Annotated in this window: 54 protein-coding genes and 2 pseudogenes (2 of these 56 cut by a window edge); 16 read left to right on the forward strand and 40 right to left on the reverse strand. The window is 61.7% G+C overall.

The window, feature by feature from the left end; translation table 11 throughout:
* The 3 genes from ASG79_RS00825 to ASG79_RS00830 form a co-directional block, all read right to left on the reverse strand.
* Positions 1-1180: the 5' portion of an MFS transporter gene (locus tag ASG79_RS00825; protein WP_056387751.1), read on the reverse strand. It extends 254 nt beyond the left edge of the window; only the first 1180 of its 1434 coding nucleotides appear in the window; it begins with the start codon at positions 1178-1180; its stop codon lies beyond the left edge, outside the window.
* 262 nt (positions 1181-1442) lie between these two features.
* A complete protein-coding gene (locus ASG79_RS24420) occupies positions 1443-1838 on the reverse strand; it encodes a heavy-metal-associated domain-containing protein (protein WP_110504011.1) in 396 nt (131 codons plus the stop codon).
* A 374-nt stretch (positions 1839-2212) separates the two neighbouring features.
* Positions 2213-3499, reverse strand: coding sequence for an MFS transporter (locus tag ASG79_RS00830; protein WP_056387753.1), 1287 nt, complete (start codon positions 3497-3499; stop codon positions 2213-2215).
* Positions 3500-3740: 241 nt separating this feature from the next.
* On the opposite strand from ASG79_RS00830, the gene ASG79_RS00835 reads away from it, so the two are divergent.
* The 6 genes from ASG79_RS00835 (at position 3741) to ASG79_RS00860 (ending at position 8640) form a co-directional block, all read left to right on the forward strand.
* Positions 3741-6197: a glycoside hydrolase family 3 C-terminal domain-containing protein gene (locus ASG79_RS00835; RefSeq protein ID WP_056387762.1), complete on the forward strand. Its 2457-nt coding sequence runs from the start codon at positions 3741-3743 to the stop codon at positions 6195-6197.
* 3 nt (positions 6198-6200) lie between these two features.
* Positions 6201-6842: a TetR/AcrR family transcriptional regulator gene (locus ASG79_RS00840; protein WP_056387765.1), complete on the forward strand. Its 642-nt coding sequence runs from the start codon at positions 6201-6203 to the stop codon at positions 6840-6842.
* Positions 6843-6939: 97 nt separating this feature from the next.
* A complete protein-coding gene (locus ASG79_RS00845) occupies positions 6940-7383 on the forward strand; it encodes a pyridoxamine 5'-phosphate oxidase family protein (RefSeq protein WP_082581628.1) in 444 nt (147 codons plus the stop codon).
* Positions 7376-7741, forward strand: coding sequence for a YidH family protein (locus ASG79_RS00850; RefSeq protein ID WP_056387771.1), 366 nt, complete (start codon positions 7376-7378; stop codon positions 7739-7741). Before ASG79_RS00845 ends, ASG79_RS00850 begins: the two co-directional genes overlap by 8 nt.
* On the forward strand, positions 7738-8076 hold the full coding sequence (locus ASG79_RS00855; RefSeq protein WP_056387774.1) for a DUF202 domain-containing protein: 339 nt from the start codon (positions 7738-7740) through the stop codon (positions 8074-8076). The genes ASG79_RS00850 and ASG79_RS00855 overlap by 4 nt, the downstream gene beginning before the upstream one ends.
* 168 nt (positions 8077-8244) lie before the next feature.
* Positions 8245-8640, forward strand: coding sequence for a hypothetical protein (locus ASG79_RS00860; protein ID WP_056387777.1), 396 nt, complete (start codon positions 8245-8247; stop codon positions 8638-8640).
* A gap of 198 nt (positions 8641-8838) precedes the next feature.
* Here ASG79_RS00860 and ASG79_RS00865 read toward each other — a convergent pair whose 3' ends face one another.
* The 5 genes from ASG79_RS00865 to ASG79_RS00885 form a co-directional block, all read right to left on the reverse strand.
* Complete coding sequence (locus tag ASG79_RS00865) at positions 8839-10995, reverse strand: glycogen debranching N-terminal domain-containing protein (protein WP_056387780.1); 2157 nt, start codon at positions 10993-10995, stop codon at positions 8839-8841.
* A gap of 232 nt (positions 10996-11227) precedes the next feature.
* A complete protein-coding gene (locus ASG79_RS00870; RefSeq protein WP_056387782.1) occupies positions 11228-11953 on the reverse strand; it encodes a winged helix-turn-helix transcriptional regulator in 726 nt (241 codons plus the stop codon).
* Between the two features lie 191 nt (positions 11954-12144).
* Positions 12145-12924, reverse strand: a complete 780-nt coding sequence (locus ASG79_RS00875; RefSeq protein ID WP_056387786.1) for an MBL fold metallo-hydrolase — start codon at positions 12922-12924, stop codon at positions 12145-12147.
* A 36-nt stretch (positions 12925-12960) separates the two neighbouring features.
* Positions 12961-13383: a PAS domain S-box protein gene (locus ASG79_RS00880; RefSeq protein ID WP_056387787.1), complete on the reverse strand. Its 423-nt coding sequence runs from the start codon at positions 13381-13383 to the stop codon at positions 12961-12963.
* Positions 13384-13584: 201 nt separating this feature from the next.
* Positions 13585-14040 (reverse strand): Lrp/AsnC family transcriptional regulator, encoded by a 456-nt coding sequence (locus tag ASG79_RS00885; RefSeq protein ID WP_235509700.1) that lies wholly within the window; start codon positions 14038-14040, stop codon positions 13585-13587.
* Positions 14041-14204: 164 nt separating this feature from the next.
* On the opposite strand from ASG79_RS00885, the pseudogene ald reads away from it, so the two are divergent.
* The 3 genes and pseudogenes from ald (at position 14205) to ASG79_RS00895 (ending at position 16626) form a co-directional block, all read left to right on the forward strand.
* Positions 14205-15271, forward strand: a pseudogene (gene ald / locus ASG79_RS00890) (alanine dehydrogenase).
* Positions 15272-15337: 66 nt separating this feature from the next.
* Positions 15338-15595: a hypothetical protein gene (locus ASG79_RS23390; RefSeq protein WP_110504006.1), complete on the forward strand. Its 258-nt coding sequence runs from the start codon at positions 15338-15340 to the stop codon at positions 15593-15595.
* Between the two features lie 536 nt (positions 15596-16131).
* A complete protein-coding gene (locus ASG79_RS00895) occupies positions 16132-16626 on the forward strand; it encodes an HtaA domain-containing protein (protein WP_056387791.1) in 495 nt (164 codons plus the stop codon).
* Between the two features lie 220 nt (positions 16627-16846).
* Here the strand turns inward: ASG79_RS00895 and ASG79_RS00900 are convergent, their stop codons facing one another.
* The 10 genes from ASG79_RS00900 to ASG79_RS00945 form a co-directional block, all read right to left on the reverse strand.
* Positions 16847-17611 carry a type 1 glutamine amidotransferase gene (locus ASG79_RS00900; RefSeq protein WP_056387794.1) on the reverse strand — a complete coding sequence of 255 codons (765 nt, stop codon included), beginning with the start codon at positions 17609-17611 and terminating at the stop codon, positions 16847-16849.
* A gap of 263 nt (positions 17612-17874) precedes the next feature.
* Positions 17875-19659, reverse strand: coding sequence for a helix-turn-helix domain-containing protein (locus ASG79_RS00905; RefSeq protein WP_082581629.1), 1785 nt, complete (start codon positions 19657-19659; stop codon positions 17875-17877).
* 4 nt (positions 19660-19663) lie between these two features.
* Positions 19664-20824 carry an NAD(P)/FAD-dependent oxidoreductase gene (locus ASG79_RS00910; RefSeq protein ID WP_235009455.1) on the reverse strand — a complete coding sequence of 387 codons (1161 nt, stop codon included), beginning with the start codon at positions 20822-20824 and terminating at the stop codon, positions 19664-19666.
* Positions 20821-21057: a ferredoxin gene (locus ASG79_RS00915; RefSeq protein WP_056332056.1), complete on the reverse strand. Its 237-nt coding sequence runs from the start codon at positions 21055-21057 to the stop codon at positions 20821-20823. The genes ASG79_RS00910 and ASG79_RS00915 overlap by 4 nt, the downstream gene beginning before the upstream one ends.
* Positions 21058-21062: 5 nt before the next feature.
* Positions 21063-22256, reverse strand: coding sequence for a cytochrome P450 (locus tag ASG79_RS00920; RefSeq protein WP_056387803.1), 1194 nt, complete (start codon positions 22254-22256; stop codon positions 21063-21065).
* The gene (locus ASG79_RS00925; protein WP_056387806.1) at positions 22253-22993 is read right to left on the reverse strand and encodes a gamma-glutamyl-gamma-aminobutyrate hydrolase family protein; all 741 of its coding nucleotides are present in this window, start codon (positions 22991-22993) and stop codon (positions 22253-22255) included. Before ASG79_RS00925 ends, ASG79_RS00920 begins: the two co-directional genes overlap by 4 nt.
* Before the next feature lies 1 nt (position 22994).
* Positions 22995-23768, reverse strand: a complete 774-nt coding sequence (locus ASG79_RS00930) for an SDR family NAD(P)-dependent oxidoreductase (protein ID WP_056387811.1) — start codon at positions 23766-23768, stop codon at positions 22995-22997.
* 60 nt (positions 23769-23828) lie between these two features.
* The gene (locus tag ASG79_RS00935) at positions 23829-25274 is read right to left on the reverse strand and encodes a glutamine synthetase family protein (RefSeq protein ID WP_235009454.1); all 1446 of its coding nucleotides are present in this window, start codon (positions 25272-25274) and stop codon (positions 23829-23831) included.
* A gap of 214 nt (positions 25275-25488) precedes the next feature.
* Positions 25489-27195: a sulfite reductase flavoprotein subunit alpha gene (locus ASG79_RS00940; RefSeq protein ID WP_056387815.1), complete on the reverse strand. Its 1707-nt coding sequence runs from the start codon at positions 27193-27195 to the stop codon at positions 25489-25491.
* On the reverse strand, positions 27192-28559 hold the full coding sequence (locus tag ASG79_RS00945) for an aldehyde dehydrogenase family protein (protein ID WP_056387818.1): 1368 nt from the start codon (positions 28557-28559) through the stop codon (positions 27192-27194). Before ASG79_RS00945 ends, ASG79_RS00940 begins: the two co-directional genes overlap by 4 nt.
* Positions 28560-28860: 301 nt before the next feature.
* Between ASG79_RS00945 and ASG79_RS00950 the strand changes: the two genes are divergently transcribed.
* The 6 genes from ASG79_RS00950 (at position 28861) to ASG79_RS23775 (ending at position 37415) form a co-directional block, all read left to right on the forward strand.
* The gene (locus ASG79_RS00950) at positions 28861-30468 is read left to right on the forward strand and encodes an APC family permease (RefSeq protein ID WP_235009453.1); all 1608 of its coding nucleotides are present in this window, start codon (positions 28861-28863) and stop codon (positions 30466-30468) included.
* A 217-nt stretch (positions 30469-30685) separates the two neighbouring features.
* A complete protein-coding gene (locus ASG79_RS00955; protein ID WP_082581630.1) occupies positions 30686-32038 on the forward strand; it encodes an aspartate aminotransferase family protein in 1353 nt (450 codons plus the stop codon).
* Positions 32039-32191: 153 nt separating this feature from the next.
* The gene (locus tag ASG79_RS00960; protein ID WP_235009452.1) at positions 32192-33307 is read left to right on the forward strand and encodes a Zn-dependent alcohol dehydrogenase; all 1116 of its coding nucleotides are present in this window, start codon (positions 32192-32194) and stop codon (positions 33305-33307) included.
* Positions 33308-33512: 205 nt separating this feature from the next.
* Positions 33513-35009, forward strand: a complete 1497-nt coding sequence (locus ASG79_RS00965; RefSeq protein ID WP_056387826.1) for an aldehyde dehydrogenase family protein — start codon at positions 33513-33515, stop codon at positions 35007-35009.
* A 133-nt stretch (positions 35010-35142) separates the two neighbouring features.
* The gene (locus ASG79_RS00970; protein ID WP_235509701.1) at positions 35143-36435 is read left to right on the forward strand and encodes a M20 metallopeptidase family protein; all 1293 of its coding nucleotides are present in this window, start codon (positions 35143-35145) and stop codon (positions 36433-36435) included.
* A 242-nt stretch (positions 36436-36677) separates the two neighbouring features.
* Positions 36678-37415 (forward strand): hypothetical protein, encoded by a 738-nt coding sequence (locus ASG79_RS23775; RefSeq protein ID WP_056387831.1) that lies wholly within the window; start codon positions 36678-36680, stop codon positions 37413-37415.
* Between the two features lie 709 nt (positions 37416-38124).
* Here ASG79_RS23775 and ASG79_RS00980 read toward each other — a convergent pair.
* From ASG79_RS00980 to ASG79_RS01015, 8 genes are all read right to left on the reverse strand, one after another.
* Positions 38125-39765, reverse strand: coding sequence for an AMP-binding protein (locus ASG79_RS00980; RefSeq protein ID WP_056387834.1), 1641 nt, complete (start codon positions 39763-39765; stop codon positions 38125-38127).
* 9 nt (positions 39766-39774) lie between these two features.
* Positions 39775-40956: an acyl-CoA dehydrogenase family protein gene (locus tag ASG79_RS00985; RefSeq protein ID WP_235509702.1), complete on the reverse strand. Its 1182-nt coding sequence runs from the start codon at positions 40954-40956 to the stop codon at positions 39775-39777.
* A 32-nt stretch (positions 40957-40988) separates the two neighbouring features.
* Positions 40989-42299 carry a 3-hydroxyacyl-CoA dehydrogenase family protein gene (locus ASG79_RS00990; RefSeq protein ID WP_056387840.1) on the reverse strand — a complete coding sequence of 437 codons (1311 nt, stop codon included), beginning with the start codon at positions 42297-42299 and terminating at the stop codon, positions 40989-40991.
* Between the two features lie 121 nt (positions 42300-42420).
* On the reverse strand, positions 42421-42705 hold the full coding sequence (locus ASG79_RS00995) for a hypothetical protein (protein ID WP_056387841.1): 285 nt from the start codon (positions 42703-42705) through the stop codon (positions 42421-42423).
* A 151-nt stretch (positions 42706-42856) separates the two neighbouring features.
* Positions 42857-43282, reverse strand: coding sequence for a carboxymuconolactone decarboxylase family protein (locus ASG79_RS01000; RefSeq protein ID WP_200953128.1), 426 nt, complete (start codon positions 43280-43282; stop codon positions 42857-42859).
* A 28-nt stretch (positions 43283-43310) separates the two neighbouring features.
* Positions 43311-44279: a fumarylacetoacetate hydrolase family protein gene (locus tag ASG79_RS01005; protein WP_056387849.1), complete on the reverse strand. Its 969-nt coding sequence runs from the start codon at positions 44277-44279 to the stop codon at positions 43311-43313.
* The gene (locus tag ASG79_RS01010) at positions 44276-45085 is read right to left on the reverse strand and encodes a cyclase family protein (RefSeq protein ID WP_056387851.1); all 810 of its coding nucleotides are present in this window, start codon (positions 45083-45085) and stop codon (positions 44276-44278) included. The genes ASG79_RS01005 and ASG79_RS01010 overlap by 4 nt, the downstream gene beginning before the upstream one ends.
* Positions 45078-46913 (reverse strand): CocE/NonD family hydrolase, encoded by a 1836-nt coding sequence (locus ASG79_RS01015; protein ID WP_200953129.1) that lies wholly within the window; start codon positions 46911-46913, stop codon positions 45078-45080. The genes ASG79_RS01010 and ASG79_RS01015 overlap by 8 nt, the downstream gene beginning before the upstream one ends.
* An 88-nt stretch (positions 46914-47001) precedes the next feature.
* Here ASG79_RS01015 and ASG79_RS01020 point away from each other — a divergent pair, with 88 nt between their 5' ends.
* Positions 47002-47589 carry a TetR/AcrR family transcriptional regulator gene (locus ASG79_RS01020; protein WP_056387855.1) on the forward strand — a complete coding sequence of 196 codons (588 nt, stop codon included), beginning with the start codon at positions 47002-47004 and terminating at the stop codon, positions 47587-47589.
* A gap of 329 nt (positions 47590-47918) precedes the next feature.
* Here ASG79_RS01020 and ASG79_RS01025 read toward each other — a convergent pair.
* The 14 genes and pseudogenes from ASG79_RS01025 to ASG79_RS01090 all read right to left on the reverse strand — a co-directional run.
* Positions 47919-48602, reverse strand: a pseudogene (locus tag ASG79_RS01025) (magnesium chelatase domain-containing protein); the annotation flags it as partial.
* Positions 48602-48958 carry a YraN family protein gene (locus ASG79_RS01030; RefSeq protein ID WP_018768278.1) on the reverse strand — a complete coding sequence of 119 codons (357 nt, stop codon included), beginning with the start codon at positions 48956-48958 and terminating at the stop codon, positions 48602-48604. The pseudogene ASG79_RS01025 and the gene ASG79_RS01030, both read right to left, overlap by 1 nt.
* A 108-nt stretch (positions 48959-49066) precedes the next feature.
* Positions 49067-49393: a DUF2469 domain-containing protein gene (locus tag ASG79_RS01035; protein WP_056335405.1), complete on the reverse strand. Its 327-nt coding sequence runs from the start codon at positions 49391-49393 to the stop codon at positions 49067-49069.
* 48 nt (positions 49394-49441) lie between these two features.
* The gene (locus ASG79_RS01040) at positions 49442-50197 is read right to left on the reverse strand and encodes a ribonuclease HII (RefSeq protein WP_056388162.1); all 756 of its coding nucleotides are present in this window, start codon (positions 50195-50197) and stop codon (positions 49442-49444) included.
* A gap of 50 nt (positions 50198-50247) precedes the next feature.
* A complete protein-coding gene (lepB, locus tag ASG79_RS01045; protein ID WP_056387858.1) occupies positions 50248-51078 on the reverse strand; it encodes a signal peptidase I in 831 nt (276 codons plus the stop codon).
* The gene (gene lepB, locus ASG79_RS01050) at positions 51079-51756 is read right to left on the reverse strand and encodes a signal peptidase I (protein WP_056387861.1); all 678 of its coding nucleotides are present in this window, start codon (positions 51754-51756) and stop codon (positions 51079-51081) included.
* A gap of 88 nt (positions 51757-51844) precedes the next feature.
* Complete coding sequence (gene rplS / locus ASG79_RS01055) at positions 51845-52204, reverse strand: 50S ribosomal protein L19 (RefSeq protein WP_018768283.1); 360 nt, start codon at positions 52202-52204, stop codon at positions 51845-51847.
* A 235-nt stretch (positions 52205-52439) separates the two neighbouring features.
* Positions 52440-53252, reverse strand: a complete 813-nt coding sequence (trmD, locus tag ASG79_RS01060) for a tRNA (guanosine(37)-N1)-methyltransferase TrmD (protein ID WP_018768284.1) — start codon at positions 53250-53252, stop codon at positions 52440-52442.
* The gene (gene rimM / locus ASG79_RS01065; RefSeq protein WP_186447728.1) at positions 53253-53798 is read right to left on the reverse strand and encodes a ribosome maturation factor RimM; all 546 of its coding nucleotides are present in this window, start codon (positions 53796-53798) and stop codon (positions 53253-53255) included.
* Between the two features lie 118 nt (positions 53799-53916).
* A complete protein-coding gene (locus ASG79_RS01070) occupies positions 53917-54159 on the reverse strand; it encodes an RNA-binding protein (protein ID WP_056387863.1) in 243 nt (80 codons plus the stop codon).
* Position 54160: 1 nt separating this feature from the next.
* Complete coding sequence (gene rpsP, locus ASG79_RS01075; RefSeq protein ID WP_018768286.1) at positions 54161-54583, reverse strand: 30S ribosomal protein S16; 423 nt, start codon at positions 54581-54583, stop codon at positions 54161-54163.
* A gap of 233 nt (positions 54584-54816) precedes the next feature.
* Positions 54817-55272 (reverse strand): hypothetical protein, encoded by a 456-nt coding sequence (locus ASG79_RS01080; RefSeq protein WP_056387866.1) that lies wholly within the window; start codon positions 55270-55272, stop codon positions 54817-54819.
* A gap of 168 nt (positions 55273-55440) precedes the next feature.
* Positions 55441-56316: a VOC family protein gene (locus ASG79_RS01085; RefSeq protein WP_018768288.1), complete on the reverse strand. Its 876-nt coding sequence runs from the start codon at positions 56314-56316 to the stop codon at positions 55441-55443.
* A gap of 99 nt (positions 56317-56415) precedes the next feature.
* Positions 56416-57309, reverse strand: partial view of an amidohydrolase family protein gene (locus tag ASG79_RS01090; RefSeq protein ID WP_056387868.1) — the 3' portion only. Its footprint extends 189 nt past the window's final position; only the last 894 of its 1083 coding nucleotides appear in the window; its start codon lies beyond the right edge, outside the window — the gene reads right to left on this strand; it ends in the stop codon at positions 56416-56418.

Below are 57309 nucleotides of genomic sequence, written 5' to 3' on the forward strand. Positions count from 1 at the left end.
AGGCAATTCCGGCCTCCGTTTCCTTCGTGTAATATACGGCGGCCTGGGTCAGGGCGATAATGCCGAGGCCGAACCCAAGGGCGAGGATGAACATGGCCGGTGCCAGGTACAGCCAGTAGTTCGTGTTTACCTGGATGAAGGAGAACCAGAAGGCAGCCCCGGCACTGAGCAGTGCCCCCGCTGCTGCGATGAGGCGCGCGGCCATCTTCAGCAGCAGCTTAGGCGCGGCCCCTGCCCCGAGCACCAGCCCTGCCGCGAACGGCAGCCAGCTGGCACCGGTCCGCAGAGGGCTGTAATGCTGAACCTGCTGGAGATAAAGGGTGATCACGTAGAAGCTGCCCATGGGACCAATGGCGAGCAGCAGCATGGAGGCGTATGCGCCAGCGCGGCCACGGTCCCGGAACAGCCCCAGTGGGACCAGCGGCGTGCTGCTGCGGGATTGCAGGGCGATAAAGGCAGCCAGCAGCAGGGCTGCAGCGGCTACCAGACCAAGGCCCAGAGGATCCGCGAAACCCTCCTCGCCAAAGCGGGTAATTGCGTACACCAGGGCGACCATGCCGCTGGTTCCCAATACGGCGCCCCTGACATCGAGACTCCCGGCGCGCCGTCCTGCGCTCACCAAGGTCCGGCTGCCCAGGAGCACGAGGATGGCGATGGGTACGTTGATGAAAAAGACCCACCGCCAGCCGAGGGTGTCGGTCAGGACGCCACCAAGAAGCAATCCCACCACAATTCCGAGAGCGGACATCGCGCCGTACAGCGACAGGGCTGCATCACGGGTCTTGCGTTCGGAGAAGGTTGTCGCAATGAGGGCCAGGGCGTTGGGCGCAACCAGTGCTGCTCCCAGTCCCTGAATCGCGCGAGCAGCGATGAGCGTATCGCTGTTGGGACTGAGGCCACCGGCCAGGGAAGCCACAACAAAGAGGGTGAGGCCTGCCTGCAGGATGCGGCGCCGGCCGTAGAGGTCGCCAAGCCGGCCGCCCAGGAGCAGCAGAGCGCCAAATGCGAGGATATATGCATTCACAATCCAGGGCAGATGCACGGCGCTCACCCGGAGTTCCTGCTGGATGCTTGGCAACGCGATGTTCACAATGGAGTCATCGAGCACCAACATCAGCTGGGCGGTCGCGATCACCAGCAGCGGTACCAATCCGCGCTGCTGGCCTGGCTTTCCGGTCATAACATCTCCTCTTAGATTGGCGGGCAGCGGCCCGCAGAAGCTTTGGAAACCCCGAGGGGGCATCACTCTGTTGAATTTGGGGCGTCGCCAACAGGACCCCGCGAAAGTCGAATCCTCCCCGTTGCCGGTTCAGTCCGTTTGTGGTGGACCTGCCGGGGGAATCGTTCGCTGCTGGCTGCACGTGCCCTTCCTCGCGTCTCCCTTTTCGGGAGGGGCGCCGGATTTGAGTGCAACCAGCAGGGGCTCGGGAAGTTGCAGGGGCTCAGTCGCCTACAACTGTGTAATCGGCGGACATGACGGCCTGACGCACAGCGGCTCCGGCGGCCTTACCACCTACAAGGAGGTGGGAAGGGCCGCCGGGAACGAGCTCAATAGCCACAGACTCCACGCCCTCAAGGGCTGAGACGGCCTTCTCAACAGTGCGGGCGCAGTGCCCGCAGGTTAGGCCCTCGAGAGTGAGCTCAGCAGCAGCCGGGGTGAAGGCGGGTGGCGAAAAGGGTTCTGATGAGCAGCAACTGCACGCCGCGCCCGATGGGGCCAGGAGCAGTTGAGTGCGGTTTGCAGATTCAAACATGCCAGTTTCCATTCCTTGACGAAGCATCAATGGCGCTGGGGTTGACGGGCTGTGAGGGGCGGTGCAGGGCACACGCCGGGACATACCATGTCACTGACAACAGTTGAAAGCATACCCCCCAGGGGTATAGGAAGCAAAGTGTGGCCCGGCTGGAACGGCCCTCCGTAACGACGCCAACAGAGGCTCGGTCAGCGTCGCCACAGCGCCAATCTTCGCTTTGTGTCATGGTCCACCGTGTGCACGATGGACAACCTTCGGATGGTCCGCCGGTCAGGCCTCGATGAGAGATGGTTTTACGGATCTTTCGGGTGCCGGCACGATTCCTCAACACACCGGTTATGACGAAGCGCCCGGCTGGCTTTCCCAGCCGGGCGCTTGCCCATTCCTTAGTTCATCGAAGAAGGTCCCCCTGCTTCGGCACATCTGACCCGATGCGGGGGCCAGTCATAAGGACAGTGTCACCGTACTTTCTTCACGGGGAGGATCGTCAGTGCCCCCAACAGGGCGATCCCGGCCGCTACGGCGAGCAGGAGGTCGTAACGGCCACCACCCATGGTAACCAGGGCTGCCGAGACCGCCGGGGCGAGTGTCTGCGGACCTGTCATGGCGATGTTGAATACGCCGAGGTCCTTCGCTGTGTCATCAGGATTCGGAAGGACATCGATGACGAGGGCGAGGTCAACAGCGATGTAGATGCCAAAGCCAATGCCGATGACCAGTTCCGCCCAGTAGAACCCACTGGTGGAGTCGGCCGCAGTGAGCATCCAGGTGCCGATGCCGAAGATTATGGCCGAGGTCCAAATGAAGACTTTCCGCCGCCCTAGCCTGTCGGAGATCCATCCGGCAATCTGGCCGGCCGTAACCAAGGCGAGCGTGTAGATGAGAACGCCGGTTGCCAGTGCGCCGGCCGCATCCTGTTTGGACAGGCCCAGATCCTGCTGTAGGTACAGGAGGCGGAAGGTGACGAACATAAACATCGCCAGGACGACGAGGAAGCGGGAGACCCAGGCGAACGCGAAGTCGGGGTTCTTGCGGGGGTTTACCCAGAAGGTCTTCAGGGCGGTCCGCAACCCGCCTTCTGAGGCAGGGCGGCGCTCCATTGGCCGGTCCGGCAGTACGAAGGCGAAGACAAGGACCAGCACCAGGGCGAGGACGCCGGGGACCAGGAAGAGTAGGAGCATGTTCTGCCCGAAAAGGCTTGCCGAATAGGCTGCGCCGAGGGAGGCTGCCTGGGAAGCAATGCCGATCATGCCGCTTACTTTGCCTCGCTGCCACTGGGGTACCTGGTCTGCCAGGGTCGCCGTATGTGCAGCGACCGCCGCGTTGCCGAGAGCCTGCGCGAAGAACCAGCCGATGCCCAGCACTACGGCATTCGGGGCCGTGGCGATGACGGCCAGGCATGCCAGGAGTCCCAAAGCTCCGGCAACCAGCCAGGGACGGCGGCGGCCGAAACGTCCGACGGTGCGGTCGCTAAGGCGGCCAAAAACGGGGTCGAAGAGGAGGGCTGCGAACGCGCCCATGGAGATGACGGTGCCCAGTGTGGCGGCAACGTCCGGTCCCGGAACCAGAGACTGCACCTTGAGTGTCATGCCGGCGACGATGGGCATAAAAAGGGCAATCATCAGTCCCAGCCGCGCGAGCACCATCGTTGTGATGACACTGGCCTGGGCCTTTTCGACGGGGACGGGAGCGTAGGACAACGAGTTGGGCGCTTCGGGTCCTGCAGCAGAATCAGACACAACCATGGGTCTCATTGCTTTCTATTGGGAGAGGGGAGGCGGGCCAGACGTAGCCCGTGTGATAGGAACCACAGTACCGCAGACCGACCGAGTATGCGGTCGGTTTATCAAATCGTTACTTTTTCGTCGCGCAAAGCTTGTGTTACCGACCGTGTAGTCGGTCGGCGTGCTATCGTTGTGATTCGAAGCACAACAGAAGGGGCACCAGTCCCGAAATTCGCCACTTTCCTGACGAAGGAGTCTTCCGATGAGCGTTCCTGCCACTGATCTTCCTGTCGTGTCCGGCGTGCAGTCGGACTTCATAGATGAAGCGGTGCAGTCCCTTGACCTGACAGGAAAGATCCGGCTGCTTTCCGGTGCAAAGATGTTCAGCCTCTGGGGTGATGCTTCCATTGGCTTGGACGAGATTGTCATGTCTGATGGCCCGACCGGTGTGCGTGGTGAAGAAGTTGTCGGTGGTCGCGAGAGCTGCCTGCTGCCGAACGCCACACTGCTGGCGCAGACGTGGAACTCTGGCGTGCTCGACGAGGTCGGCGCACTTCTGGCAGAGGAAGCCATGGACCAGCAGACCCACATCGTCCTGGGCCCCACGATCAACCTCCACCGCACTCCCCTGGGTGGTCGCCTCTTCGAGTGCTTCAGTGAGGACCCGTACCTCACCGGTGTCCTCGCGGCCGCCTATGTCCGCTCCCTCCAGAGCCGGGGCATCGGAGCGTCCCCGAAACATTTCCTCGCCAACGAATCCGAAATACAGCGCACCACTGTTGACTGCGTCGTTGACGAACAGACCCTGCGGGAGCTTTACCTGCTGCCGTTCGAAATCGTGAATCACGACGCGCAGCCGTGGACCGTGATGGCCTCCTACAACGGCGTAAACGGCGTCACCGCCACGGAGCACGATGAGCTCCTCAATGACATTCTGAAAAAAGAGTGGGGCTTTGACGGGCTTGTCATGTCCGACTGGTTCGCCACAAAGACGGCCGCGGAAAGCGCGAACGCCGGCCTGGACCTGGTGATGCCCGGGCCCGAAACGGTCTGGAGCACATCCCTGGAGAAAGCCGTGCGTTCCGGCGACGTCCCCGAAGAAGCCATCGATGACCACGTTCGCCGGTTACTGATTCTTGCCGCCCGGGTCGGCGCCTTCGGCACACGGCGTGACTGGCCCGCTGACATTGCCCGGCCCGACAGCGGAGTCCGCCGCGAACAGCTGCGAAGGATCGCTGCCCAGGGCATGGCAGTGCTCAAGAATGACAACGCCACCCTTCCGCTCGCCAACGAAACGGGGACCGTGGCCGTGATCGGTCGCCACGCTACTGACACCGTCGCCCAGGGCGGCGGCTCCGCCCGGGTCCGCCCGCCGCACATTGTGAGCATCGCAGATGGCCTTACGTCCGCGCTCGGCCCGGGGGCCACGATCGTGGACGGGGTGGAAACCAGGACGCGAATGGTGGCCGCGCCTGCCTCGACTGTGCGCGATCCCGAAAACGGCACTCCCGGGATGCGGGTCCGCGCTCTCGACGAGCAGGGCAACGTCATTGAGTCCCGCCACTTTGACGTAGCCGAACTTGAAGTAGCTGACGATGGTTGGCTCGCAAATGCGGTCAGGATCGAGCTCTCGGCCGACGTCGCCATGTCGTCACCGGCCCGGATGCGCGTCGGCGTGATCGGACCCGGCCAATGGACCGTGACGGCGCCCGGCCACCACGAGACGTTCGCCGTAACCCCGCATGATGGTCCCGGCGGCGGCCTTCACCGGCCCAAGAGCCACGTCGCAGTGGTGCCCTTGGAAGCCGGCGCCAGGATTACCGCCACCACCGGGCCCCACTTCGAAATGAGAATCATCGGGCTCGTCGTCACAGCGGCCGCCCGCCCCGCCGCCGCCGCGATCCGTGAGGCCGTGGTGGCAGCGGCATCGGCTGACACTGCCATTGTCGTCGTCGGCAACACCCAGGAACAGGAAACCGAAGGCCAGGACAAGAAAACGCTGGCATTGCCCGGCGACCAGGACGCCCTCGTGGCCGCCGTCGCCGCCGTCGCACGGCGTACTGTCGTCATCGTGAACGCCGCCACACCGGTCCTCATGCCCTGGCTTGATAATGTCGACGCCGTGCTCTTCGCCGGGCTCCCCGGGCAGGAAGCAGGAGACGCAGTCGCTGCAGCGCTGACCGGTGACATCGAACCGTCGGGGCGACTCGTTACCACCTTCCCCGCCCGTGACGGCGAAGGGCCGGCCTGGGGGACCATGCCCACCGACGGGCGTCTCGAGTACGCGGAAGGGCCGCGAGTAGGCTACCGAGGATGGCACCAATCCGGGACACAGCCCTTGTTCTGGTTCGGCCACGGCCTCGGCTACACTTCCTGGGACTACACCTCAGCGCACATCACCGGGCAGGACGGGACGGGGGTTAAAGCCGTTGCCGTGGCCCTGACCAACACAGGTCAGCGTTCCGGCAGGGAAACCGTGCAGGTCTACCGCGTCCCCGCCGGCGAGGATCAGCCTGCACGTCTTATCGGATGGGCACAGGTTTCCCTCGATCCCGGGCAGAGCGCTACTGTTCAGGTTGAGTGTGATCTCCGAACCCAGCGGATCTGGGACGTGGAAGAACACATATGGCTGCCGCTCTCCGGCGGTTCAATCGTGATTGCGCGTGGCCTCGGCGATCCCCGCATCACGGTTCCGCTCGAAAACGGACAGGAGTCCTAAGGCATGTCTTACCCACCCGGCTACCGCATTGAACGCGAGCGGAACCGCACGGAAAAGGCCGGCGACATCGCCCGGGCCAAGGCCATCCAGGCGGCGATTGAGCTGTTCTCGACCAGCGGGTACAACAAGTCCTCCATCGCCGAGGTAGCACTCCGGACCGGGCTGTCCCAGTCAGGCCTCCTCCACCATTTCCCCAACAAGACCGCCCTGCTCACTGCGGTGCTCGAACAGCGGGAAAAGGAAGACAGCGAATTCCTCTTCGGAGAAGGCGCGGCACCCATGGGATGGGCGGCCTTCGACTCGCTCGTCGCCCTCGTTGCCCGCAACTCCACCCGGCCGGAGTGGATCGGCCTGTTCGTCCGGATCTCGGCAGAAGCCACCGAAGCCAAACACCCGGCAAACCAATGGATGCTCGATCACTACCGCAGCACCCGGGAATGGCTCACCCAAGCCATCGAGGACGGCAAGCGAACGGGCGAGATCCTCCCGGACGCCCCCGTTGAAGCCATCGTCCGCAACACCATCGCCGTGCTTGACGGGCTCCAGCAGCAATGGGTGGCCGAACCGCACAGCATGTCAATGGTCGCGGAGCTCCGGGTGTACCTTGACCAGCTTCGTGCTACCTGGGGAAACTCTCAGCAGTAACCACAGCACCTGCCAGGCCCAGTTGCCCGCCGCGCGTACCAGTCGAGCGTGCGGGGCATTCTGGCGTACCCGTTCCCACCCTGAAAGGCGCCCCCTCATGCCCGCTCTCCCCCAGCACATGTACGACTTCATCTCCCAACCCAATCCTGCAGTCATGTCCACGGTCGCCTCCGACGGGCGCCCTGTCAGCGTCCAGATCGTCTATCTCGCCGAAGATGCCGGGCACATCCTCCTGAGCATCGCTTCCGGAAATTCCCGCGGCGGCCGGCTCCAGCACCTGCGAGAAGACCCCCGCATGTCCCTCACCGTGCTCAAGAACGACGACTGGACAGAGGCCGTCACCGTTCTGGGAACCGCCGTTGAATTCTTCGACGACAAGGACCTCCAGATCATCGATGCCATGACCACCCACTACTTCGGTGCGCCCTACGCGATCCGCAACCCGCGCACGGCAGTGAGGGTCCGCATCGACGAATGGACCGAACACTCCAACGCGATGTTCCGCATCAACAAAGCCGGAGAAGGCGAGACAGTTGGCTGAGCTCAATCGCTTTCCCAAAAGAGTCTTCAGCCAGGGAGATGAACCGGACCCACGGTTCAGCCTCGCTAATGAACGCACCTTCCTGGCGTGGATCCGCACCGCACTGGCTTTACTCGCCGGCGGGGTCGCTCTCGAGGCACTGGGCCTCGGCATCCATCCCGGGTACCGGCTCTCTGCGTCCATCCTGCTGATCCTCAGCGGGATCATGTCGGCCATCCAGGCCTGGGGCGGGTGGACGAGGACGGAACAGGCCCTGCGGAAGAGTTCACCCCTTCCCCCGACGATCCTCTCGCTCCCCCTGACTGTTCTGCTGGTAGCGGTTGCGGTCCTGGTTCTGATTGGAATCGTTCTGAAGTGACCGGGCTCTTCGATCCCGGTCTCCAACCGGAGCGCACGGGTCTGGCCTGGCAACGGACCTGTCTTGCGTTCCTCGCAGGCTCCCTCGTCGCCATGAAGGTCCTTCCGCCCATCCTGGGGCCCTGGTCACTGCTGTTGGGTGTGGCGGGCGTTCTGGAGTCCGTGCTCTTACTGTTTGTGGTCCGTCGGCGATACCTCCAGCACCATCAAATTCTCACAGCCCCGGACGGGCCACCTGCCCGGGCCGCCGACGGCTTCCTTCCGGCCGCTCTTGGCGCCTCGACATTGGTTGCAGGGTTTGTTTCGCTGGCTCTGGTCCTGACAATCCGGCTTTAGGGACGTCGTCGGATATTCCGCCCTGGAGAGGGCAACTGCGTGGAACAGTGTGTTCAGTATCGGGGGCGGTACAGCTTTCGTACTTGTCCGGTCTACAGAGCAGGGCGCTGAATTGAAGCAAGGCGTCACCGCTGACGCCTTAAACCACGAAGGAGTAGACGAAGAACTATGACTACAGACCTCTCGCGCATGCAGAAGGCCAATTTTGTCGACGAGGACAATTACGAACTCATCACTATCGGGCGGATCACGAAGAGGATGGTGACCCTTGACGGGGCCAGCGCCGTTCTCGTCCGCTTTCCGGTGGGGGCATCAGTGACGGAGGATGCGGTCAAGACCGGAATTCTCGACACGGATATGTGTCCTATGCCGCATGTCGCCTACATCCTGGAAGGCAGTTTGGGGGTGCGCCAGCGTACCGGATCCGAGGAGGAATTCTCAGCCGGAGATCTTATGATGCTGCCGCCGGAGCATGAAGCATGGACCGTCGGGGACAGGGACTGCGTCTTTATCGAATTCATGCGTGGGACCAGTGACGTCTACGACTACTGGCCGGAGCACTGAGCGGGCGCGTAGGCGCCATGTGAAGTGCGGGCACGATGAGCGCTGAAGATAGCGCTCATCATGCCACGTCTCCCGTTGGGCAAGTCGCCGCGCCTAACGGGAGGCGTGCCAGAAGTCATCATCTAACTGTTCGCCGGCTTCGTCCCAGAGGGGATGGCGGCGCTGTAACATCGAGGGTGTTGACGACAGCCAGGCTGCCTACTTCCGTCGCCGGCGGTCTGCCTGTTCGACCAGTTCCGTAATCCATGGCCGATGTCCGCGTCGAAATTCCATCCACTCAGGCAGGCCCTGAATAGAGGGGCCGGACCTATCGATGTCGATGGTGATCCGGCCGCCACCAACAGGTGCGTTGGTGATGTGCAGATCACCATAGGCTTCCGGAAGCACAGGATCCATCCACAGTCCCCGACGGGAGACATGAACGTCGTACCGCATCAGGTTCGTCACCAGGAGGATCGGGGCCGTTGCTGCCCAAGCCTGGGGCGAACACGCCGTTGGATAAGGTACGGGTTCGGCGAACTGATCACGGCTGAAGCCGCAGAAGAGCTCGGGCAAGCGCCCGCCCGAGAATTCGGCGGCTTCCAATATCGCAGTGGTAATGCGCTGTGCTTCCGCCACGAAGCCGTATCGCAACAGACCGGCAGCGATGATTGCATTGTCGTGGGGCCATACCGAGCCGTTGTGATAGCTGGCCGGGTTATATGCGCCCATGTTGCTGGCCAAGGTCCGTATACCCCAGCCGCTGAACATCTCCGGAGACATAAGCCGCTCGGCAACCTGCGGAGCCTTGTCCTCGTCTACGAGTCCGTAGACCAGACAGTGGCCCATGTTGGAAGCACACGCGTCCACCTGTCGCTTCCTGCCGTCGAGTGCGATTGCATAGTACCCCCGGTCCGGCATCCAGAACTGCTCGTTAAATCTCCGCTTCAGTTCCGCCGCCCGATCGGCGAGATCATCTCCCCGTGCCGTGTCGCCCGCGTCGTATGCCATCCAGGCACGCGCGGTATACGCAGCATAGACATAGGCCTGGACTTCACAGAGCGCGATCGGGGGCTCCGCAAGTGTTCCATCGGCAAAATTGATGCCGTCCCAGGAGTCTTTCCAGCCTTGGTTTATCAGGCCCTGGTCGTTGAGCCGTTCATATTCGACGAAACCGTCGCCGTCCTTGTCCCCGTAGTGACGTATCCATTCCAGGGCGCGGTCCGCGTGGGGCAGCAAACCGGCGATAATATCCGCACCGAATCCCCACCGGCTGACGGCTCCGAGCACATCCACAAATAACGGAGTCGCGTCGACGCTCCCGTAGTAGGCTGATTTGCCTCCAAGGGCCAAACCGGCATTGAGGCTAAGCCTTACTTCGTGCAGGATCTTGCCGGGCTCCTCCTCCGTCAGTGGGTCCACGACGCTTCCTTGCCGGTCCGCCAGCGTCTGCAGCGTCCCCAAAGCCAGTGAGGGATCCACCGGTAACGCCATTTCCGAGGCCCACAGGGAATCCCGGCCAAAGAGCGTCATGAACCACGGCGCACCTGCCGCCACCACAACGCGTTCGGGATGATCCGGATCCTCGATCCGGAGGGCACCCAAGTCGTCGTAGCTCCGCCGTAACGTCCGCTCAATGGATCGGTTACCCATGCGAACGACGGGAATCCTGGCAACCCATTCCTTGCGGCGCCGGTCACTGGGGGACAACTCCTCCCCCTCAGGGTGGACAAGGGTGGCGCTCCGGCCAGAGCCTTCAACCTCAACCCGGGCACTGACGACAGCGCTCCAGTCCCCTTGCGGTGGGACAGATACCAGAAAGGTGACCCCCTCCGGCTTCACCTCTGCTCCCGGAGCCTGAATAACCACCCGTTTTCGCATGCCTTGCCAGACACCGGAAATGGTCAGCTGGTCCCCATCCACGTACCGGGTTGCGTCCCACGCACGCTGGATCCGGGCTTCCTTCACTTCAAAAAGGTCCGCGAAGTCAGCTTCAACCTCGAGGGAAATCGCGCATTCGACGGGTTTGGTTGAATAATTGCGTACGGTAAGTCGCTCCTGAATACCCGCGCCGACTTCCCGCAGGCGCTCCACGATCAGCGGGCTGTCCGCATATCCGTCGGAACGGGGAACGCGACCTGCAAACAGGGCCCGGAACGGCTCGCGCGTCTCGGCAGCCAGGGACTCAAGCGGATGACTGTTAACTGTCAGGTTCCAGCGGGACAGGAATCGGGTGTCCTGCACGAACAGGCCATGCGGGTGCTCGGGATGAATGTCGCCATTGGGCAAAGAAATGCAGAACGAGGTTTCCTCGACCAGGGTGACGGTCCCTGCCCCTACTGGGCCGGCAGCCGTGTCAGCATTCCATCCAGCCATCCTGGTTCCTCCAAGAAAGCAGCGCCGGCACAACGTGGTCTCTTAGACACGCTTGGGCGACGGCACCTCTGTTTACTTGACCCTACTCTCCCCCGGCTAAGGGGTGTAGACCCTGTTTCATATCCCTGCATGGCATCCAGAAACAGGACCCAGTGCAACGTACCTGTATAGCAGGAAGCCGGGAAAAGGCGGGCCTGTCAACCGCGGGGCACCGTATGGTGGGCGCTGACCGTTAGGAAGCTGCCCGAGGGGCGAACCAGCCGGAGAAGTCCGCAGCCCACTCTTGCGGGCCAACAAACCCGATGGAGCCCAGCTGCCGCGCCTCCTCACAGCGGCGCAGACCCCACCAGAGGTCGTAGAGCACCCGCGGGGCGACATGAACCTGAAGATCCGGGACACGTTCTGCGCGGCCGATGCTCGCGGTTGTCTTGCTGTTCTCTGTGCAGATCCAGCCATGAAGGGGAGCTCCCCTGACGTTGTCGAACTCGAACCCCAGGACAATCGACTTCCTGGGCAGGGAATCTGTCACAAGGCCGCGGCCCATGTGTTCGAGCAGCGTGCCAAGCCCTGTCCGCAGGTCATTCTCAAAGGGCGCATGCCAATGACTCGCCCAGAGGCCCAGCGACTCCAAGGTCTGCCGCAGCGCGTAGCCGACCGGCGTCAGTCTGTAGCGTCGTGAGCCGCGGGGGCCGGTTTCATCGTTGCGAACGACAAGCTCCAGCTGGACCAGGCGCTTGAGCCGCTGGGAAAGCAGTGTCCGCGAAAGGTCAGGCAGGGCCCGGGACATATCGTTGAACCCCATTTCACCGCAGAGGAGTTCGCGCACGATCAATAGGGACCAGCGGTCACCCAGCAGCCGCAGCCCTTGTGATATCGACCAATAATCGGCACTCGGGCGCCCTGCTGTTTTCGCCAGGTCGTCTTGTTCCCGGGTGAACTGCTCCGCAATGGTCGTCATCGTCCCTGAACTCCAAGCGATCCGTGAGTTGTGCTGCCACCATTCTTCCCGACCCTTCGAGGTGCTGTGTGTGCGCCACGCACATAAGTTGATGCCCGCCTGTCCGTCGCAGGCCTTCACCGGTTCTGCCTTTAAGCAAGAATCGAAGGTTGGCCGATAACCGTCCAACCTTCGATTCTGCGGTCCGTTTGCTAGAGCCGGATGTCTGCAGACTCCCCCGGTTTCAAGGCGATGAGGAGTTCGCTGAGCCCGGCATCTGCGAAAAGCTTGCTGATCTGGTCAGCATTCTGGCTGAAATGTTCCCACGAATCCTCGTGCACTGGAACGACCTTCTTGACACCCATGATCTTGGCCGCCTCCAGGGCCCGGTCATTGCTGAGGGTGATGTACGCGCCATCTGCGATCACATCGAATTTTGCGCCGCCGACGAAGAGCACAGCGATATCAATGGCTGGAAAACGATCCGCAATTTCGCGCACGATATCCAGCTCGGAGTTATCACCGTTGATGTAAATCGTCGGCATGCCCTCTGCTTCGAGGACAAAGCCAATAACGGGCCCGAGTGCGTCCCACACGCCCTCCGGGCCATGATGCGCCGGCACTGCCGTGATTTTCATCTGCCTGCCATCGGGAAGCGTAACGGTATGAGTCTCGTAGTCGCTGGTCCCGCTGACGTTGGGGCCGAAGTTCTTCGCAGCCTCCGTCGTGGTGAGGGCAAGCGGCACCATCGTCAGAAAACCCCGGCCGGCCACGTCCAGATTGTCGATGTGCTCGTGGGAGGCGAGTGCCAGGTCAACGTGGCCAAGCTCCTCGGGGGTGGCGCTGGGGGCGAGCTTCTTGATGACGGGTCCGGCGATTGGGTGGTGGTAGACCTGGGGGGAATCGAAGGTGGGGTCAGTGATCATCCGGTAGCCGGCGATCTCGAGGAGCAGGGTCGGTCCTCCAATGAGGGTTACTTTGACGTCGTCCATAATTTCAGTCCTTATCGGGTCGGTGGGGGCCGGGGTTCAGCTCTTGCTCGTCATTTGAGCCGTGATGTCTTCCGCCCCGTGCAGGACATAGACGAGCTTGCCGTCACCATCGAAAGCCGGAGCGTTCAGGGGCTGGAACCACCGGGGCTCGAAAATCCCGTCTGAGTTCTCGATGTCATACCGAACAGGCGGAAGAATATCGATCTTGCCGGTTTCGACAACACGCTCGATGGAGCTGCGCAGAATCTCTGTTCCCTTGGCGTCAGGGTTGTCCGGGTTGTCCGGAAAAGCCTCGAGGATGTCCATGCCGACGATTCCCTCGCGGCTCTTTCCCGTAGATGCAAGGAACGAGTCAGTGGCAGCGACGATCGTTCTGTCGGGGGTGACGATGATGTATTGGTTCGGCAGACTTTCGAAGATTTTCTGAAAGTCGGGGTTACGTGCATCTGAGGATGACACTTCGACTCCTTTCCCTGATGAGCGACTCTTTCGCGTCTCGTATTGCCATTGCAGCAGGTGGGGCCGTCCCCCACTAGTGCAATACATGGACTGGAAGGAGTCAGCGTCCCTGCTGTTTCGCCGACCAGGGCCTGCCGCAGATGCCGGGAAAAACGGGGATGCCCTTTGGCTTGGGCCATCGGCGGCATTTGTCCCAGATCCCTAGAGTCCGAAGGCGGTTCCGTGGCCATGCTCGAACACGAGGTTGGTCTGGGTGCCTGCGACGGCAGGATTCGATGACAGATGGTCCAGTACGAATTGACGGATGTGCTCGGTATTCCTGGCCGTGATGTGGATCAGGAAATCATCTGCACCGCCAAGAACGAAGAATTGCTTGATCTCGGGCAGGTCCCGCAACTCATTTCCGAAGGCATTCATCAGGTGCCGGGCCCCAGGCCTAAGCCGCACGCTGACCAGGGCCTGGAGGGGCAGGCCCATTGCTTCGGGTGCGACTTCGACGGTGAACCGCTTGATTACCCCCGACTCTTTGAGCGCCTTGAGGCGGGCAAGACAGGTTGACGGCGCAAGTCCGAGGGCCTCCGACAACGACTGATTGGTACGCCTTGAATTATTGGACAGCAGGCCTAGAAGCTTGTGGTCCACTTCGTCCAATGGCACCTGTTGCAGTTTCTGCGAGTCCGACACTCTGTAACGCTCCTCACAATGCAGGAATTAATCAGCTGCTTCCATTCTGCCGCAGATCCTGCGAGCAACGCGCAGCTCTCCGCATTTTCTGTCATTCTCTTCCCCACAAGCATCAATCTCGTCAGAAAGCATGAGTCATGATCATCTCCGTCCCCAAGGAAATCAAGAACAACGAGTTCCGCGTCGCCATCACGGCCGCCGGCGTGTATGAATTCAAAGCAAACGGCCACGACGTGCTCGTGGAAACCGGTGCCGGCGCTGGTTCCGGCATCAGCGATCAGGTGTACGCACTCGCCGGAGCCGAGATCGTACAGAGTGCAGAAGAGGCCTGGGCGCGGGCCGACATGGTGATGAAGGTCAAGGAACCCGTGGCATCCGAATACCGCCACTTCCGCGAGGGCCTGCTACTTTTCACCTACCTTCACCTCGCAGCGGAACCCGCACTGACCCAGGCGCTTGTCGACTCCGGCGTCACGGCCATCGCCTACGAGACCGTCCAGGAAGGCCGAACGCTGCCGCTGCTCGCACCCATGTCCGAGGTGGCCGGCAGGCTCTCCGTCCAGGTCGGTGCGACCTCGCTCATGGCGCCGGCAGGGGGCAAGGGTGTGCTGCTCGGTGGCGTTCCGGGCGTCCGTCCCGCCAAGGTTGTCGTCCTCGGTGCAGGTGTCGCAGGCACCAACGCCGCGGCCATGGCGCTCGGCCTCGGCGCCGACGTCACCATCCTGGACATCAACATCAACCGGCTGCGCGAACTCGACGCCCAGTACCAGGGCCGGCTCAAGACCGTGGCGTCGAACTCGTACGAGATCGAAAAGTCAGTTATCGATGCAGATCTCGTCATCGGCTCCGTCCTGATTCCGGGAGCGAAGGCACCCAAGCTCGTCACCAACGACCTCGTGGCCCGGATGAAGCCCGGCTCGGTCCTGGTGGACATCGCGGTGGACCAGGGCGGCTGCTTCGAGGACACGCACCCCACCACGCCAACATGCCCGGCGCTGTCCCGAACACCTCCACCTACGCGCTGACCAACGTCACGCTCCGCTACGCGGTGGCTTTGGCCAACTACGGCGTCAAAGGTGCTTTCGACCGGCTCCCCGCTCTGGCCGGCGGTCTGAACGTGGCGGCGGGAAAGGTCACTCACAAGTCTGTCAGCGATGCCCATGGACATAACCTCGCCGACTGGCAGGACCTCGTAACGGTTTAGGACATCGGCTGTGCCTGCCCGATAGAAGGCAGGCACAGCCCGCTCCATAGGAAGGGCACGGCATCAATGGCATTTCATCTGCAACCCAAATGGCAGCCGCTGGTCGGTCAACTGGTCATCGTGAAACTTCTGGATAAGGAGATCCGCCGCGGAGTTGTCGATGCAGTCACCGATGATGATCAAATCCTATGGCTCGACAGTCACGGCGCCGAGCCCCGCCGTCTCTTTCACCGGGCAGACGGTTTCAAGGTGTGGGTCGACTATAGATGGGAAACCGACAGGTCCAGCCTCTGCCCTGGCTTCCAGCATGCTGCTGCACCATGACGTGCCAACACTCCGCTGCCCCTGGACGCGTACAGCTTCTGGAACAGCTGCATGATGATAATGAGTTAGCAAGAGCCATTACCCGACTGCGCTCTGAAACAGTCCCGGATGAAGCGTCAGGCGTTCTTGTCACCTGGTACGGCCCTTGGTCCTACACCCTTGAACTCAGCCATCAGATTCCTCCTGGTCTCGTCTACGAGTGCGTCGCCCCTGAACAACTGAACTTCTCAGACTGATTCAGGACCGCCGGTCTGACTGGTCGAGCCCATCAGCGCCCCTCCCTCCAACGGCGGCGCGCTGGCGGCGCCCTTCCAGCAGGCTGTCGACCTCACGAGCCGACCGCGGGTCCACCGTCCTCACGGATAGGCACCAGGCACACAGCCGATGCGAACGCTGTGCCCGCAGTACATATCGATCATCTGAGCCGGCACGAAAATGGTCGAATATGAAGAGTCGGTAAGCCACTCCCATTCCTGGTGAGTCGGGAGCGGGAGCCCCACCGGCCGTGTGCAACCTGGCAACGAGAAGGAACCCTGATGTCCGAACTTCCTGTGGAAAGAGCAGATCTCGGCATGGCCTGGGCGGTGAAAGAGAGCTTTGTACAGTACGTGCAGTCTATGCGCGATGGACGCATACTCCTGCGCGAGGGTGCTGCCGTGACAAATACCCGACAGTTCTATTTCCCGTTCAGAAGCCTGGATCAATCCGACGGGAACAACTTTGTGCTCCAGTTCGGTGGAGAGGCCCGCTTCCTCGCCCATCACGGGCTAATGTCGGTCTCAATTTGCAACCCAAGAATTAAAGTCGGGCCCGACGGGGCATGCCTGTCCATCGAACAAGGAAACGAGATCGTGCACCTCGCCCATCTCAACTTGCCGGCGGTGTCGGTGGAAGAAGGCATCAATATGTGGGCAAATGTCCCGGTAGCTCTGACCAGAGCAGGAGCGGCTGTTTTCGCAGATAGCTACTCAGCCGGAGAAACACTGGCTCCACTGACCGTGAGAGCACCATCCATTGTGGAAGTATCCTGACCGCGTTCTGCGGGGGACTGGCGGCACCACTTGGGACACGGTGCTGGGCCAGGCATGAACACGCCGTGCCTTGCCCCGCTCCCGACGACTCGGTGGATCCGGGCACGAGAGACTGGCAAGGACCTGTTCCTGCCCGCAGACTCAATGGGTCCAGAGGCAGGAATCGCTGCATCGACTAGTGTGTCCAACCCGCGGCCGCAGCACCACCACGCACTGTTGGTTACTGAGTAGCCACTGTTGCGGTCGTTCGGACCAGGTGGGCGAAGCGTCGCGCCATCGCCTCGGTATGCTCCCTCACGATCTGGTCTTGATTCTCGAATGCTTTCATTCCGCGGCCGGCCCGCTCTACGGCATCCGTGTCATTCTCCTTGACCAGGGACAACCACTGGCGGTAGACCACCGGCGAGATTTCCGGGTGAAACTGAACTCCCCATGACATCTCGCCTACTCGAAAAGCTTGGTGCGGATACTGGGCCGTCATCCCGAGCCATACCGCTGACGGCGGGAGTTGTTCGATCATGTCCCCATGCATGGCGCCTGCGAAGAATGGACCCGGCAATCCGGCCATCAAGGGATCCTTGGCAGCATCGGGCCGTAATGCCACCTCTACGACCCCCGCCTCGAGGCCCTGGTCTCCCCTAGCCACGGTCCCGCCGAACGTCTGTGCCATCAGCTGAGCTCCAAGGCAGATCCCTAGCGTGGGCTTTCTATGTCTGTCGGCGGCCGCCATAAGGCGCCGGATGTCGGAAAGCCAGTGATAGGCATCGTCGTCCAAGGAGCTCATGTCTCCACCAAGAACCACCAAGGCGTCCTCCTGGATCACGTCCGGGATCACGTCGCCAATGAAAGGCTGGATAATTCTGGTGGTTATTCCCTCGTCATGCAGCCAAACACCGAGACGGTCCAGCGGGCAGTGGAAATCTGGCTGTATGACGAGTGCCTGCAGGGTACCGGTACCTCGGGGCAGGTTTGGCTGATTGGTCATGCTCGAATTCCTTATCGGGCGATCGGGGTTTCAGCGTTCGAAACCCCCGGTTGTGAAGGGACGGTGGCATCCCGTGCGGTTAACCCGGACACCAAGGCCCCATGGCCTTTAATCCCCGACCCCCGCGGACAACTTCAACGTAGCGAACAGCATCGCCGGGACCGCAGTGCCGTTTGCACATTAAGATCCAAATGTGTGTGCCACACCCTGGTGCTCTTGGGATCACGCGAATATTCCTCAGCGAACTCCGGCCGCTGTTGCCGTCATTGAAGAACCGCGCGGTGGCCTTCGCGCATCGCCAGTCGCGCTGCAATGCCCGTGGGAAGCCAGTCGCCGGCTTCTTCGAATGAATGACCGATGAGCTGCTCTACACGCTGGAGCCGTTGCCGGAGTGTGTTGCGGTGGATGTGCAGTTTTGAGACCGTGTCGGCAATGGATCCTTTGTTGGATAGGAGCATGGCGACTGTTTCGGCCAGCTGGGTTCCATTTTCCGCGTCGTAGTGCGTGAGGGACCTGAGTTCCGCGAGCACGTCCCTGATCTCCGCAGACATCCCTTCCCCAACAAGCGGCAGTTCCTGCAGGTGTTCTATGTCGCTGAAAGAGGTTACCCGTCTCCCGGATGTCCTGCCGACCAGTTCTGTCCATGCCAGTGCGGTTTCGGCGTCTGAAAGCGCTGGCTGCAGAGAGGCGACGTCCCGCGCCAGTGGACCTACGCCGGCGAAAGCTGAGACGCCACGGTGTTCGTCGAGGTCAGAAAGAGTTGTCTCCAACTTCGCCTTGATCTCTTCTCCGGAGCCGGAGGCGGTATCGATAAAGAGCAGGCTGAGGGGGCCTTCAGTGAAGACCAGGGATCGGGAGCCAGCCAGCTCCTGAAGATAGGGGGCGATGCGCCTGGACACCGCGTCAGAGTCGAATTTCAGCCGTTTCACTCGCACCAGAACCGGCAGAGTGCGGCCCTTGGACCAACCTGACTCCTCGAGAATCCGGGCGAATGTGCTCGTGCCGACGCTTCGGAGCAAGCGTGAAGCATGGGATGAACCGACGGACTCCAGTTCTACTGCTTCAAACAGAGCGGCCAGCTGAGAGCAAATGGCGCTCAGCCGATCGAGCTCTCTGGCGGAATAGCGGCGTGGACGATAGCACGTGACAATGCCCCGGGTGCTCGTCAGGCCAAAGGAGACAGATATCCGCTCGTGTCCAGCGACGTTGGATTCAATGAACTCGGACGTTGCCGTTCGTGAATGAGTGGTTCGAACCATGATTCCGCTCCGCTCGCCCTTGTCCATTGCAATGGCGGTGGGCGGCGACGTGGCTGGACCACGCCCGAAATATTCAATGACGCAGGCGTCCGAGCTCATGTGCTTAAGAATCGACCGGGCGGCCACCTGGGCGCACTGCAGGACGGAAGTGGCGGAGTTGATCGGGAAATCGACAAGGAAATGCGCTGCTGCGGATTGGCGCCGCAAGTCATCAACAGTCTCAGCCTGCAGCAGGCCGCTGGCAAGCAGCACGCCCACCTCGTCAGCAATCAGCTTCGACTCCCAGGTGAAGGTTTCCTCCTCATATGACCAGAGGCTAAACACGCCTAGCAGGGTCCCGGTCGGTGCCACGATCGGGACAACCAGCATCGAATTGAAATCTTCTTCTTGCAGTTCGCTGATGCTGACGAACCGCGGGTCCTGCTGAATGTTCTTGTTAAGGACAACCGACTGCCTAGTAAGCCCTACCCAGCCAGTTACACCTTCGCCGAGGCGAAGGGTGACTCTTCCCACTTGCTGGCTTTGCACTCCAGCGGTGCCTGCGCGCATGACAAGGACTTGTTCCTGTTCATCCCACAGGTAGACGAAAACCCCTGCTGAGTTTGTTGCCCTGGCTACCAAGTCCACTGCTCTTTGAGCAAGCGCGAGTGGATCCGGTCCTTCCATCATTAGCTGCGTGAGCTCGGACAAGGTATCTGCGCGAAGCTCTGCTATTTGGAGTTTATGGCGATAGTCAGCGGGCAGGGCCTCATTCGGTTGCGAGGCCGCGGGCTCAGCAGGGGGTTTCATGGTTTCAGCTTAGAAGGCTCATGCCCATGGACGCCCGGCTGAACTGCCGTGGCGCGTTGACGCCTATCCAAGCCACGTCCTCCTCCGCAGATCCAATCCGGTACAAGGCGGCGTTGCGTTCCTCTGCAGCGTATACCTGTACGAGTTCGCCTGCCGACGGAAGCATTCCGTGTACCTGTACCTTTCGGCCGAACTGCTCCGTCCACCCGTACGGAGCCTGTTCCAGTTCCGTGGAGTCGAAACCGGCAAAGTATTCAGCCAGGGCTGCGCCATGCCGTTGGGCCTGGGTCCAACTCTCGAACCGCCGAAAGGTTCCGTCCTCCGCCTGCCGGGCCGAAACGTCTCCGATAGCGAAGATCCCGTCGGCGATTTCACCGCTGGCCCGCAGGGCTTTCCCGTCCGCAGTGCAACGGACTCCGTTGGAAACGTCAAGCTCGCTATAGGTCAGCCATTCGGTATTGGGCCGCGCACCGATAGCGCTGATAACCAGGTCGGCGTGCAGGTCCAGGCCGCTGACCCGGACCGTCCAGTGCGCATTCGTTTTCTGAATGGATTCCACAGCAACCCCAAAATGAGTGACAACACCGGCCTGGTGCATCCATGCCTTCGCTTCCTCCCCAAGATGCCCCGAAAAGAAGCGCTGCATTGGTTGCGGAGCCAAATCCACTACCGTGACGGCAAGCCCACGTTGGGCGAGAGTAGACGCCAGTTCCGCACCAATGGTTCCGGCGCCGATGATGATCGCACTGGCAGCTCCTGCATCCACAGCGTTGCGCAGGGCCAGGGCGTCCTGGGCGGTTCTTAGGCTTAGAACGCCCGCTGGCTCGTTCGGCAGCCGGATTGAACCGGCTCCTGTTGAGATGACGACCGCGTCAGCAGCTACCTCTCCGAGCTTGTCCAGCAGGACAGTTCGCTTGTCGGTGAGCAGCCCGATCGCCTTTGCGTTGAGGATCGGTGTAGCCTCCGGCCACCACTCGGCCGGTTCAACGGGACCAGTGCCTAGAAGGAATTGCTTGGACAGCGGGGGCCTGTCGTAGGGCGCGTTCGGGTCTGAATCAATGACGATAAATTCGCCTGCAAAGCCCAGCTCGCGACTGCGTTCAATCAGCATTGCTGATGCAACCGAAGCGCCAATGACCGCAACCCGCTCTGGCAGATGTGTCACGACGCCGAAACCTCTGATGCTTTCTCGCTGGCCTCGTTCGTTTCCCGTTCCAGGATTGCCCGTTCGGGGCAGTTCCGGATGGCCTTTCGGACGTTGGGTTCATCGCCGCTGTTTTCGCGGCCAGGAATGACGTGCGCGTAGCCTTCCTCGTCGATCTCAAAGGTTTCGGGTGCCAGAGCCCAGCACCGGGCGTGGCCTTGGCAGCGCCCTCCGTCGACCCAAAGTTCTCCCATGGTGATCAAGCTCCAATCTTGAGGGTAAGCGGGCCGACGCCGTGCCACGGTTCGTCGTCATTCGCCCGTTCGAAGTGAGGGACAGCCTTCAGGAATTCCTCCATGGCGATAACCATTTCGGCGCGGCCAAGGTTCGAGCCAAGGCACCGGTGGATCCCTCCGCCGAAGGCCAGGTGGCGGTTGTCTTCGCGGTCAATCTTGATGTCATTGGGTTCTTCGTAGACCTCTGGGTCACGGTTGCCCGCGCCGAAGACGAGCACGACGCGTTCACCGGCCTTGATCTCCTGGCCCCGGACGACTGTGTCCTTCTTCGCGGTGCGGGCCATGGCCTGGACCGGGGAAAGCGTCCGCAGGAATTCTTCTGCAGCTGTGGGGATCAGGTCGGGGTTTTCACGCAACTGCTGCTGGGCCTGCGGGTTGCCGGCCAGGTACCAAAGGGCGGAACGGATCGCCCAGGCGGTCGTGTCCAGCCCGGCCAAGAAGAGCAGGTAGCAGTACGACAGCAGCTCTTCACGCGTGAGCTTCCGGCCTTTCACTTCCGCTTTCAGAAGCTGGGTGATCAGGTCATTGCCGGCTTCTGCTTCCGGTCCGGCCTTTTCCCGTTCGTCGAGAAGACGGTCGAAGTAGTCGTTGAGCTCGCGTCCGGCCGCGTATGCCTTTTCCGGATGAGCGGTCCGCTCATAGATGATCTCGTCAATCCACCGGTCGAAGATTGGCCAGTCCTGTTCCGGATATCCGGCCAGGCGGCTGAAGATAATGGTCGGCATCGGGCGGGCAAGCTTCGCCGAAACATCAACGACGTCGCCGGCTGCAAGGACTTCCTGGCACAGCTGCTTAGCGGTCTCCCGCATGCCGGGTGTCAGCTTTGAGATGTTCATGGGTGTGAACATCGGTAGCAGGATTTTGCGGAAGTCAGCGTGGGTCGGCGGATCGATGTCGATCGGAATCAGGGGGACGTCAGTGCCGAACGCCGGGAGGAGCATTGAGGGACCGACAGCGAAGGTGTCGGGGTCCTGCTCGGCGTTGAAGATATCCTCGCTTTTGGTGATGTACCAAAAGCCTCCATACTTGTTGCTGTGTCCAACAGGGCCGTTGGCCAGTATGTCCTGGTATTCGTCGAAAATGTTGTCGAGCGACCGTCCGTGGAAGTCAAAGTCTGACTTGTTGTGGCTGAGTCCCCGCTCAGTTTCTGTGCTCATGAGAATTGCTCCTGAAGTGGTTTCTGTGACTGTGCGTACGCTGCGGCCTTCTCCACGAGATCAACGAAGAGGGCCTTCTGGGCTTCGTGATAGTCGACCATGTGCTCGGGATGCCATTGGACTCCGATGAGGCGGGCATCATCGGCTTCAATTGCTTCGATGACGTCGCCTTCCCGTCCCACGACACGAAGACCTGTTCCGAGCTTTCCCAAGCCCTGATGGTGGTAGCTGTTCACGGGAATGCTCAGGCCTTTGGCGATCCGGGCAAGTTCGGAACCGGGCTCCAGCTGTACCTTGTGCCATGGTTCGTGTGAGGGGTGGTCCTGCCAGTGCCCCCTGTCCGGGCTCACTTCCTGGACGAGGTTTCCGCCGCGGATGACGTTGACAAGCTGCATCCCCCGGCAAGTGGCCAGGATGGGCAGGCCGCGAAGCATGGCCTCGTTGTAAAGTTCTATTTCGAAGTCGTCCCTGATGTCGCAGACGTCATAGACCGTGTCGATCGGGTCCTCGCCGTACAGCCGGGGGCTGATGTCGCCGCCGCCGGTGAGGAGGAGCCCGTCAAATCCTTCAAGAGCCGCATCCGGGATTGTTGCCGTGGACGGAAGAATGGCGGGACGGCCGCCCGCGGCAAGAACGCCGTTGGCGTAGGCCATGTTCTGGACCGTTGAAGGCATCGGGCCGAAGGCGGTATCGACGGTTTGCCGGGCCGCGGAAATGGCAATAAGGGGCGCCCGCATGTCAGTAAACCAGCCAACCACCGTCGACGTGGATGGTGGTACCGGTCACCCAGCTGGCCTCGTCGCTGGCCAGGAACGCGACGGCGTTGGCAACGTCAGAGGGCCGTCCGATTCGTCCGAGCGGCGTACGGTCGAGGAGGAACTTCACGGCCTCCTGGTTTTCCAGCACGGACTTGGTGAATGGGGTCTCGATGAAGCCGGGGGCGACAGCGTTGACGCGGATTTTGGAAGCTGCGGTTTCGATGGCCAAAGCCTTCGTGAACATAAGGAGTGCACCCTTGGATGCGTTGTAGTGGACCTGGGGGTGTCCGCTGCTGGCGATGACGATGTGGGCCTCGACAGAGGTGATGTTGACGATGGCACTGGTTGAATCGTCGCCCCGGGCGGCAGCGCCCTTCTCCAGCAGCGGCCGTGCGGCCTGGCTGACCAGGAACGGTCCGGTGGAGTTCACGGCGAAGACCTGGTCCCATTCCGCTACGCTCACGTCGTCGAAGTTGCTGCCCTTGACGATGCCTGCGTTGTTGACGAGGGTGTCGAGCCGGCCGAATTTTGCGTCGATCTCGGCCATGCCGCTGCGGACCGAGGCTTCGTCGGCGACGTCCATAACAACAGGCACCATTTCCGGGTGCTGGGCAATCAGACGCTCGAGCGCGGCCTCGTCACGGTCCAGGGCTACGACGGTGGCGCCCTCCTTGAGCAGCTTTTCTGCGATGGCAAGGCCGTTTCCGGACGCGGCTCCGGTGACTGCAGCGATCTTTCCGGGGTGAGTAGTCATTGGGTGCTTCTTTCTGAGTATTGAAAAATGGAAATGGAGCTCTTAGCGCGGTGTTGGGCGCTAGATTCGTTCCAGGTAACGTGCGATTTCGAAGTCGGTGACACTGGTCTGAAGCTTGCGGAGCTCCCAGCGCCTCGTCTGGACGTAGTGGGTAACGAACGTTTCGCCGAAGTACGCCTTGGCGACCTCGCTTTTCTCGAACTGTTCGATGGCCTGGTCGAGTGTTCCGGGCAGCTGCTTTACCTGGTGTCCTTCCTCCAGGGCGTAAGCGTTTCCTACCACCCGCTCCGGGGCAGTCAGTTCCTGCTCCACGCCGTGCAGGCCGGCGGCGATGCTTGCGGCGATGACCAGGTAGGGATTGGCGTCAGCGCCCGGTACCCGGTTTTCGATGCGTGCAGCACTGCCCTTTGACGGAATGGACCTGATTGCGACCGTACGGTTGTCGAGCCCCCAGGTGGCGCTGGATCCGGCCCACTGACCACCTTCGGTCCGCTTGTAAGAGTTGATGGTGGGCAGGTAGACGGCCGTGAGCTCCGGCGCCGTCTCGACGACGCCCGCCAGGTAGTTGTACCCGATGGCGCTCAGTTCGCCGGGCTCGTCGGCATTGGCGAAAGCTGACTTGCCAGATTCCGGATCCCAAAGGCTCTGGTGCATGTGTCCGGAAGAACCGGCCCACTCCGGGTTGATCTTGGCCATGAACGATGCCGTGTAGCCGGCTTCAGCTGCAGCCTCCTTGACGGTGGCTTTAAGCCGGAGGGCGTTGTCCGCGGCTGCGAGAGCATCCGAATAGTGGATGTTCATCTCGAACTGGCCTGGACCGTTTTCACTGTTGCTGGCCTCGATGAAAATGCCCTGCTCAGACAGGCGGCGTCGGATCTCACCGATGAGGAACTCGGTGCCTGTGTCCCTGACAAGGCTGTAGGTATGGCTGCCCGCCGTGATGGGGGTCAGGTCGCGCCAGTCCTTGGCGGCCAGGTCCGTCGGAGTGCCTTTGAGCAGGTAGAACTCGAACTCGTAGGCGCAGACTGGCGAGTATCCAAGGTCTTCGGCTTTCTGCACGACCCGCTTGAGAATGCTCCGGGGACAGATTGCCGCAGGCTCGCCCGACATCTCGTAAGCGTCGCAGATGACGGAAGCCACGCCGGGTTCCCCGGGAACGACCTTCAGGGTACTGAGATCGGGGAGGAGCGTCACGTCAGGGTAACCCGTGTCCCACCCCGTGTAGCTGAGATCAGAAATGATTTCGTCCTGAATGTCCCAGCCGAAGATGATGTTGCAGATATTCGTTCCGCTCTCAGCGACACTTTCCAGGAAGTACCTGGCAGGGATGCGCTTGCCGCGCCAAACACCGTCGAGGTCCACCACGCCCACTTTGAACGTTTTGATGTCGTTGTCGGAGACGAACTTTTGCAGTTCGTCATGCGCTGACGCCGCTGCGGATTGATCCTGCATGTCGATTGCCTCGAGTTCTTGGAGATCCTCCGGGACCTGTGTGATGGGATTCACTGTGTACCTCTTATCCTCATTGATATTGCTTACTAAAAACACTAAGAGCGGGATCCTATTGGCGTATGTGCAAGCTGCACATCATGATTGCCGGCTACATGCATGCGGTAAGGCAGATCACATCCAGAGCCGTACGTAGGCCAAGACTTTTTTCGAGTCCTGCCGAGTATCCGGGACACGAAAGCCCTGGTACTGGGCAGGGTTCAGATGGGGCCTAGTAGACGTCCTTGACGTAACGGCCCTCAGTCTTCATGGACTGCACGTAGTCGTACGCCTTTTCGCGGGTCATTGCGCCGTGGCTGCCCAGCACCGCCAATAGGGCTTCGTCGATATCAGGTGCTATCTGTTTCCCACCGCACACATAGACGGAAGCTCCGTCCGATAGCCAGGCAAAGATGTCTTCACCTTCTTCGCGGATCCGGTCCTGGACGTAGACCTTGCCCTGTTGATCCCGGGAGAAAGCCAGGCTGAGGCGGTCCAGCACACCGTTGCTCTGCAGTTCTTCCATTTCCGCCTGATAGAGCCAGGAAGGCCTTTCATGGCGGTCCCCGAAGAACAGCCAGTTCCGGCCCCGGGCTTGTGAGACTTCACGGTCACGGAGGAATCCGCGGAACGGGGCAACTCCGACACCTGGACCGATCATGATCACATCAGCTGAGCTGTCCTTGGGCAGGTGGAACTCGTGCGCGGGCAGCGGGAACACTTTCATAGCTTTTTTGGTGCGTGCGGCGGACTGGAGGAAAGCGCTGCACGCCCCCGAGTGCCGGCGCCCGGCGGTCTCGTATCGCACAGAGGAGACCGTCAAGTGGACGCGGTTGCCGTCGGCGAGGGGACTGGAGGCGATGGAGTACGACCGGTGCTGCAGAGGCCTCAGCTTTGAGAGGAACTCGCCGGGGTCGACATCTGTTGTCCGGGTTTCCTGCAGCACGTCCAGCATGTCCCGTCCCCACAGCCAGTTCTCCAGCGCGTTCCGGTCACCGGACTCGACCAGGTTCCGCACGGGATGATCCGGTGCGAGATCTTCAACGAGCCAGGCAACGATGCCCAGGTGGGGCAGCCGAAGCTCATAGTCGTTTTGAAGCGTCTCGCGTACAGTCTTGCCGTCCTCACCGAACGCCTCGCTGCCCTCGAGGCCAAGGAATTCGAGGAGGTTTTCCACGAGCTCGATGGAGTTGGTGGGGATTACGGCAAGTGAGTCACCTGGCCGGTAGTTGCGGCTGTCGCCGCTGACCTCAAGCTCATAGTGCCAGACCTCTTTTTCGGACTCTGGAGCGCTTAGGAGGCGGGCCTCGACGACGGTGGCAGTGTCAGGTTCCCGGCGTGTGCTTTTGGGCTGCTCGGCGGGGTTTGCTCCTGGAACAGTGGAGTCTTGCGGGCTGTTGTCCCGCTTCTTGGGAACAACTGTCGTGAAGGTCTCGAGCATGCCCTTGATCCACTTGCCTGACGTCAGGTCATAGTCGACATCGCAGTCGAGGCGGTCGAGGATTCTCTTGCCGCCGAGTTCGCCAAGGCGCTCGTCAAGGTCGATGCCGGCTTTGCAGAAGTCTTCGTACATGGAGTCGCCAATGGCAAGGACTGCGAAGGGAACGTCCCTGAAGAGGTCTGAGCCGGCGCTTTGAAGCTGATCCCAAAACGGTTGCGCGTTGTCCGGCATGTGGCCGTTGTCGTGTGTGGCGGTAACGATCAACAGGCGGTCCTTGCGTGCCGCATCTTGCGGGGTCAGCATGTCCAGGCTCATAAGCTCGGCTGAGTAACCCTGGCCGTTTGCCTTGTCCACGATCTTGGACGCAAGGAACTCAGCGTTCCCGGTCTGGCTGCCGTAGAGGACGCTGAGGGTCTGCACGGCGGTGTCTGTCTCACTGGATACTCCGGATGAGGTGCCTTGGTTGGTCCGAACCAGCTCCCCTGTGTCAGTTGTCACGGTTCTGTCCTTACAAATACGGTCTTGAGTTCTGTGTATGCCTCGATGGCAGCTTGGCCCAGTCCGCGGCCGATGCCTGACTGTTTGAAGCCGCCATAAGGTGTCTGGATTCGAATTGATGAGTTTGAGTTGACCGAGAGAGTCCCGGACTCGAGTGCCCGCGCCGTCCGCAGGGCCTGGCCGACGTCGTTGGTCCAGATGGAGCCGCTCAGGCCGTAGATTGAGCTGTTGGACAGCGCGATGGCTTCCTCTTCGGTGTCGAAGGGAATCACCGAGGCGATGGGGCCGAAAATTTCCTCGGTTGCCACCCGGCTCTTGGGGTCGGGGGCGATGACGATTCTGGGTGCCATCCAGAAGCCGGGGCCATCCGGTGCTTCACCGGCGGTGACGACGTTGAGCCCGTTTTCGAGGAAGCTGGAAACGGTGTCGCGGTGGGCAGCCGATACCAGAGGTCCGAGGTTGGTCTTGTCGTCCAGCGGGTTACCGATTTTCAGTGCCCGCGTAGTTTCGATGAATCCCTCAACGAACTCGTCGAAGATTCCCCGCTGCACGAGAAAGCGGCTGCGTGCACAGCAGTCCTGGCCCGTGTTGTCGAAGACCGACATCGGGGCTGCCCGCAGACACTTGGCGAGGTCGACGTCGTTGTAGACAATACTGGCGGACTTCCCGCCGAGCTCAAGAGAGACTCTTTTCATCGTCGTTGAAGCCGCTTGGACGATGGACCGGCCGACCTCGGTGGAACCAGTAAAACTTACTTTGTTAACATCCGGGTGTTCAGCGAGGGCATTGCCGATCCGGGCGCCCGAACCTGTGAGAACCTGAAGCGCGTCTCCGACGACGCCCAGTTCCTTCACGATTTCACCAAATCGGACAGTTGACAGGGGGGTAAGGGCGGCGGGTTTCACAATCACGGAATTGCCGCTGGCCAGTGCCGGCGCGATACTCCAGGATGCGATAGGCAGAGGGAAGTTCCAGGGGGCAATTACGGCCACCACGCCCAGCGGCTCGCGGAAAGTCATGCTGACGCCGCCGTCGACGGGAATGGTGTCTCCGAGGATCTTGTCCACCGTTCCGGCGTAGTACTTGAAGCACTCGGCGACACCAAGAACTTCCTGTCGGGCCGCCGCCAATGGCTTACCAACGTCGGTGGATTCGAGTAAGGCCAGTTCGTCGCTGTGAGCGATGACAGCATCGGCAATAGTCCAGAGGGCATCACGGCGTTCAGCCAGTGGCTTGCGGACCCAGGCGCGCTGGGCGGCCCGTGCGCGTTCGACCGCTGCATTCACGTCCGGCAGGTCGTAGGCGGGCACCTCGCCTATCTGTTCTTCTGTAGCGGGGTTGTAGACCGAAATAACGCTGCTCATAATCGGGTGCTCCTTCAGGAGAAGTGGGTTTTGTCGAAAATTTCCTAGTCCCGTGTGGAGTCTGGGAAGCTCCGTTAGTTCCGACAATGCCTGAGGAAACTGCGGCCAGCGAGTGCTGGGAGCACCACGATAACTAGCTGTATGTGCGTGGTGCACATTCCAGAAACTCTTCGGTCATCGGACCGCGTCCATTCTTTTGCCAGCCGGTAGCTGTGCATCAAGACCATGCGCAGGACGGATGTATGTGCAGGCTCAACACCGCAAACCCTGGGGTAACTCCTACGCTGTAATCCAATTCACAGTGACGTTCGGCAAGGGGGCCGGCCCCACTTGTGGGTTCCGCGATGCCGTTCAATTCCGCCTTGTCGAAGGCATCGCGATGACACTCAGCTTCTACGTCCAGGAGGGACGAATGGCAATTAAAGATGTTAAATTTGAGCCGGTGGATGCGGGACCGAACAGCATATTGAGCCCGGACCGATTGCTCAGCAGGGGCCTTGGAGTCCGGTCGATCGTGTTCATGGTTGTGGCGGGAGCTGCGCCCATGACAGCTGTCGTGGCTGGTTGGCCTGTTGTCGTTTCTGCATCGGGAAGCACGGGCGGTCCGCTGTTCTTCCTTATCGCGACCGCTATTCTGTTTCTGTTTGCCGTTGGCTTTACGAGGATGACGCCCTTTGTAAAAAATGCTGGAGCGTTCTATTCCTACATCCAAACGGGGCTGGGCCGGGGTGTTGGCATGGGGGCTGCCACTTTTGCGCTCGGAACATACTTGCTGCTGTTTCTTGCGTTGTGTTCATACCTGGGATCAGCGGCCCAGACCACGGTTCACGATCTGGGCGGTCCGGATCTTCCCTGGTGGCTGTGCAGTCTGGTGCTGATGGCAACCTGCGGTGCTCTTGCTTACCGGGACGTCGAGCTCTCCGCCAAGGTGCTGGGCGTGGTCCTGGTCATCGAAACAGTCGTTCTGCTGGCAGTAAACATCGGGGTGATTGTCCACGGCGGCGCGGAAGGTTTGAGTGGTGACTCGCTGTCCCCCGCGCGTTTGGGCGAAGGTGTCCCGCCTCTGGGCGTCATGTTTGCCTTCTTCTCGTTCATCGGTTTTGAGGCCACCGCCGTCTTCCGGAACGAAGCACGTGACCCCGATCGCACTATCCCTCGGGCAACCTACATCGCCGTTATCGGCGTCGGCATTTTCTACACTTTCACTGCCTGGGCCTTGCAGGCGGGAGTCGGAAGCAGCCAGATCGTCGAAGCCGCGACGAATGATCCCACCAGCATTGTGGTAGGGCTCGCGGGACAGTACGTGTCCCCGCTCCTTGCCACCCTGCTCCAGGTTTTCCTCATCACCAGCCTTTTCGCCTGTATCCTCACCTTCCAGAACGTACTGACCCGGTACCTCTTTACCCTTGGTACTCAAGGTGTTCTTCCGTCTGGACTTGGTGCAATCCACCCACGTCACCACGCTCCGTCCAGGGCAGCCTTGATCGTCTCGGTAGTTGCGATAGCACTGCTTGGTGTCGAGGCGATCATCGGGCTCGACCCGGTAACGCAGGCCTACACCTGGTTCTCAGGCTCGGCCACATTGGGCATCGTTGTTCTGATGGCTCTCACGTCACTCGCGGTGATCGTGTTCTTCCGGAGGAATGCACACAACAAGAAGGTCTGGGGCACGTTGCTGGCCCCCGCGCTTGCCCTTCTCGGACTCGGGGGAATTGTCTTTCTGGTCCTTCAGAACTTCGGGCTTCTCGTCGGCGGCGACTTGGCGGCGGGAATACTGTTGGCGCTCATGGCCGCACTCTTCCTGGGAGGCGTGACTACCGCGCTGGTTATGCGATCCAAGCGGCCGGCGACGTATGCCGCACTGATTCCGGCAAGTTCCAGCAGCGAGGAAAGATCTACAGCGAGCTAAGAAAAGAAGATCTATCTCCGTAGCTTCCGTCGCACAGGTCTTCTTGGGGCGATCGTAACGGTGTCCGGTCGCGCAAAGCGCGGCCGGACACTCGCGCCCATGGACAAAAGGATCTTCCAGAGATTTCTCTACCCGTCACTGCATTTAGTGAGCTGCTAGAGCAGCTGCCGATATTTAGGAGCTTCCCATTTCCGACAGCGCACTGTTAAAGCAAATCATCGACAGGAAGTACCCGACAGTTGCCTACGGCGAAGGCGTCTTCCTGTATGACACGGAAGGGCGCCAGTATCTGGATGGTTCAAGCGGCGCCATGACCGCCAGCATTGGCCACGGTGTGGAGGAGATTGCTGAGGCGGTGAAAGAACAGTGCCGCCGCGTGGCTTTTACGTATAGAACCCAGTTCACCAACCTGCCCGCTGAAGAACTTGCCCGCCGGCTCACCGACATTGCTCCCGGGGACCTCGATATGGCTTTTTTCGTCAATAGCGGGTCAGAAGCATCCGAATACGCCATCCGCACCGCAGTGAGCTACTGGCGCGAAAGGGGGCTCCCAGGCAAAGTCAAAATCCTTGGCAGGACCATCAGCTATCACGGCATGACAATGGGCGCCCTGTCGATGTCCGGGCATGCAGCACGTCGCCCCGACTACGGATCCTTGCTGCATGCGTTCTCCTTCGCCCCGCCGGCCTACGCATACCGCTTCGCCCTGCCAGGCGAGAGCGAGGAAGCGTACGCTGCGCGGGCTGCGAAAGCCTTCGAAGATGCCATTCAGAAGGAGGACCCCGGCACAGTCGCGGCAGTCATCGTCGAACCAATCGTAGGAGCCGCCGGCGGAGTCCTCACACCTCCAGCGGGCTACTTCGCCCGGCTTCGGGAAATCTGTGATCGGCTGGACGTGCTGATGATCATCGATGAGGTCATTACCGGAATGGGGCGCACGGGCGACTGGTTCGCGAGTTCCTACGAGGACGTCGTGCCGGACCTTCTTCTTATCGGCAAAGGAATGAGTGCCGGTTACTCCCCTGTTGCTGCCGTCTTGCTGCGGAGCCACATCGTTGAGTCGTTCAGAGAGGGCAGCGGCGTCGCGCCGTTCGGCCACACCTTCTCGGGGAACCCCCTGGGGGCAGCAACCTGCCTGGCGGTCCTGGACTTTATGGAACGCGAGGATATCCTCGCGAACGTCCGGCAACGGGGGAAGCAGCTCGAGGAGGGTCTGCTCTCCCTGGCAACAAGGTACCGCTGCATGGCAGATGTCCGTGGGCGGGGCCTGCTCTGGGGCTTCGAGTTCGTTATGGACCAGGAAAGCAAGCAGGCACCCGATCCTGCGCTGGGAGCGGCCAACGCATTCGTGCAGGAATGCCTGGCCCAAGGGCTCATTGTCTATCCGGCCGGTATCGCCCCGCTGAACAACGCCGTGATCCTGTCCCCGCCCTTGGTGATCACCGAAGAGGAGACACGCGTACTGCTGGCGAAGCTGGAGAAAGCCCTCCGCGCCATGGAACGCCACGTTAAGCGCTGGGCAACCGTGGGTGACGACCGGCATGGATCCCGAGTTGGAACCGGAAGCTGACTCTCATCCCGGCCGTTCCACAGTGGAGCCGGAGGTCAGGTTGCACATAGTGGTCGTAAAGGCTGTTCCCTCCACACACTTTTGAAACTCGACCAGGGCTGAAGATGGTCGAAGCGACCCATCTGCCAGCACCTCAACCATCAAGGAAGCCAAGTGACTACACCGATTCTTGCCGCCGTGCTGGAAAAGCCCGGAGCCCCTCTTCAGATCCGCGAACTGCTGCTTGACGATCCGGAGGACAATGAGGTTCTCATCCGGACTGAGCGAGTGGGCCTTTGCCACAGCGATCTGCACTATATAAAGGGGTCGCTGGATATCTCCCTGCCGGTAGTCCTCGGGCATGAAGTCGCAGGCATTGTCGAGCGCGTCGGTTCTGCGGTCACAAGAATTAAGACCGGTGACCGGGTCGTGGCAACGGTCACCCCCTCCTGTGGGGCATGCCGCAACTGCATAAGCGGGCGCCCGACCCAGTGCGAACGGGTCGACTCGATGCGTGAGCGGCATCGACCCAGGCTGCTCGCACCTGATGGATCAAGCGTTGAGTCGCTCGGCGGTATCGGCGCATTTGCAGAAGCCTTCCTTGTGAAGGAGGCATCCGTTGCAGTGGTCGGCTCGTATCTGCCTCCCCAGGTGGCGTGTCTTCTCGGTTGCTGCATTAGTACAGGAGTAGGCGCGGTTATTCACGGCGCAAAGGTAGGGCCAGAGGATACTGTTGCCGTAATCGGTTGCGGCGGTGTCGGCATAGCAGCCATTCAAGGTGCCAGGTTGGCTGGGGCACGACGAATCATTGCCATTGACGCCGTGCCGGCGAAGCTGGAGCTCGCCCGCAACTTCGGTGCCACGGACACTGTTGTCTCATCACCCGACCCGACAGAAACACTCATCCAGGTCCGATCACTACTTCCCCAAGGTGTCAGCCATGCAATCGAGGCCGTGGGCCGCAGCCAGACAGCGGAACTCGCCTTTTCGCTCCTGAGCCCGAACGGAACCGCCACCATCCTCGGTCTCATGCCCACAGGGTCCGAACTGCGTATCCCCGCAGATGCACTCGTCTACGGCGACCGACACCTGCAAGGCGCCTACATGGGCGCGAACAGGTTCCTCAGCGACGTCGACATGTTCACGGACCACTACCTGAACAACCGACTGGATCTCGATGCAATGGTCACCAAGGAACTGCCCTTCGAACGTATCAACGAGGGATTCGAAGCGATGGCAGAAGCCTCGACGATCCGAGTTGTGCTGAACATGACCGACAGGCAATCGTGATCCGGGCAACCTGAAGACCATTCAACAGCTGACTATTACGCCGATCATGATCTGATTTTCCGCCACGGCCAGCGTCGGAACGAAAGCTGCGCAACATGGCGCTGCAAATCCTCCCGAACATAAACGGTCAACGTCAAGGCTCAGCCCCTGCCGTCGCTGGTCCCGGACGACAAAGACAACAACGAAAACCAGAGGAGCACCTTGAATGACTGCTGAAGGACTAACACAACTGACCGCTATCACCCCCGACCTTGTCGAGCAACGCTCCTTTGTCGATGGCGCATGGCTGCAGCTCGACGAAAACGGCCGCTACCTTACCAACCCAAATACGGGCGAACCTCGGCAGCCGATGCGAAAGACCGGAAAGGCTGACGTCGAGTGCGCACTCGCCGCAGCGGCGACACTGCACGAGTCCGGGACGCTTGAAGACATCAAACTCCGGGACCGTCTTAAGCTCCTGACGAAGGTAGCCGCATCTCTCGATGCTCAGAGCGAAGAAATCGCGCTGCAGGACAGCATCAACACGGGAGTCCCTATCCGGACCACTCGCCTGATTGCCGGTGCACTCGGGGACAGAGTCCGGGGTACTATCGCTGAAGCGGAGCAGCTTGGCGAGTCGGAGACCCTGGACGGCGGTGACCGGTCTGTGGTCATCCTGCGCAAGCCCCTCGGCCCGGCCCTCATCGTTGGCCCCTGGAATGCTCCAACCTTCACCGTGGTAGGCAAGGTGGCGGCAGCAATGGCGGCTGGCTGCCCGGTCATCCTCAAACCCTCCGAGAACGCCCCCGGAGGTTGCCAGCTCTTCGCCGAATCGATCGTCGCCGCCATGACCGAACTCGATTACCCGAGCGCCGCGTTTCAACTGGTTCATGGGAATTCGGAGACAGGATCACTGCTGACTTCGGATCCCCGCATCGAGGCTCTTTCGTTTACCGGCGGCGATTCGGCAGGCCGCACAGTCGCGCAGGCTGCAGCGTCCAATCTCGCTGTCATGCAGATGGAGCTCGGATCCAACAATCCCGTGATCATTCTGGATGATGCCGATGTCAGCTCAGCGGCACAGTCCATTGTGCAGGGCATGACCCGTCTCAATGGCCAGTGGTGCGAGGCGCCCGGCAAGGTACTGGTTGACGGGTCGATTCACGACCGTTTCGTTGAAGCTATGAAGTTCGAACTCAGTAAGCTTCGGGTAGGAAATGCCTTGGATGAGACAACGCAAGTGGGTCCCCTGGCGTTTGAGCGGCAGCGTGATGGTTTGAAAGCCGCAGTGAATCGACTCCTCGAACTGGGGGGAACGCTGGTCACTGGCGGCGACCTACCGGATCTAGACGGCTGGTTCCTGGCACCGGGGATGATTGTCGGATGTCCCGCCGGAGCCGCCACGGAAGAACTCTTCGGGCCGCTGGTCACGGTACATTCCGTGCATTCCGTTGAAGAGGCGCTTAGCCATGCAAACGGACCGGCAACCGGTCTTGATGCCTACGTATTCGGTGGCGACGAAACACGGGCCATCGACGTTGCATCCCGTATCCGTGCCGGGGAGGTCCGCATCAACGGCACGTTCATGAGCGACCTGGCCGGCAATTCGCGCCAGAGTTTCTGGGGTACCAGCGGTATCGGAGGCCACGGTCCCCAGTACGGCGTACGCTTCTTCACCGGCGACCGCGTGGTTGGCGTGGACAGGACGGATTTCCCGCTCTAGGGGCCATATCCGACCCCAAAAGCGTAGGCGAGGCTGCACTGGGCCTGGGACAAAGATTCCGGGAACGTGACGCGTGGCTCAGACGGGGGCTCCGCGTCCTCTCGGGAAAGCAGCAGGCCAAGGCCTTGGCAACATGAGACGAGAAAGTCCTTCAATGACAGATACTTCAACGACAGATACGGTGCGGCTTTCAACGCTGAGCTTCCTTGAGGGCGCCGCAGCGGCGATCCCGGCCTTTGAAACCGACCTGGTCGATTTCCGTAGGGAAATGCACGCCGATCCTGAAGTCGGCCTGTATCTGCCCCGCAGCCAAGCCCGGGTCCTTGAGGCACTCAAGGGACTCGATCTCGAAATAAGCCTGGGAAAAGCAGCCTCGTCCGTGGTAGCGGTACTACGTGGCGGGGCCACCCAGGCCCCCGTCGGGAGCCGCCCCACTGTACTACTCAGAGGCGACATGGACGCCCTTCCTCTGGCTGAAAAGACGGGGATATCCTTTGCCTCGACCAATGGAGCGATGCATGCCTGCGGCCATGACCTGCATACAGCGGGCCTGATTGGTGCCGCCCGCCTGCTCTCGTCCGTACGTGACAGCCTGACCGGCGACATCATCTTCATGTTCCAACCGGGGGAGGAAGGACATGACGGGGCCCGCATCATGCTGGAGGAAGGCGTTCTTAACGCAGCCGGGAGGCGGCCGGATGCTGCCTACGCCCTGCATGTCGTTTCGGACATCCCGTCAGGCGTGTTCACGACCCGGGCCGGCTCCTACATGGCAGCCTTCGGAGATCTGTCCGTCAAGGTTATCGGGCGTGGTGGGCACGGTTCGCGCCCCTTCCAAGCTCTGGATCCCATACAGGTAGCTGCTGAAATGCTTGGCGCGCTACAAACGTACATCACCCGGCGATTCAACGTTTTTGATCCCGTGGTACTGTCCGTGGGCCAATTCCATGGCGGTTCCGCCTCTAATGTCATACCTGATTCGGCGGAATTCAGGGCCAGCGTCAGGTCTTTCAGCCCCGGTGTCGAAGCGCGGCTCGCACAGGAGTTGCCGGATCTTATCCGGCAACTGGCGACCGCTCATCAGCTGACAGCCGAGGCAACGTTCACTCCGGTTATGCCGGCCACCGTCAATCACGACAGTGACGCCGAACTCTGGGGCAGGACCGCACGGACGTTCTTCGGAGAGCACCGGTTCGTGCCCAGCCCGTCCCCCAGGACCGGCTCTGACGATTTCTCCCGTGTCCTCGTGGAGGTCCCAGGAGCGTACGGGCACCTCGGAGCTGGGTCTCCAGATATCGACCCCATGGAGTGGGCTCCCATGCACTCGCCCAGGGCAGTGTTTGACGACAGTATCCTCGTCGACCAGACACAATTTATGGCGGGCGTGGCGCTTGGAAAGCTCCAGGAGTTGGAGGTCCTGGGGTAGCGCAGTACCGGTCTCGAAGCCCCGAATGGATGGCAGTTCAACCACTATCAGATTGGCGTACAACCCAACCGGACGTCAGACGATCCGCAAAAAATGCGTCAAGATGGGCTCAAAGTGCTCTTCCTTGACACCCAGCGGCTGAATTCTGAGATCTCAATCTGACACCTAGTGGTGGGCAGCACCGCTGTTCTTGTCGGACCTCCTGGTTAGCGTTAAGCCCGACGACACAATTAGGGGGACACATGTTTGACCGAGACACCGACTACCCAACAGCCGTAGCGAGCTACGACGACGAGGGCGTCAGCGCGGCGATCGACTGGTGCGTCGAACACATGCAGACGGATGACACGCTCTCTGTCTGGACGGCACTACAGTCGAACCTCAGCAACTGCGACGCTTTGGAGCGCCTCGTGCAGCGACACAGCAATGTGTCGCATATCACCGGTCGTGGTGGCGGTACGCCACAAGGTACCGGTCCGGTGCTGATGGCTTGGCCGGACATGGACGACATCGGGAAGCTGGTGCGCTACGGCCACGGGATCCGCGCCATCTGCGTCATCACCTGGAACGCCGACCGAATCCGCTCGTGGGTCACGGCGATGAAACCGGACATTCTTGGCGACGGCTCAGACTGGAAGACTCCCTCCGCCGAACTCGACCCGATCATTATGGAGGCTCTGAGAAGCCTGACGCTTACGGTGAACCACAACAACACGATATCGGCCGGCTTTGAGAAGGATCAGGTCGTCGGCGTACTCCTGGCGCTGCGCGACGCCAGAATCCCGATGGACGCCGACGCCATGCAGGGCTGGGCCCTTGCTCACGGGTGGGCCGGCAAGAATCCGGAGCGGCTGGCGCAGTACGTCCGGGACATCAACGGCGGGAAGCGCCCGCGAGCCCGGCACGTGCTCCGTACGGACTATATCGACTACCTGCGGCAGAAGCTGGCATCGGGTGACGATCCTGACGCTGAGGATTAGGAATCGCAGTCGGGTAGTTTCACTACCCCATCTTCTGGCTCCTCTGCGAGTCCGAAGAGCACGGCGATGTCGCTGAGTCGTCATCCCAGCTTTCGTGCATGACGGGCAGGAGCTCGGAAAGGGCTCTGTCTACCCGAGGAGCACCGCTCCGCATGGTGAGAAATGCCCGTCATTACAGGGAACACATCACATCATTACTTAAGGACATACCCCCGGGGGAAGGTGAATCATAGACGTGATGTGCACGTTTGGAGGCCAAAAGATCCCTACAAAATCAGCACAAACAGGCCATCCAAGTGCGATCACCACATGTTCACTAATTCTCGAGTCCCGACCCCGCAATGGAAAAGAGAGGGGAGACGCCTGGATTCGTCACGCTATCTCTGCAGTTGGTGTGGAGCGGGAAAAACCGCCAAGACCAGATCGTCCGGGGCGGGTTTGTCTTCGAATTCCGCCTCGGAGAGCAACCCAAAGCGGCGGCGGACTGTTAGCAGCTCGCCCTTGAGGTACTTTGATCGAGCCCTGGGGGAAATCAAGCATCATCTCGCGAAGCACATAGTTGTGGATCTCAGTTACCGCAGCCGCAAATCGGATCACGTCAACGGTCGAGACACCAGGTACCGCATGACACAGGTAGTCGGAAAACAGCCGCGGTCCGGCACTTGCTGCGATCAATACAGTTCACCACTCTCGCCCACGGGTGTGGCTCCTAACTGGTTTCCGTCCGCAACTCTTCTGTGCTTTTGCTGATGTCCAGAGCACGCAATTGCGCCTTAATTGTCTTGCCGGTTGAGGTATGAGGGAGTTCGTCGGTGAAAAGGATCTTGTCAGGGACCTTGAATCCGGCGATCCGGGCTTTCGCATAGGTGCGCACGGCTTCGGCGGTCAGGGTGCTGGTACTGCTGCGGACCACGAAGGCAACGGGCCGTTCCCCCCACTTATCGTGTGGAACGCCTATCACTGCCACGTCGGTCACGTCTGGATGGCTGATGATGGCCTGTTCAACCTCGATGGTCGAGATATTTTCACCGCCGGAAATGATGATGTCTTTGGCGCGGTCCTTGAGCTGTATGTAGCCGTCAGGGTGCATGACTCCGAGGTCGCCGGTGTGAAACCAGCCTCCACGGAAAGCTTCGGCTGTTGCCTCCGGGTCTTTGAAGTAGCCGATCATAACGTTGTTGCCGCGAAGCACGATTTCCCCGAGGGTGGCTCCATCGGCCGGTACATCGTTCATGGCCGAATCGACGATGCGCGCCGTTTCTGCCTGCAGCATTCCGACGCCCTGTCTGGAGATCTTCACTGCCCTCTCCTCTGCGGTCAGCCCGTCCCATTGGTCTTGGTATTCACATATCGTGTACGGGCCGTACACCTCGGTAAGTCCATAGACGTGGGTGACGCCGATTCCGAGGGAGTCCAGTGCTGTGATTATCGACGGTGAGGGCGGAGAGCCCGCGGTCGTGATTCGTAAGGGGGCCGAGACGGTGTGCGCCTGGGGCGCGTCGGCAATAACGCTGCAGATCGTTGGGGCACCGCACATATGGGTGATGCCTTGAGTATCAATGGCGCTCCAGACGCCCTCGGGGCGCACCGCGCGCAGGCAGACATGGACGCCGGCGACGGCTGTGACGGCCCAGGTGGTGCACCAGCCGTTGCAGTGGAACATCGGGAGCGTCCAGAGGTAGCGGGTGTCAGCGTTGAACTGGTTGTGGATCGTTTCCCCGATGGAGTTCAGATATGCGCCTCGATGCGAGTACAGGACACCTTTCGGCTTGCCCGTGGTGCCAGAGGTGTAGTTGAGCGCGATAGGCGTTCGCTCGTCCTGAATGGCCCACGGGAGGTCTGCCTCGCTGGTTACTCGGTCACCCAGGAAGTGCTCGTACTGCACGGTGGCCGGGGTCCGGCTGGTGTCGAAGCCGGCGCTGGTGCTGGTGCTGTCGGGCACCTCCACGATGTCCAGAAGATGGGTCGGTTCCAGGTCGAGGCCTGCTGCAGTACAAAGTAGTTCGGTGTCAACAAAGAGGAGCTTGGATTCGGAATGCTCGAGGATGTATTGAAGTTCACGTGCCGTCAGGCGTGAGTTCAGAGCCACGAGGACGCCGCCGGCCAGGGGGATAGCAAAGTGCGCGATCAGCAGTTCGGGGATGTTGGGGCATAGGAACGCGACCCGGTCGCCGGGTCTGATCCGGCCTTTGATGACCTTGGCTAGCTTCTGTGCTTCGGCGGCGAACTGACCATAGGTGTACGTTCGCGTTCCATGAACAATCGCCGTTTTATCGCCGAACACCTCGGCTGAGCGCTGGAGGAACCGCAGGGGGGTCAGGGGGATGTCGTTGGCAAAATCTGTCGTCATGGTCAGTCCTTAGGCGAAGGCGCTTTGTCCGGTGACATCGCGCCCGATGAGTAGAGCCTGGATACTTTGGGTGCCTTCATAGGTATGGATGGACTCGATGTCCAGTAGGTGCCGGATCACGTGGTTTTCCAGCAGAATGCCGTTGCCGCCTAGCATGTCGCGGGCGATTGAGGCGAGCTCTCGTGCCTTGCGGGTGTTGTGGTATTTGGCCATTGCTGCCTGGGTTGGAGTCATCCTTCCTGCGGTATCAAGGGCGGCAAGGTGAACGCAGTGCAACTGCATGCTGGTGAGTTCGGAGAGCATGTAGGCGAGCCGGTCCTGGATCAGTTGGAATTTGGCCAAGGGTTTGCCGAACTGAGTTCGATGCGCCACGTAATTCAGTGCTGCTTCGTATACTGCGGTGGCATGTCCAAGCGCGGACCAGGCCACTCCGAGGCGGGTGGCGACCAGGACTTTCGTCACGTCCTTGAATGTCCGGGTTCCGGGGAGCACGTTTGTGATTGGCACCCTGACATTGTTCAGGCGTATCAAGGCTTGGTTCATGGCGCGCAACGACGCCTTTCCCGTGATCGGTGCGGCCTCATACCCTGGCCGGTCCTGTTCTACAAGGAACCCGCGGACGTTCCCGGCCTCGTCCCGGGCCCAGACAACGGTGATGTCTCCCCCGCACCCGTTGCCGATCCACTTCTTCTCTCCGTTGAGAACATATTCGCTTCCGTCCAGTCTGGCGGTCGTTTCCAAGGCAACGGAGTCGGATCCATGTTCCGGTTCCGTCAGGGCAAACGCACCTAGCTTTTCGCCGCGGACCATAGGACCCAACCATGCATGATGCTGCTCTTCAGATCCGAAGAAGGCGATGGATCGCAATGCCAATCCACCTTGCACGGCGATGATCGTGCCCAGGGAGCCGTCACCTCGAGAGACTTCCATATTGACCAGACCGGCCGCCAGTGCTGACAACTGCTGGTGCCCCTCGACGCTGACTCCGTCGGACAGCAGGTTCATCTCCCCCATGACTTTCACAAGATGGGCCGGGAACTCGGCCCGTTCCCAGCAGTCGTTCATTTCAGGGAGGGAATCCTCAACAAAAGTCCGTGCGCGGCACCATGCAGCGCGATCCGTTTCGGGGATATCCGCGAAAACGGAGTAGTAGTCGGTGTTCAGCGGTTCGGTGACGTCATATTCAAGCATCGATATGCATCCTTTAGACATGTAGTACGGAGTTAGGTTGACACGGCCTGTGTGGAACCGACGCTGGACGCCGCCTCTTCTGCGAAACCATGGCTCTCATGAAGATTCTTTCCCCACACCTTCCGTGACGCCCCGCTTAGATCGAGCAGGGGCGTGAGCCCGCCGTGGCGTTTCGGGAAATTGGCCCCCAGGATCATGCAAAGGTCAATTTCCTTCGGACTTGCCACTACTTTTTCGGCCAGGATCAATCCCACTTCTTCGGCCAATGCTTCGAGGACCAGGGCCCCGATGCCTGCAGCATCGGTGGTCATTGAGGCGCTGTCGACATTTGAGGGTTGCAGCAATGCTTTTGCCTCCGGCAGCAGTTCTCCTGACGCATCCAGGAAGCCGGAAAGGCCTGCCTCAGCTGCAGCAACCAGGCCTGGACTGACCCCAAAACGCCCAGGGTAGGCGGCGTGCATGCTCTCGCAGATGTGCCGTTGGACAGCTGGACCGATAAACCCCAATAGCGTCAGAGGGGTCATCGGCAGGTCGAGCGGATCCAACGCGTGGTCGACCGTCTTGATATCAAACCCGGCGTCGATGAGCCGCAGCAGCTCACTGAAGAGCCTGGTTAGTATGCGGTTGACGACGAAGCCAGGAGCGTCCTCGACCAAAACCGGGGTCTTGCCAAGTAGCCGGGCTAGATCGCCCACCCTGGCCAGGGTGGGAGCATCGTTTTCTGCGGTCCTGATAACTTCGACCAGCGGCAGCACAGCTACGGGATTGAAAAAATGCATCCCGATCAATCGTTTCCTGTGAGCTAACTGTTCGCCCATCGAAGCGAGAGACAGTGACGACGTGTTCGTTAACAGCAAGGCTTCAGTGCTGACAAATTTCTCGATCTCGGACAGTACCGTCCGTTTGACGGCCAGATCCTCGATGACCGCTTCAATCACCACGTCGCAGGACCCGAAGTCCTTTCGGTCCAGCGTCCCTCGAAAAAGTGCACGAAGCTCCGCGGCAGTTGCTTCGTTAAGATGGCCCCGGTCCTGCAGTTTGTCCAGATGGGTGGCTATCCACGCAAGGCAGTGGTCAATTCTTGCCTGGGAAACGTCAGTAATGAGCACCGGGACACGAAGTCGACGAGCAAAGAGTATAGCGAGCTGGCCGGCCATTAGCCCCGCACCGATCACGCCCACGCAACGAATGGTCTGGGGCTCGAAAGAGGTGTTCGCGAAGATCCCGGATTCCTCCCTCAGCAGCTGCTCGGCATAGGCAGCAGGCGTTACGTGGCGGGCATTGAGCACGTCCCTTGGCTGGGCTGCCGATAGCTGAGTTTCAACGACATTGTCAAAATCCATATAAGGACCTTTCTACGCATAAGGTACTGCCACTCGGGATTTGGTTGCCCACTCGACGAAAGAGTTCTGGGCGACGAGCGGCCACGCCTTCACCCCTACCGGACTTCATACATCGGCCCTCCTATGCGGACGTTTCCGGTGTCATGTCAACCCGGGGCTGGTCTTCATTTGTGGGCGCAGTCCCCCGGATCTCTTTCGGGTAGATCCATACCTCTATCGGATCCGTTGAAAGCACCATTTTTCGTTCGTGGAGGTAGTGGCCGATGGTCCAGATCACGTCACCCGATTCGGTGAGGTCATCAACTGTCTCCATGAATTGAAGGCCCGATGGATGGCGAATTAGTACCCTGTCACCAGGTTCCAACTCCCCACGGTGCTGCACGAGCATAATGACTGGATCGCTCATTGTTCTGTCCTGATGTTCCTGTCTGCAGCCCGGTGAACCCCTTGATGCGACGTTTCAATTTCGGTGCTGTGAATGAACGCCCCTGGTACTGCGGGGATTTGGGGCCGTCTGTATGAAGCGTGGGTGGCGCGGGTTCCAGATCCGGACCGGTTTAGTCCGATACGCTGTTGAGGGATGCCTCGACGACGCGCATGGCCGATAACGCCGCCGGTGCCCCGCAGTATGCGCCGGCGTGGATGATGAGCTCGACGACCTCTTCTTGTGAAAGTCCGTTCGTCAGCGCTGCCCTGACGTGGCCCCCCAGTTCCTCGTGTGCGCGCAAGCTCACGAGGATGCTCAGTGTCGCGATGCTTCGGCTTCGCCGGTCAAGCCCATCCCGGGTCCACACTGCTCCCCAAATGTGCTCAGTAACGTGTTCCTGCAATGGCCACGATGGTGTGTCAACTGCCTTGCCAAGGGCCTTGTCCACGAAGGAATCCCCCATGACCTGCCGGCGTACGCGGAGACCTTGCTCCATCCCCGCCGAGGTGTCACTGTTCCGGGATCTTGCATTACGAATCTCTGCTTGGTCAACCATTTGTCTCTCTTTCTGGAAGCGCACTGGCTCATAACTCCGCTGTCTGCGCAGGGGCCCAGGGCACCGGCGGAGTAAATGGCCGGCGTCTTGCTTTTGGAATTTCGTGGATCGGCTCAGGTTCCCCAATGAAGTTCGTGAGTGTGCCCAGTCGTTCCACGGTCAGGCTGATGACGTCGTCCCGTTGCAGGGGTGCCGGGGTCGTGGTTCCTGCCCATCCCCACATCTCGGCCAGGCAACCGCCGCCGCATGTACCCGAGCCGAGAATGTCGCCGCGGCGGACCCACGTGCCCCGGCTGGCGTAGGAGATAAGTTCGGGAAAGCTCCACGCCATGTTCGCGAGGGAATCCGTGGCAAGCTCTTGCCCGTTGATGGAGACGCTCATGTGCAGGTTCAGAAAGCCGCCGTCAGTGACGTCGTCGAATTCGTCCTTCGTGACAAACAGTGGTCCCAGCGATGTGGCAGTGTCCTTGCCTTTGGCCGGACCCAGTCCAACTGTCATTTCCTTGCGCTGAAGATCACGGGCGGACCAGTCATTCAAGATCATGTATCCGGCAATGTGTTCTTCTGCTTCCTCCGGGGAGAGGTTGTAACCGTCCTTGCCTATGACAGCTGCCACTTCCAGTTCGAAGTCGAATTGTTGTGATCCCGGCGCAACGGGCACGGTCGCGTTGTGTCCCGTTGCGGCGTGTGGGTTGGTGAAGTAGAAGGCGGGTGCGTCGTACCATGCTTCCGGCACACCCTTGTCTCCTGCAACGGACCGCAGCGCGCCGACGGTGTGTTGCTCGAAGGTGATGAAGTCGCGGATGGTGATGACATCAATCGGTGGCAGAAGCTCAGCAGTGCGTAAGTCCACATGATCCCCGTCGGCCACGGCCGAGGGTTGTGAAATGACATCGAACGCGTCCAGACCCGCCGGATAGAGCCGGCCCGAATCCAGGTCATCGTTGGCTTCTCCAAGGCGCGGGACGCCGTTTGCGAGAACACGGAAGAATTTCATGGCTGGCCTCCGTCAATGTTTGTCTCGCCGGGTTTTTCGTCGAGGATGGCCACAGCACGGGTCCAGCCGGCTGACGCACCGTGAATCTTCACCGGGAAGCAGGAAATCTGGAAGCCGATAGCGGGGAGTTCTTCGAGATTGTGCAGTTTCTCGATGTGGCAGTAGCCGATCTCCATGCCGGCTTTGTGTCCTTCCCAGATCAGCGAAGTGTCCCCGGTTTCGGCGTATTTTCTTGCTGTGTGGATGAACGGCGCGTCCCAACTCCATGCGTCTGTTCCGGTCACGCGGACCCCGCGGCTGGTGAGGAAGAGTGTGGCTTCGCGGCCAATCCCGCAGCCTTTGGAGAGGTAGTCGTCCATGCCGTAGCGGGTGCCGGCAGACGTGTTGACGATAACGATGTCGCCCGGGGCCAGGTCGTGACCGATCCGGCGGAGTTCGGTTTCGACGTCGGCTGCTGTTGCCACGTAGCCGTCATCGAATCCACGGAAATCCAGCTTCACCCCACGACCGAAGCACCATTCAAGCGGGACCTCGTCGATGGTGATGGCTCGTGCTCCACAGTCCATGGTGGACGCATAGTGGTACGGCGCGTCGAGGTGAGTTCCAGAGTGTGTCGTGGCAGTGATCTTCTCGATTGCCCACCCTTCCTGGCCGGGCAGGTCGGCTGCTGTCATCCCGGGAAAGTAGGAAACCAGGTCCTTGGCTGTTTCTTGGTGGTTGAAATAGGTGATTTGGGGGGTGAGCCCGGGCGGATCCGATGCAATATTTGCGCGGAGGCTGACGGAGAGGTCCACGAGCTTAGGCATGGTGGTCAGGTTCTTTCTGGCGATCGGCGAAAGTCGAAGTCTTATCCGTGGGCGTAGCTGGTATGACCGGCAGCAGCAGTGAAGTTCCGGAGCCCGGTCCGGTGTGCAAGGTGGTTACGCCGTCGAAGATTCCGGCTGGGCGATCGTCCGGGTCGTCGTGCACGAAGACGCCGTTGCCGCGCTGTTCGATGCCGTAGGCAACCGGCCACGGACCGTCTCCCGGCATTTGGAAATCACGGCCCGACAGAGTGACGCCCAGCCGGTAGCCCGGCGGGATGACCAAGGAAGTGGGCCAAATCTCGACGTCAAGGTCGACCGGCTGCCCAGGGTTGAGCGGCAGGTTGCGGGTATGGCTATGCCACGGCTGGTGGGGCAGGGTGCGTTCCTGGTCGAGTTCGCGGTGGGAGGCACGAAGCCATCCCACGGCCAGCACGCCGTGTTCGTCGATCGCGGACACCAGCGAGACCTCGTGTCCGTCGGGGTCCTGGACACGTAAGGTGACGAAGATGTCAGCGTCAGTGGTGGAGGACGCCAGACGCACCCGCGCCGATGCCGGCCCGGTGATCTCGAGTTGCTCCGTCAGTGGTTCCGTCCAGAAATCGGCTCCCGGACCAAGCGCTGGGAAGGCCACGGTTTGCTCGGCGGACGGCTCGGTTGTGCTCAATGATTCGGACTGGGCGTCCAGGTGGAAGCGGGTCCAGTTCGTGCGGGCCAGCGGCCACTCGGCCTCGTCGCGGCCTTCGAAGGACCCGTCGACGTGCCGCACGTTCAGCCGAACTGGAGGTTGTTGGTCCCAGCCGGTGTCTTCGTCTTTGAGGAAGTAGCCGAAGAACCGCTTTTGGAGACCTACGCCGTAGTCGGTGTAGAACTCTGCGAAGTGCTCATTGCCATGCACTTCCAGCCATTTTTGCGGCGAGGCGACCTGGTTGTAGCCCTCGAAATTGCCGCGGGTGTGCAGGTGGTGTGCCCAGTTCGCCGCCGACAACACCGGCACCTGGACGCGGGTCAGGTCCGGCGTCCGTGCCTGGCTGAACCCGTCGATCAGCTTCCGTCGTTTTGCTTCCCCGATCGTCTCGACCCGGTTGGCGGCGAGTTCGTCATCGGTAAGGGTAGGCGGTCCGGCGACGAGTTCGCCGGTGTTCGGGTTGTGCCGCCCACGCTCGCCCGCCCCGTGCTGGACGGTGAAGATCTGCTGGTCCTGCCAGGCCTGCCCGAACCGGGACAAAATGCCACCGTGGTGGTTGAAGTCCCGGTAGAAGTCGGTGAACCCCTCCCATGGACAGATTGCCGTGAGGTGAGGGGGCTGTAGTGCCGCGACCAGCCACTGGTTGGCCGCGTAGTAGGAGATCCCGAGCAGGCCCACACGGCCGTTCGACCATGCCTGGGTGCCGGCCCACTCGATGGCCTCGTAGTAATCGCGGGCCTCTTGCTGGCTGAGCATGTCCAGCTGTCCGGCGGAACGACCGGCGCCGCGGGAGTCAACCCGAATACAGATGTAGCCGTCTGGAACCCACTTTTCCGGGTCAACCGTTTCCCACACCTGGTAGGCGTTGCTGGTGCCGGTAACGGCATCGGGATAGGCCGATGCCAGACGTTGCCACATCGCGGTGAACCCCTCTTGGAAGGCCAAACCCTTGCCGTACGGGCCCAAGGTCATCAGTACGGGATACGCGCCCTCGTCGTCTGGACGGAAAACGTCGGCCCGCAACACCGCGCCGTCGGGCATGGGTACCGGTACGTCCCAATCAATCCTCATGCCGCCTACCGCCTCGCTGCGCGGCGTGATCTGGGCATCATTGCCCTCCACGGCCAAGCCTCGTGAACTCACCACTACCTCCTCTAGATGCAAGTTACTTGCGTTAGAAGTATGCGCTTCGATATTTTTAAAAGCAAGAGTCTTGCGTTAGGGTGTGGTTATGACTGAGGTAGGGAACCGGCGACGGCCGGGTGGTAGATCGGCCCGGGTGCGGCGCGCCGTACTCGACGCCACCCTCGACCTATTCCACGCAGTCGGTATGAACGGGTTGGTCATCGCCGACATCTCGGCCCGGGCAGGGGTGCACGAAACCACGATCTACCGCCGCTGGGGGACCCGCGAGAACCTGCTGATCGAGGCACTTCTCGACGAAGCCGAAGAACTGCTTCCTGTGCCGGACACCGGTACGCTGCGCGAGGACCTGGTCGCCTACCTCACTTCCTTGGCGGCATACCTCAGCACCCCGCGCGGCATCGACTTCGACCGGGCACTGGCCGCAGCCGGAGACGACCCAGACACACGTCAAGCCCGGGAGCAGTACTGGAACACCCGATACGGGCGCTCCGGCCAAATCATCACCCGGGCAATCGACCGCGGCGAGTTGCCCGATGCCACCAGCCCGCGCGAAACAATCGATATGTTCGTCGCACCCCTGCATTTCAGAGTCATCCTCACCCGGGAACCCCTCGACCCCGGCCTACCCGAGCGACTCGTCGACACACTTCTCCATGGACTGATCGCGCCCTGACCTGGGAGCACATGAAGACTCAACTTTGGTGGGAAACAAACTATGAGCCAGAGATGGGTACTGAGAACAGCTTTGACATGCGGAAACGCGCGAAATTTCCTTCTTTGAACCCATATAAAGTTTCAAACAGTTTTGTCAGAGACGGGCGTGAGGCGCGTTAGCGACACCGCCCTCACCGTCGCCCCGCACTCACCACGCGCTTATTACCGACAGTGAGCTTGGGAAATTGCCTGGCTCGGTCAGGTCCCTGCACGCAGGAGGATCGCCACATGGTTACCCGCAACTCGGCCGCTACTCCCGCTCCACCACATTAATAGTTAAGGACATAGACCCGGCGGCCCGGTGAGGAGCAGATGATGGGCGCCCGCCGCCGCCACTTCCAGAGCCCTGCGGGCTTCGCCCTGCCCGGAGACGTCTGCCATGTCGGGACACGGGCCGGGAAGCGCCTGGCCGTCACCGGCGTCATCGGCCTCGTCCGGTTCGAAGTCCAGGGCAAGTTCCTGGGGGTCCGCCCCAAAGTCGAGGGCAAGCCGGGCAAGCGTGCGGTACCCGCGCACCTTGGCTCCGGGGACCAGGGAGGCCTCGGCGAGGTTGGCCTGGGCCACCACGATCTCCGGATACCCGGCCTGCACCGACGCCATGACCGCCGGCAGGATTCCCCGCACCGGCCGCAGCCTCCCGTCGAGCCCCAGCTCGGCGATAAAGACTGTGCGCCCCGTGGGCTTGATGTCGTTCGCTGCCCGGAGGACGGCCATGGTGACGGCGAGATCGAAGCCGGAGCCTCGTTTCGGCAGTGAGGCAGGAATGAGGTTTGCGGTGATCTTCCTTCGGCTGAGCGGGATCCCGGAGTTCTTCGCGGCTGAGCGGATGCGCTCCTTGGCTTCGTTGAGGGAAGCGTCCGGCAGCCCAAGAATGACGAAGGCCGGGAGCGTCTGGCCGATGTCAGCCTCGACTTCCACCATGTAGCCGTTGAGCCCGACGAGGGCGATGGAGTAGGTGCGCCCGAGGAACATTACCCCACCCCCTTGAGGTGTTCGACCACGGGTTCCCCGCCGCCGTCGTCCACGACGGCTATGACGTCCACGCGGCGCAGCGGCATCCGCAGTTCGCGGTCACGGCACCAGGCAGCAGCGAGGCGGTGCAGCCGGGCCAGCTTTTCCGGACCGACGGCTTCAAACGGATGGCCGTAGTCGAGCGAACGGCGGGTTTTGACTTCGGCGATCACCAGCGCATCGCCGTCGAGGGCGACGATATCAATCTCGCCCCCGGCGCACCGCCAGTTGCGCTCCACCACCAGCATGCCCAGCGCTTCAAGATAGCCCACGGCAAGGTCTTCGCCCCGCCGGCCCAACAGGTCTTTGGATTTCATGTGTACCTCCGCAACCAGCCTGGAGGCGAAGGGCCGCGGAAGACAGAAGGCCCCTGCCGTATGTGGACAGGGGCCGGTGTGGAGGGGAAGTCAGGGTCCCGCGGGACCCTAGTTGCCCAGGTCTACATCCTTGGGCAGGGCCAGTTCCTCGTTGCGGGGCAGTTCCTCCACGTTCACGTCCTTGAAGGTCAGGACCCTGACGCTTTTGACGAACCGTGCCGAGCGGTAGACATCCCATACCCAGGCGTCCTGGAGGGTCAGGTCGAAATAGACCTCACCATCGGCGCTGCGGGCCTGGAGGTCCACATGGTTGGCCAGGTAAAAGCGCCGTTCGGTCTCGACAACGTAGCTGAAGAGGCCGACCACGTCGCGGTATTCACGATAGAGCTGAAGCTCCATGTCGGTTTCATAGTTCTCAAGATCCTCAGCACTCATGCTTCCATCTTGCACCATGTCCGGCACGGGTGCCGCGGGTGGCGGGGGTCAGTCTTCGTACGGTTCGTCCCCGTCGGGCACCTCGGCGTCCTGCAGTTCCCCGCCAAGCAGCCGCCAGCTTACCCTGTGGTACGGTGTGGGCCCGGCGGCGCGTAGGACGTTCCGATGGGCTGCCGTGGCATATCCCTTGTTGATGTCCCAGCCGTAATCGGGATATTCGGTGTGCAGTTCCCGCATCATCCGGTCCCGTTCCACCTTGGCAATAACACTTGCGGCCGCGACGCTGAGGCACTGCATGTCCGCCTTGACCTTGGTATGGACCGGGGCTTCACACGCGGCCTCCAGCACGGGCTGGTCGAACAGGGACAGCTGGCCTGCCGGGGAAAGCCAGTTGTGGCTTCCATCAAGCAGCACAGCCTCCGGGATGATGCCGGCGCTGATGATGCTGTTCCACGCGCGGGTTCCCGCCAGCCGAAGGGCAGCGATGATGCCGAGTGAATCTATCTCGCCGGCGGAAGCGTGTCCCACCGCCGATGCGATACTCCACCGGCGCACCAGGGGATCCAGCCGTTCCCGTTCCGCAGGGCTCAGGAGTTTGCTGTCCCGCACGCCTGCAAGCGGCTTCTGGCGTTCCAGGTCAACGACGGCGATTCCCACGCTGACAGGACCCGCGAGGGCACCCCGGCCAACCTCATCCACCCCGGCAAGCAGGCGCACCCCCTGGGCCTTGAAGGTACGCTCGTGCCGCAGCGTGGGCGCCTTGGCTCCGCGTGCTGCCGGTTTTGAGCCGGAGCGCGCCTTCACTGCCGGGGTAGTCTGCACTGCTGGGGACGCCTGCACTGCTGAAGGCACGGTCAGTGGGCCGCCGGGACGCTGCGGAACACGTCCGGGTAGTTGTCCAGGGTCTTGATCCTGTTCAGCGGCCAGGCGATGACCGCGGCCTTGCCTTCGAGGTCCTTGAGATTGATGAATCCGCCGTCAGTCTCCATGTGCGCACGGGAATCGGCAGAGTGGTTCCGGTTGTCACCCATCACCCACACCTTGCCTTCCGGTACGGTGACGTCAAAGTTGCGGATCTGCGGGACTTCCGCGGGATTGATGTAGGTCTCGTCAATCGCGGTCCCGTTAATGGTCAGTTTACCGCCGGCGTCACAGCAGACAACGTGGTCGCCCGGGAGCCCGATGACACGCTTGACCAGGTGCTGTTCGGAGTTGTCGGGCAGGAGGCCGACGAACGTCAGGCCGTCCTGGACCCAGGTGAACGGTCCCTGTGCCTTGGCCGGGGCCGGCGGCAGCCAGCCCTTGGTGTCACGGAATACCACCACGTCGCCACGGCTGAGCGCGAAGGGCTCCGGCACCAGGAGGTTCACGAAGATCCGGTCATCCACGTCGAGGGTGTTCACCATGGATTCCGAGGGAATGAAGAATGCCCGGAACAGGAAGGTCTTGATAAGGAAGGACAGCACCACGGCGATGACCACCACCGTGGCGATTTCCCTGAGCCAGCCGAGCACGGGATTGCCGCCGGACTTGGCGGCCGCTGCCTTCGACGCCGTCCTGTGCCGCCGATGGACGGGGGCGGCGGTTTCCGGGGTGTCGCCGGGTACGGAGGGAACTGGAACGGTGGGCGTTTCTGATGCGCCGTCATGGCGCGGTTCAGGTTTCCGCGCGTGATTCTCGGGCATTTACCGTCCGTTCTGTGTTGTCGGCCCCGCTGCGGGCGGCCGTGCTACTGGAGCAAATCTATCAAGCGGCCAAAGGATCTGGGCCGGCCGGCCAATCACCCTGTCCAGCGGAACCAGTCCGCCCCCGGGAGCACCGAGCAGGCTGCGGGAGTCAGCGGACACCGAGCGGTGGTCCCCCATCAGCCAAAGCCTGCCCTCCGGAACCGCGGTGCTGAACTTCTGCGTGCTCGGCGCGTCGCCGGAAAAAATGTAGGGCTCATCCATGGGTGTGCCGTTGACGGTGACCTTGCCGCCGGCGTCACAGCAGGCCACCGTGTCGCCGGGAAGGCCGATGACCCGTTTGACGTAGGTTGTGTCGCTGCCGGTCAGGCCGAGCCACTGCATGGCGGCAGCGGCTGCGTCCGGCAGCGGACCCTTGCCGCTGTTCAACGGTGCAAAGCTGCCACGGCCATCGAAGACGACAACGTCCCCGTGCCGGATGGGTTCGGACTGGAAGTCCGTGCGTGACACCAGGATCCGGTCCCCGCCCTGCAGGAGCGGCTCCATGGAATCCGAGGGGATGAAGTAGACGTCAAGCCACAGGGACCGGACCACTCCGCTGATGGCCACGGCGAGGAGCAGGGCCAGTAAAACAAAACGCCAGCCCATTTTGCGGGGCTGGCGTTTTGTCTGGTGCATGGTCCGTATCCTGGCGCTGGTGCATTGCTCCGGCGCATGCCGGGTACGGCCGCGCTCCAGCCTGGCCGTAAGTCCGGGCAGAACTTACTTACTTGGCGGAGCTGAAGTCGCGCTTTTCCTTGATCTTCGCGGCCTTGCCACGCAGTGCACGCATGTAGTACAGCTTGGCGCGGCGGACGTCACCCTTGGTGACAACCTCGATCTTTTCGATGATCGGGGAGTGCACCGGGAAGGTACGCTCCACGCCGACACCGAAGGAGACCTTGCGAACGGTGAAGGTTTCGCGCACGCCGTCGCCCTGGCGGCCCAGGACGAAGCCCTGGAAGACCTGGACACGGGTGTTCTTGCCTTCGATGATGTTCACGTGCACCTTGAGCGTGTCGCCGGCGCGGAACTCGGGAACATCGTTGCGCAGCGAGGCTGCATCGACGGAATCGAGAATATGCATGATTGCACTCCTGGTGAACGCCACAGGTCATTCACTTTGGGTCACGGCGGGCAAGTCCGGCTGCCGGAAGGCAGGCCGGGTCTCACCGCCGAAGTAGAATAGTCCGGCCGCTTCAAGGGTTGATGGGGCCGGTTGTCCGGCTGTTGGCCGCGCTACCCCCTGTGGCAGGTGCGGACCCAGCAGACACAAGGGTTAATTTTGCCACAGCGGCAGGGTTACGCCAATTCGCCCGGCACTAATCCTGCGGCGCGGCTGCCGCTTCCGGCCGGCGGACCAGCCTGCCATCCACGATGTCATACCCCAGGTTGTGCAATTCGGTGCGGTCGGCACGCGGGAGGCTGCCGGCGTCGAACCCTTCCAGGAGGTCCGGACGCCGCGCCGCTGTGCGGCGGTACTGCTCGTGGCGCCGCCATTGGGCGATCCTGCCGTGGTTGCCGCTCAGGAGCACCGGCGGCACCTCGCGGTCACGCCACATGGAAGGCTTGGTGTAGACCGGATATTCCAGGAGTCCGTCCGAGTGGGATTCCTCCACCAGGGATTCGGGATTGCCCACTACACCGGGCAGCAGGCGGCCAATGGCTTCCACCATGGCCAGGACGGCCACTTCCCCGCCGTTCAGCACATAGTCGCCCAGGCTGACAGGCCGGACCGTGAAGTGTTCCTGCGCCCATTCGATGACCCGTTCATCGATGCCCTCATACCGCCCGCACGCAAACGCCAGGTGCTGTTCCTCGGCCAGTTCATAGGCGAGGGCCTGGGTGAACCGCTCGCCGGCCGGGGATGGGACGATGAGGACCGGCTTGCGCTGCGGATCCGGCCGCTCCTCCGCCACGGCGGCGAGTGCCTGGGCCCAGGGTTCGGGCTTCATGACCATTCCGGCGCCGCCGCCGTACGGGGTGTCGTCGACAGTGCGGTGCTTGTCCGTGGTGAAGCTGCGCAGGTCATGGACGTGCAGGTCCAGGATGCCGTCGTGGCGGGCCTTGCCAATCAGCGAGAGTTCAAGCGGGGCGAGGTATTCAGGGAAGATGCTGACGACGTCGATGCGCATCTAGTCCCTGCTTTCCGGTTCCGGGGCAGCGGCTTCGTCGGTGTTGAGTTCGAAGAGTCCGTCCGGCGGGGTGAGGAGGATGAAGCCTTCCTCGATATTCACTTCAGGCACGATCTGTTCCACGAACGGGATGAGGATTTCCTTGCCGTCCGGGGTGGTGACCATGAGAAGGTCCTGCACGGGCATGGTGTTCAGCGCAGTCACCTTGCCCACAACCTGCGCGCCTACCCGGGCCTCCAGGCCGACAAGCTCGTGCTCGTACCAGCCCTCGTCATCATCCCCGTCCAGTTCTTCGGTTTCGATGAACAGCTTGGCGCCGCGGAGGGTTTCAGCCTGGTTGCGGTCCGCCACCTCCTCAAAACCGAGCAGCAGGATGTCCTTGTTCCAGCGCGCACTCCGCACGGTCAGCCGTCCTGCCACGGCGTCCTCAACGACGAATTCCGTTCCCGGGACAAAGCGGTCCTCCGGAGCGTCCGTCAGCACCTGGACGGTGACTTCCCCGCGAATGCCGTGCGGCTTGCCGATCCGTGCCACCTGAAGCTGCATCTGTTCCTCTGTTCCGGGTTGTGGTGGTTCCGGTGGAAGCACCATGTTGGTCAAAGCACTCCGGCCCCTCCACCTGGCGGTGAAGGGGCCGGAGCAAAAACTGAATGTTGCCGAGCGCTCAGCGGCGGCGGTCGGTATCGACGACGTCGACCCTCACCGGTTCGCCACCGGCCAGTGCTGCAACCACGGTGCGCAATGCGCGGGCGGTGCGGCCCTGGCGGCCAATCACCCGTCCAAGCTCGTCCTGGTGAACGCGCACCTCGAGGGTGTCCCCGCGGCGGTTGCTCTTCGAACTGACCTTGACGTCATCCGGGGAATCGACGATTCCGCGGACCAGGTGTTCCAGCGCTTCTGCCAGCAATCTACTCAGCCTCGGTGGTCTCAGCTTCGGCGTCGGCCGGGGCCTCGGCAGCGTCAGACTTGGATGCCTTCTTGGTGATGGCTTCCGGGATGATGACCGAGCCCTTCTCCGGGGCAACAAAGGCTTCCTTCGCGACCTTGGTCTTGAGGGTGCCTTCCTGGCCCGGCAGGCCCTTGAACTTCTGCCAGTCACCGGTGATCTTCAGGATCGCGGCGACCTGCTCGGACGGCTGGGCGCCGACGGAGAGCCAGTACTGCGCACGCTCGGAGTTGACCTCGATGAACGAGGGCTCTTCGGTGGGGTGGTACTTGCCGATCTCCTCGATGGCGCGGCCGTCACGCTTGGTGCGTGAGTCCGCAACGACGATGCGGTAGTACGGGGCGCGCATCTTGCCGAAGCGCTTAAGGCGAATCTTTACGGCCACTTTTGTGGTCACTCCTGTTTCAGAAAAGGGGTGAACCCGGCTTTCTGCACCCGTGGGGCGGGCCGTACTTGCGGGTTCGAAGGACAGGATCCGGACGCGGAGAGAGGGGCCACGCAGATCGAGTACCTGTTTATTGTGCCAGATGAACGGCGTTATTTCGACTTGGGCCACCGCGCCGGCGCCGCGGCCGGCCCTTGTGGAGGCGGAGGACGGCCGAAACCGGCATCACGGGGTCAGGCCGACCAGACGTACAGTCCCGTCCGCTCGGAATCGTCGATCGAGGCGGCCAACTCCGCCACCTGCTGAACGTAGCTCCGGGCCTGGCCGGCGTCGAACGGCATATCCTCCTGGCCGGCCCACTGTTCGGCGACGTCGTCAAGGACATTGCCTTCGCCTTCGGTTTCATAGGAGAGCAGGTCGGCCAGCGCACGGACCATGGCCGGCGGCACGGCAAGGAGCGAATCGCTGGCGACGTCCACCATGGTCAGCTCATAGTCGGCCCCGCCGGCGTGCACGGCAGTCCCGGCAAGATCGCCCAGCTGTTCGACTTCGAAGTCGCTGATGCCCTGGATCCGCACCGCCTGGCCCCCGGGCCCGCTGTCCGCCGCGGAGCCGCTTCCCTGGTCAAGGATGCCGGCGCGTTTCAGCGCGGCGTCATGGGTGGCGACGAAGATCTCGGTGAAGCCCATGGCGGGTGCCCTTCTTCCGTTGGCGGAGCTGCGTGCCGGGAGTTGCAGCCCGGCCGTACGGAATCAGCCTAGTTGCTGCGCGCCCGCCGGCAAACGCGCCGGGCCGGAGCCCGCGAGCCCCAACACTGGCCCGTCAGCACTGGCGCACGGCCCGTGCAGGAGCACCGGTCAGCGGACTGCCACCCGGAGCCGGTTGCGCCACGGGTCCTCGAACCGGAGCTCCGCGCCGGTGTGGTGGGCGGGCACCCCGGCGACCCTCAGGCGGTCAGCTAGCGCCCCGACGTCGTCACCCGAGGGAACCTCGATGAGCACCTCGCCCAACCCAAGGGTGTCCTTGCGGGGGCCGGCGCCGCGGCTGTTCCAGACGTTCATGGCCATGTGGTGGTGGTAGCGGCCCGCGGAAACGAACAGGGCCTGCCCATGCCAGCCCGCCGTCTTCTCGAAGCCCAGGGTACCCACGTAGAAGTCCCTGGCGGTCTGGACGTCGCCAACCTGGAGGTGGACGTGCCCCACGCCTGCGGACGTCCGCCGCTGGCCTTCGAGGGATTCCTCAGTGAGGTGCTGCTCCAGGTAGCGCTGCGGCGGAAGCGCCAGGCTGTCCATCACCACGTCCGTCCCGTTCCAGGACCAGTTGCTGCGCGGCCGGTCCCAGTACAGCTCGATGCCGTTGCCCTCGGGGTCGGTGAAGTAGAAGGCCTCACTCACCAGGTGGTCGGCGCTGCCGGTGAAGGACCGGGGTTCGTACTGGGCTGCCGTGGCGATGGTGGCCGCCAGGGAAGCCTGGTCCTCGAACAATAGGGCGGTGTGGAACAGGCCGGCCTCTCCCCTGCCGGGAAGGTGCAGCCCGGGGGCCGGCGCCAGGTGGACCAGCGGCCTGCCGAGCCTGCCCAGGTAGAGCCCGCCGTCCTGCTCCGCCACCGCCTCCAGGCCCAGTGCGCGCTGGTAGTAGTCGGTCATGACCTTCATGTCGCCCACCTTGAGCATTACCGTGCCCATGGCGAGGTCGGCAGGAAGAAGATCCTGGCTGCTGGCTGCGTCGGTCATTTGAAGGCTCCTTGTGTTGGAGGCCGTCACTTCGGCGGCCTGTCACATATTAAAATTACTTGAAGCTTCAATTTATTCCAAGTAGCGGAACCAAATAACTCAACGGATGATGCGGCCGCCCAGCACCACGTGCTCCAGCGCCGTGATCGTGTCCGGGGTGGTCCGGGGGTCGTCCCGGCACACCACGACGTCGGCCCGCGCGCCTTCCTCCAGGTTGTCAGCGCCCAGCCACGCACGCGCTGCCCAGCAGGCGGCATCCAGGGCCGCATGCATGGGCAGGCCGGCCCCGCGCAGGGCGAGGATCTCATCTGCGATCCTGCCGTGCCGGATCACGCTGCCTGCGTCCGTGCCGGCAAAGATCCGGACGCCGGCGGCATGGGCCTCCGCCACCCGTTCCAGCCTGCGTTCCCACAGGGCACGCATGTGGGCGGCGTAGCGCGGAAACTTTGCGTCCGCCTGCTCCGCGATATCAGGAAAGGTGGCGATGTTGATGAGGGTGGGCACGATCGGTACGCCCTGCTCCACGAACCGGGGCAGGTGGCGCGGCAGCAGCCCCGTGGCGTGCTCAATGCAGTCAATGCCGGCGTCCAGCATTTGGTCCAGGGTGTCTTCGGCGAAGCAATGTGCCGTGACCCGGGCACCTTCATCATGGGCAGCCTGCACAGCGTCACGCACGACGGCGGCAGGAAAGGAGGGCGCAAGGTCGCCGGCGCTCCGGTCGATCCAGTCGCCCACCAGTTTGACCCAGCCGTCGCCGTCGCGCGCTTGCTTCCGCACGGCCTCCACGAGCCCGTCGGGTTCGACCTCCGCCGCGAAGCCGCGCAGGTAGCGGCGTGTGCGGGCCACATGCCGTCCTGCACGGATCAGTACCGGGAAGTCCCGGCCGCCCTGCATCCAGCGGGTATCGGCAGGTGAGCCGGCGTCGCGGACCAGCAGGGTTCCGGCGTTGAGGTCAGCCAGCGCCTGCTCCCGGGCAACGGCGGGTTCCACCGG

The sequence above is a fragment of the Arthrobacter sp. Soil761 genome (assembly GCF_001428325.1).
In the GTDB taxonomy this organism is placed as follows: domain Bacteria; phylum Actinomycetota; class Actinomycetes; order Actinomycetales; family Micrococcaceae; genus Arthrobacter.

Excerpts from the sequence above, each read along its gene's own strand:
- ASG79_RS00835 (WP_056387762.1), top strand. The coding sequence starts at position 3,741 with ATGAGCGTTCCTGCCACTGATCTTCCTGTCGTGTCCGGCGTGCAGTCG.
- ASG79_RS00930 (WP_056387811.1), bottom strand. The coding sequence starts at position 23,768 with ATGACTACTCACCCCGGAAAGATCGCTGCAGTCACCGGAGCCGCGTCC.
- rimM (WP_186447728.1), bottom strand. The coding sequence starts at position 53,798 with ATGCAGCTTCAGGTGGCACGGATCGGCAAGCCGCACGGCATTCGCGGG.
- lepB (WP_056387858.1), bottom strand. The coding sequence starts at position 51,078 with ATGCCCGAGAATCACGCGCGGAAACCTGAACCGCGCCATGACGGCGCA.
- ASG79_RS00865 (WP_056387780.1), bottom strand. The coding sequence starts at position 10,995 with ATGGCTGGATGGAATGCTGACACGGCTGCCGGCCCAGTAGGGGCAGGG.
- ASG79_RS00905 (WP_082581629.1), bottom strand. The coding sequence starts at position 19,659 with ATGAAACCCCCTGCTGAGCCCGCGGCCTCGCAACCGAATGAGGCCCTG.
- ASG79_RS00900 (WP_056387794.1), bottom strand. The coding sequence starts at position 17,611 with ATGACCAATCAGCCAAACCTGCCCCGAGGTACCGGTACCCTGCAGGCA.
- ASG79_RS00845 (WP_082581628.1), top strand. The coding sequence starts at position 6,940 with ATGCCCGCTCTCCCCCAGCACATGTACGACTTCATCTCCCAACCCAAT.
- ASG79_RS00860 (WP_056387777.1), top strand. The coding sequence starts at position 8,245 with ATGACTACAGACCTCTCGCGCATGCAGAAGGCCAATTTTGTCGACGAG.
- ASG79_RS00830 (WP_056387753.1), bottom strand. The coding sequence starts at position 3,499 with ATGGTTGTGTCTGATTCTGCTGCAGGACCCGAAGCGCCCAACTCGTTG.
- ASG79_RS00875 (WP_056387786.1), bottom strand. The coding sequence starts at position 12,924 with ATGGACGACGTCAAAGTAACCCTCATTGGAGGACCGACCCTGCTCCTC.
- ASG79_RS01080 (WP_056387866.1), bottom strand. The coding sequence starts at position 55,272 with ATGGGCTTCACCGAGATCTTCGTCGCCACCCATGACGCCGCGCTGAAA.
- ASG79_RS01005 (WP_056387849.1), bottom strand. The coding sequence starts at position 44,279 with ATGAAATTCTTCCGTGTTCTCGCAAACGGCGTCCCGCGCCTTGGAGAA.
- ASG79_RS24420 (WP_110504011.1), bottom strand. The coding sequence starts at position 1,838 with ATGTCCCGGCGTGTGCCCTGCACCGCCCCTCACAGCCCGTCAACCCCA.
- ASG79_RS00965 (WP_056387826.1), top strand. The coding sequence starts at position 33,513 with ATGACTGCTGAAGGACTAACACAACTGACCGCTATCACCCCCGACCTT.
- ASG79_RS00920 (WP_056387803.1), bottom strand. The coding sequence starts at position 22,256 with ATGAGCACAGAAACTGAGCGGGGACTCAGCCACAACAAGTCAGACTTT.
- ASG79_RS00870 (WP_056387782.1), bottom strand. The coding sequence starts at position 11,953 with ATGACGACCATTGCGGAGCAGTTCACCCGGGAACAAGACGACCTGGCG.
- lepB (WP_056387861.1), bottom strand. The coding sequence starts at position 51,756 with ATGCACCAGACAAAACGCCAGCCCCGCAAAATGGGCTGGCGTTTTGTT.
- ASG79_RS00945 (WP_056387818.1), bottom strand. The coding sequence starts at position 28,559 with ATGAGCAGCGTTATTTCGGTCTACAACCCCGCTACAGAAGAACAGATA.
- ASG79_RS01035 (WP_056335405.1), bottom strand. The coding sequence starts at position 49,393 with ATGAGTGCTGAGGATCTTGAGAACTATGAAACCGACATGGAGCTTCAG.
- ASG79_RS23390 (WP_110504006.1), top strand. The coding sequence starts at position 15,338 with ATGGCATTTCATCTGCAACCCAAATGGCAGCCGCTGGTCGGTCAACTG.
- rplS (WP_018768283.1), bottom strand. The coding sequence starts at position 52,204 with ATGCATATTCTCGATTCCGTCGATGCAGCCTCGCTGCGCAACGATGTT.
- ASG79_RS00915 (WP_056332056.1), bottom strand. The coding sequence starts at position 21,057 with ATGGGAGAACTTTGGGTCGACGGAGGGCGCTGCCAAGGCCACGCCCGG.
- ASG79_RS00985 (WP_235509702.1), bottom strand. The coding sequence starts at position 40,956 with ATGCTTGAATATGACGTCACCGAACCGCTGAACACCGACTACTACTCC.
- ASG79_RS00980 (WP_056387834.1), bottom strand. The coding sequence starts at position 39,765 with ATGACGACAGATTTTGCCAACGACATCCCCCTGACCCCCCTGCGGTTC.
- ASG79_RS00925 (WP_056387806.1), bottom strand. The coding sequence starts at position 22,993 with ATGCGGGCGCCCCTTATTGCCATTTCCGCGGCCCGGCAAACCGTCGAT.
- ASG79_RS00990 (WP_056387840.1), bottom strand. The coding sequence starts at position 42,299 with ATGGATTTTGACAATGTCGTTGAAACTCAGCTATCGGCAGCCCAGCCA.
- ASG79_RS00995 (WP_056387841.1), bottom strand. The coding sequence starts at position 42,705 with ATGAGCGATCCAGTCATTATGCTCGTGCAGCACCGTGGGGAGTTGGAA.
- ASG79_RS00895 (WP_056387791.1), top strand. The coding sequence starts at position 16,132 with ATGTCCGAACTTCCTGTGGAAAGAGCAGATCTCGGCATGGCCTGGGCG.
- ASG79_RS00840 (WP_056387765.1), top strand. The coding sequence starts at position 6,201 with ATGTCTTACCCACCCGGCTACCGCATTGAACGCGAGCGGAACCGCACG.
- trmD (WP_018768284.1), bottom strand. The coding sequence starts at position 53,252 with ATGCGCATCGACGTCGTCAGCATCTTCCCTGAATACCTCGCCCCGCTT.
- ASG79_RS23775 (WP_056387831.1), top strand. The coding sequence starts at position 36,678 with ATGTTTGACCGAGACACCGACTACCCAACAGCCGTAGCGAGCTACGAC.
- ASG79_RS01085 (WP_018768288.1), bottom strand. The coding sequence starts at position 56,316 with ATGACCGACGCAGCCAGCAGCCAGGATCTTCTTCCTGCCGACCTCGCC.
- ASG79_RS00970 (WP_235509701.1), top strand. The coding sequence starts at position 35,143 with ATGAGACGAGAAAGTCCTTCAATGACAGATACTTCAACGACAGATACG.
- ASG79_RS01030 (WP_018768278.1), bottom strand. The coding sequence starts at position 48,958 with ATGAAATCCAAAGACCTGTTGGGCCGGCGGGGCGAAGACCTTGCCGTG.
- ASG79_RS01020 (WP_056387855.1), top strand. The coding sequence starts at position 47,002 with ATGACTGAGGTAGGGAACCGGCGACGGCCGGGTGGTAGATCGGCCCGG.
- ASG79_RS01010 (WP_056387851.1), bottom strand. The coding sequence starts at position 45,085 with ATGCCTAAGCTCGTGGACCTCTCCGTCAGCCTCCGCGCAAATATTGCA.
- ASG79_RS01000 (WP_200953128.1), bottom strand. The coding sequence starts at position 43,282 with ATGGTTGACCAAGCAGAGATTCGTAATGCAAGATCCCGGAACAGTGAC.